At 53.9% G+C, this 57671-nt stretch carries 36 protein-coding genes, 2 tRNA genes and 4 pseudogenes (1 of these 42 cut by a window edge); 31 read left to right on the top strand and 11 right to left on the bottom strand.

The genetic code is table 11. From position 1 onward, the window contains the following. Nucleotides 1-193: 193 nt before the first annotated feature. From ACP3TE_RS18260 to ACP3TE_RS18245, 4 genes are all read right to left on the bottom strand, one after another. The gene (locus ACP3TE_RS18260; RefSeq protein WP_426734683.1) at nt 194-412 is read right to left on the bottom strand and encodes a hypothetical protein; all 219 of its coding nucleotides are present in this window, start codon (nt 410-412) and stop codon (nt 194-196) included. A 12-nt stretch (nt 413-424) separates the two neighbouring features. Beyond that, nucleotides 425-961: an ATP-binding protein gene (locus ACP3TE_RS18255; RefSeq protein WP_426734682.1), complete on the bottom strand. Its 537-nt coding sequence runs from the start codon at nt 959-961 to the stop codon at nt 425-427. Then, on the bottom strand, nt 961-2565 hold the full coding sequence (gene istA, locus ACP3TE_RS18250; protein ID WP_426734680.1) for an IS21 family transposase: 1605 nt from the start codon (nt 2563-2565) through the stop codon (nt 961-963). The genes ACP3TE_RS18255 and istA overlap by 1 nt, the downstream gene beginning before the upstream one ends. Before the next feature lie 283 nt (nt 2566-2848). Continuing rightward, the gene (locus tag ACP3TE_RS18245) at nt 2849-4294 is read right to left on the bottom strand and encodes an IS481 family transposase (protein ID WP_426734678.1); all 1446 of its coding nucleotides are present in this window, start codon (nt 4292-4294) and stop codon (nt 2849-2851) included. Between ACP3TE_RS18245 and ACP3TE_RS18240 the strand changes: the two are divergent. The 4 genes and pseudogenes from ACP3TE_RS18240 to ACP3TE_RS18225 all read left to right on the top strand — a co-directional run bounded on the left by ACP3TE_RS18240 (nt 4254) and on the right by ACP3TE_RS18225 (nt 10979). Further along, nucleotides 4254-4762: pseudogene (locus tag ACP3TE_RS18240) on the top strand (ATP-binding protein). The gene ACP3TE_RS18245 and the pseudogene ACP3TE_RS18240 overlap by 41 nt on opposite strands. Further along, entirely contained in the window at nt 4722-4898 is a 177-nt protein-coding gene (locus ACP3TE_RS18235; protein ID WP_426734676.1) for an ATP-binding protein, read from the top strand. Before ACP3TE_RS18240 ends, ACP3TE_RS18235 begins: the two are co-directional and overlap by 41 nt. Before the next feature lie 622 nt (nt 4899-5520). After that, on the top strand, nt 5521-7392 hold the full coding sequence (locus ACP3TE_RS18230) for an FAD-dependent oxidoreductase (RefSeq protein ID WP_426734674.1): 1872 nt from the start codon (nt 5521-5523) through the stop codon (nt 7390-7392). Between the two features lie 719 nt (nt 7393-8111). Continuing rightward, complete coding sequence (locus ACP3TE_RS18225) at nt 8112-10979, top strand: polysaccharide pyruvyl transferase family protein (RefSeq protein WP_426734672.1); 2868 nt, start codon at nt 8112-8114, stop codon at nt 10977-10979. Nucleotides 10980-11831: 852 nt separating this feature from the next. On the opposite strand, the pseudogene ACP3TE_RS18220 reads toward ACP3TE_RS18225, so the two are convergent. The 3 pseudogenes from ACP3TE_RS18220 to ACP3TE_RS18210 form a co-directional block, all read right to left on the bottom strand. Continuing rightward, nucleotides 11832-12815: pseudogene (locus tag ACP3TE_RS18220) on the bottom strand (integrase core domain-containing protein); the annotation flags it as partial. 510 nt (nt 12816-13325) lie between these two features. Then, nucleotides 13326-13801: pseudogene (locus tag ACP3TE_RS18215) on the bottom strand (IS481-like element ISAar27 family transposase); the annotation flags it as partial. A gap of 283 nt (nt 13802-14084) precedes the next feature. After that, a pseudogene (locus ACP3TE_RS18210) lies at nt 14085-15555 on the bottom strand (IS3 family transposase). A 389-nt stretch (nt 15556-15944) separates the two neighbouring features. Here ACP3TE_RS18210 and ACP3TE_RS18205 point away from each other — a divergent pair. The 8 genes from ACP3TE_RS18205 (at nt 15945) to metG (ending at nt 30699) form a co-directional block, all read left to right on the top strand. Continuing rightward, nucleotides 15945-20378, top strand: a complete 4434-nt coding sequence (locus ACP3TE_RS18205; RefSeq protein ID WP_426734670.1) for a glycosyltransferase — start codon at nt 15945-15947, stop codon at nt 20376-20378. A 109-nt stretch (nt 20379-20487) separates the two neighbouring features. Then, entirely contained in the window at nt 20488-22401 is a 1914-nt protein-coding gene (locus ACP3TE_RS18200; RefSeq protein WP_426734668.1) for a glycosyltransferase family protein, read from the top strand. 50 nt (nt 22402-22451) lie between these two features. Beyond that, nucleotides 22452-23627 carry a glycosyltransferase family 4 protein gene (locus ACP3TE_RS18195; protein ID WP_426736258.1) on the top strand — a complete coding sequence of 392 codons (1176 nt, stop codon included), beginning with the start codon at nt 22452-22454 and terminating at the stop codon, nt 23625-23627. Continuing rightward, on the top strand, nt 23551-25383 hold the full coding sequence (locus tag ACP3TE_RS18190) for a glycosyltransferase family 4 protein (protein WP_426734667.1): 1833 nt from the start codon (nt 23551-23553) through the stop codon (nt 25381-25383). Before ACP3TE_RS18195 ends, ACP3TE_RS18190 begins: the two co-directional genes overlap by 77 nt. A 132-nt stretch (nt 25384-25515) precedes the next feature. After that, complete coding sequence (gene wecC / locus ACP3TE_RS18185) at nt 25516-26748, top strand: UDP-N-acetyl-D-mannosamine dehydrogenase (RefSeq protein WP_426736256.1); 1233 nt, start codon at nt 25516-25518, stop codon at nt 26746-26748. Between the two features lie 28 nt (nt 26749-26776). Continuing rightward, the gene (wecB, locus tag ACP3TE_RS18180) at nt 26777-27961 is read left to right on the top strand and encodes a non-hydrolyzing UDP-N-acetylglucosamine 2-epimerase (protein ID WP_426734665.1); all 1185 of its coding nucleotides are present in this window, start codon (nt 26777-26779) and stop codon (nt 27959-27961) included. A 122-nt stretch (nt 27962-28083) separates the two neighbouring features. Beyond that, the gene (locus ACP3TE_RS18175) at nt 28084-29091 is read left to right on the top strand and encodes an NYN domain-containing protein (RefSeq protein ID WP_105659140.1); all 1008 of its coding nucleotides are present in this window, start codon (nt 28084-28086) and stop codon (nt 29089-29091) included. A gap of 57 nt (nt 29092-29148) precedes the next feature. Next, nucleotides 29149-30699 carry a methionine--tRNA ligase gene (metG, locus tag ACP3TE_RS18170; RefSeq protein ID WP_426734663.1) on the top strand — a complete coding sequence of 517 codons (1551 nt, stop codon included), beginning with the start codon at nt 29149-29151 and terminating at the stop codon, nt 30697-30699. Nucleotides 30700-30774: 75 nt separating this feature from the next. Here the strand turns inward: metG and ACP3TE_RS18165 are convergent, their stop codons facing one another. Both ACP3TE_RS18165 and ACP3TE_RS18160 read right to left on the bottom strand, forming a co-directional pair. Then, nucleotides 30775-31467, bottom strand: coding sequence for a response regulator (locus tag ACP3TE_RS18165; RefSeq protein WP_426734661.1), 693 nt, complete (start codon nt 31465-31467; stop codon nt 30775-30777). A gap of 7 nt (nt 31468-31474) precedes the next feature. Continuing rightward, a complete protein-coding gene (locus tag ACP3TE_RS18160) occupies nt 31475-32707 on the bottom strand; it encodes a sensor histidine kinase (protein ID WP_426734660.1) in 1233 nt (410 codons plus the stop codon). A gap of 183 nt (nt 32708-32890) precedes the next feature. Here ACP3TE_RS18160 and ACP3TE_RS18155 point away from each other — a divergent pair, with 183 nt between their 5' ends. The 10 genes from ACP3TE_RS18155 to thiL all read left to right on the top strand — a co-directional run bounded on the left by ACP3TE_RS18155 (nt 32891) and on the right by thiL (nt 45409). Then, nucleotides 32891-33949: a 3-isopropylmalate dehydrogenase gene (locus ACP3TE_RS18155; protein ID WP_426734658.1), complete on the top strand. Its 1059-nt coding sequence runs from the start codon at nt 32891-32893 to the stop codon at nt 33947-33949. A gap of 115 nt (nt 33950-34064) precedes the next feature. Further along, a complete protein-coding gene (locus ACP3TE_RS18150; protein WP_426734657.1) occupies nt 34065-35159 on the top strand; it encodes a branched-chain amino acid aminotransferase in 1095 nt (364 codons plus the stop codon). A 155-nt stretch (nt 35160-35314) separates the two neighbouring features. Continuing rightward, complete coding sequence (locus ACP3TE_RS18145; protein WP_426734655.1) at nt 35315-37486, top strand: hypothetical protein; 2172 nt, start codon at nt 35315-35317, stop codon at nt 37484-37486. A gap of 130 nt (nt 37487-37616) precedes the next feature. After that, a complete protein-coding gene (locus ACP3TE_RS18140) occupies nt 37617-38381 on the top strand; it encodes a fumarylacetoacetate hydrolase family protein (protein ID WP_105661153.1) in 765 nt (254 codons plus the stop codon). A 101-nt stretch (nt 38382-38482) separates the two neighbouring features. Beyond that, nucleotides 38483-39988, top strand: a complete 1506-nt coding sequence (gene gltX, locus ACP3TE_RS18135) for a glutamate--tRNA ligase (RefSeq protein WP_426734652.1) — start codon at nt 38483-38485, stop codon at nt 39986-39988. 693 nt (nt 39989-40681) lie between these two features. Then, nucleotides 40682-40753: transfer RNA gene (locus ACP3TE_RS18130), tRNA-Gln, on the top strand. Nucleotides 40754-40801: 48 nt separating this feature from the next. Continuing rightward, nucleotides 40802-40877: transfer RNA gene (locus tag ACP3TE_RS18125), tRNA-Glu, on the top strand. Between the two features lie 99 nt (nt 40878-40976). Beyond that, on the top strand, nt 40977-42743 hold the full coding sequence (locus ACP3TE_RS18120) for a dynamin family protein (protein WP_426734650.1): 1767 nt from the start codon (nt 40977-40979) through the stop codon (nt 42741-42743). Then, entirely contained in the window at nt 42743-44386 is a 1644-nt protein-coding gene (locus ACP3TE_RS18115) for a GTPase (RefSeq protein WP_426734648.1), read from the top strand. The genes ACP3TE_RS18120 and ACP3TE_RS18115 overlap by 1 nt, the downstream gene beginning before the upstream one ends. Before the next feature lie 6 nt (nt 44387-44392). Then, a complete protein-coding gene (gene thiL, locus ACP3TE_RS18110; protein WP_426734646.1) occupies nt 44393-45409 on the top strand; it encodes a thiamine-phosphate kinase in 1017 nt (338 codons plus the stop codon). A gap of 27 nt (nt 45410-45436) precedes the next feature. Here the strand turns inward: thiL and ACP3TE_RS18105 are convergent, their stop codons facing one another. After that, nucleotides 45437-46162, bottom strand: a complete 726-nt coding sequence (locus ACP3TE_RS18105) for an IclR family transcriptional regulator (protein ID WP_105659150.1) — start codon at nt 46160-46162, stop codon at nt 45437-45439. A gap of 122 nt (nt 46163-46284) precedes the next feature. On the opposite strand from ACP3TE_RS18105, the gene leuC reads away from it, so the two are divergent. The 6 genes from leuC to ACP3TE_RS18075 all read left to right on the top strand — a co-directional run bounded on the left by leuC (nt 46285) and on the right by ACP3TE_RS18075 (nt 52880). After that, on the top strand, nt 46285-47724 hold the full coding sequence (leuC, locus tag ACP3TE_RS18100) for a 3-isopropylmalate dehydratase large subunit (protein WP_426736255.1): 1440 nt from the start codon (nt 46285-46287) through the stop codon (nt 47722-47724). A 14-nt stretch (nt 47725-47738) separates the two neighbouring features. Then, entirely contained in the window at nt 47739-48344 is a 606-nt protein-coding gene (gene leuD / locus ACP3TE_RS18095) for a 3-isopropylmalate dehydratase small subunit (protein ID WP_426734644.1), read from the top strand. Nucleotides 48345-48601: 257 nt separating this feature from the next. Continuing rightward, nucleotides 48602-49921, top strand: a complete 1320-nt coding sequence (murA, locus tag ACP3TE_RS18090; RefSeq protein WP_332503888.1) for a UDP-N-acetylglucosamine 1-carboxyvinyltransferase — start codon at nt 48602-48604, stop codon at nt 49919-49921. 95 nt (nt 49922-50016) lie between these two features. Further along, nucleotides 50017-50700, top strand: coding sequence for a lysophospholipid acyltransferase family protein (locus ACP3TE_RS18085; protein ID WP_426736253.1), 684 nt, complete (start codon nt 50017-50019; stop codon nt 50698-50700). A 33-nt stretch (nt 50701-50733) separates the two neighbouring features. Beyond that, a complete protein-coding gene (locus tag ACP3TE_RS18080) occupies nt 50734-51768 on the top strand; it encodes an NAD(P)H-dependent glycerol-3-phosphate dehydrogenase (protein WP_426734642.1) in 1035 nt (344 codons plus the stop codon). Beyond that, a complete protein-coding gene (locus ACP3TE_RS18075; RefSeq protein WP_426734640.1) occupies nt 51768-52880 on the top strand; it encodes a D-alanine--D-alanine ligase family protein in 1113 nt (370 codons plus the stop codon). The genes ACP3TE_RS18080 and ACP3TE_RS18075 overlap by 1 nt, the downstream gene beginning before the upstream one ends. A gap of 77 nt (nt 52881-52957) precedes the next feature. Here ACP3TE_RS18075 and ACP3TE_RS18070 read toward each other — a convergent pair whose 3' ends face one another. Then, nucleotides 52958-53407: a DUF3515 domain-containing protein gene (locus ACP3TE_RS18070; protein WP_400289345.1), complete on the bottom strand. Its 450-nt coding sequence runs from the start codon at nt 53405-53407 to the stop codon at nt 52958-52960. A gap of 141 nt (nt 53408-53548) precedes the next feature. Between ACP3TE_RS18070 and ACP3TE_RS18065 the strand changes: the two genes are divergently transcribed. The 3 genes in view from ACP3TE_RS18065 to ACP3TE_RS18055 are tightly spaced (at most 23 nt apart) and all read left to right on the top strand, a layout consistent with a single transcriptional unit that may run on beyond the window. After that, entirely contained in the window at nt 53549-54595 is a 1047-nt protein-coding gene (locus ACP3TE_RS18065; protein WP_426734638.1) for an LCP family protein, read from the top strand. 23 nt (nt 54596-54618) lie between these two features. After that, nucleotides 54619-55587, top strand: coding sequence for a DAK2 domain-containing protein (locus ACP3TE_RS18060; protein WP_105659158.1), 969 nt, complete (start codon nt 54619-54621; stop codon nt 55585-55587). Next, nucleotides 55580-57671 carry the 5' portion of an ATP-dependent DNA helicase RecG gene (locus tag ACP3TE_RS18055; RefSeq protein WP_426734635.1) on the top strand. The gene runs 95 nt beyond the window's last position, so only the first 2092 of its 2187 coding nucleotides appear in the window; its start codon is at nt 55580-55582; its stop codon lies off the right edge, out of view. The genes ACP3TE_RS18060 and ACP3TE_RS18055 overlap by 8 nt, the downstream gene beginning before the upstream one ends.

Below are 57671 nucleotides of genomic sequence, written 5' to 3'. Positions count from 1 at the left end.
AATGGTACCTCTATTCCAGCGACTTGGTACCGATGTCTTCCGGCTACCAGGAACCACCATTCCAGCTTGTTGGTACCGCCTTCACGCATCGGCACCGTTCTGGGACCCCGTCACCGGAGTCCCAGAACGATATTATGAAGCCATCAGGCTCCGAAGATCTTCAAGGATCAAGGAATGCTCAGGCCTTCGAAACCTATTCCCAGAAGTCCTTGGATTTTCGGTCCTGATCTCCAAGCTGCTTACGTATGTCCAACGCACCAAGCGGCAACCACCTGGTATTGGTGGCCAACCGGTTCACGATGAAATCCCCGGCAATCTTGTCCGGAATCACCGTGACCCAATACTCCGGATCCGTCTGTGAAACGATAATCGTCGGCAGCGTGTATTCACGATCCGAAAGGACCGCGAACAACTCGCTGGCGCCTTACTGATCGATACCCACGGTAAGGAAGTCGTCAATGATCAACACATCGACGGTCCGCAGCTTGACCAGCAACCGCTGATAGTCCCGGGTATCGTCCCGAGCCAACCGGAAATCCCGGATCAGATCATCCATCCGACGATAGAACACCGTGTGCTCGGTATGGCACGCGGCCACTCCGATCGCGCACGCCAGGTATGTCTTGCCACCACCGGTGGGCGAAATGATCAGCAGGTTCTTCGGATCCGTACGCCATTCATGCGTCATGTATCGGTGCATCCGCATCTCATCAATTTTCCGACCGGGAAGATAATGGATCTGGGCAATCGACGCGCTCGGTAACGGAAACCCCGCTTGAGAAACCAATTTATCGATCCTCCGGCCCCGGCGGGTATCAACCGCATGGTCAACAGCCTGCATAAACACCTCTTCCGGCGTCAGCCGTTCATTGGCTTGCTCGCCGGTCAGCTCGAAGAATTTCTGCGCGAAGGCCGTCAACCGCAGGTCCTTGATCTTCTGCTGATCCGCGTCGCTGAGCATTACTGACCGCCTCCCATCGAGTAATGTCCTCGCGCTCGGACGAATCGCCCAGTCCGCTCCGACTGAGAGGACAAGTCCTTGACCGTTTCAGGAACCGGGACCGCAGGGCGATCTTGGTTCTTCTCCTCGTGAGCCATCACCGCGATGATCCGCTTCAACCCGCTGTATGAGGAATACCCTCCCCGCTCCAGCAAATACGTGCAGGCTGGCTCCAGCAAGCTGCGGTGCTTCGTCCCGAGCCCCTTGACGATGTTGCGGCATTCGACGAAAGCCTGCGCTTCAACGGCAGCCCGATCCAAGACCGCGGTGATCACTTCAACGGTGGCCGGGACGAAGGACTGGGCATGCGCGATGAACCAGTCCCGGCTCCAGAGCCCTGAAACATCTTTGTGCTGCGCAGGTATGTGGGCGTCCAACGTGGAATGCTGGCCGCGGCGCCCCACCAGCCGCGGATGCTCGGCCACGACTGTAGCCCCGTCGACCACCGTCACACTGGTTTGAGTCAACCGCGTGCTCAACGTGCGGCCGACGAGCTGATACGGAACCGAGTAATACTGGTAGTCGCAATTCACGTGATAGTTCGGGCCCACCTTCAGCTGCTTGTATTCCACCTGTTCGAACCGGTGGGACGGCAACGGCTTGAGCAGGCCCGCTTCGGAACTGGCGAACAACTCGGCCCGGCTGATCCCGTTGGTGCGGTGCACCTTGGAATTGACCTGCTCCAGCCTGTCGCTCACGGCCTCATTGAGCTGCTCAAAGCTTCCGAATTCCGTATCGGCCAAATACCCCAGGACCATCGTTTCGATGACCTGCACCATCCGCTCAACATGGGCCTTGTCGCGAAGCTTGCCCGGCCGCGCCGGCACGATCGCCGTCCCGTAGTGCTCCGCCAAGGCCGCATACGACTTCGTCACCACCACTTCCCGGGCCTCGCCCTTGGCGCCTTTGCGGCGGTTCTGCCGGTAGTGCGTCGCGGTCTTCGCATTATCCGGAACAATCATCTGCGGAGCCCCGCCGAAGAACTCCAGCGCTTCAACATGCGCCTGGTTCCACGCGTCCTGCCGCATGTTCGAATAGGCCCGGGTGAACACCATGGCCGAATACGGCAACGAGGCCACGAAGAAGTACGCTTTGAACTGCTCTCCGGTCACTGCATCCACCACGAACAACGTGGGGCCGGCCCAATCAACGAACATGGCTTTGCCCGGTTCGTGCTGCAGGGTGGCCACCAAATCATGCGTGCGCGCATACTGGTGGAACCGTGAGCAAAACTGCGAATAACCGTATTTCTTCAGCCCGTCACCGAGGTCCGTGTATTTCACCCAGGCCTGCTGCAGCGTGAAGAAGCGGTTGCGTTGCAGTTGCTCGGCAACAACGGCGAAGTCCGGCTCGGAATAATTGGAGCTGATGATTTTGCGCTTGTCCGGAAAGATCTCGGCCAACTTGGCCGCCGTGATGCTGCCGAGGTTCTGCGCGGTGATCTGGAGGGTGTCGATGGCCTTCTTGGCTGTTGAAATATCTCGTCGGGAACAGTTCATGGACGCGGTGATTTCCGCGTACGTGCGCCCGTCGAAAATCATCTGCATGATGCGCAGGTAATCCACTGTCAAGGATTCTCCTTGGGTCAGGGATACTCCCTGGAACCATGAACGGTTCTCGTGGGGGAATATCCATGACTAGGAAATCAGCGGCAGATGACCGGCAGTACCATGTTCGCGGAACAGCGGTACCCAGTTGCAAGATGTAATCGCTCGGTAGTTTGTTTACACACGAACTCACCACATCGCTTACAACCAAACTCAGGACATCGTTAACACACGGCATCAGCACATCGCTGACAACTAAACTCACAACATCGCTGACACCGTGCGCAACGAATCTCCTTAGCTAGGAAATGGCGTCGTCAGACGAATAGTAGATGTCCTCATACTCGATCCGCTTCTGAGTCCAGGCCGGCTTCGGATCCCGGATCCGGGCACCATACACCTGCCACAACGGCACCAAACGCGCACTGGAATACAGCCTGACAGGTAACGGAAATGACAGTGATTGCTCACTATCAACAGTGCTGTAAAGCGTATAAGCATCCTTGCTCAAGACCAGCTGATATTCACCAACCAGATAAGCTGACACCTTGAAAACACGGCCACGAAAATAGATCTGCGGATTCGTCCGTCGAATCTGGATCACATCATCGCGTTGATCCGTCAGTACGCTGGGGCTACCGGTGTAGTTTTCAACCTTCGTACGTCCCAACACCTGAAGCCCATCATCCACTACGCCCTCCGGAACCAAATCGGCTTTCACGGCCAGAGCCTTGTCCAAGTACGACTGGGCTTTGGCCTGTAGCCGGGCAATATCGATGGCCACGCCATCCGAACCACGATGATCACCGGCTTCCCACGCTCGAGCAGGCGTCAGATATGTGTGCCCCACTTTCAGCGCCTGATGCCGCCGACGATGGTTGTAGTGGTTTCGATACTGCTCCAATAGTTTGGCTAGGTCAGCTAGGTTCTGCGGTGCATGCGCATCGAGGAACCGGGTCAACGTATTGTGGCTGCGTTCGTTCTTGCCTTGCGTTTGCGTATGACTGAACCGGCCCGTGATCGCTTCACATCCCACACTGGCTAGGAATATTTCAGTCTGATTCACGGTGCCCTGCCGAGAAAGATTGAAAGCTCCTCCGTTGTCGCTGAGAAGTTGTTGCGGCACCCAGTATTCGGCGAACGCTACCTTAAGCGTGTCCATCGCATCTTGCGCGTTCTCCATTTGCCCAAAGCATCGCGTACCCACGTCGAATCGGGAGCCGTCATCAATGAGCTGATAGATCATCGCCTTGGTCGCGTCCTGGTCGAACAATCGATATTCCAGTCCGTCGATCTGCCACATTTCCATCGGGTGTGAACGAGCGAATCGCAGCCATGATTTACGTGGGCGTTTGCGCGGGTTTCGTTTGGTAGCTCCGGCCTCGGCTAGGATCCTGCCGATCGTGGCCACTGAAGGACGTTGCTCACCGAATTCCTCCGTATCAAGGCTTTCGAACCAGATAGATAAGGGGCCGTTAGCCCACCCATCCTTGGCTAGCCGTTTACGGACGCGCAGGACTGTTGCTTTGGTTTGGTCACCGTAGATGCGCCGATCTGTTTTCGGGGCTCTGGAGTGCGGGTTGAGTGCTTTGTTCCCTTCCGCGACGAATCGCTCTTTCACTTTGTAGTAGGAGGGTCTGCTGATTCCCAGTTCCTTGCAGAACTGCGAGATACTCAAGGAGTCTGGCAGGCCTGGATCGAACTCGATGATTTGGCGGCGTATCGATGCCGATACTGAATTTGACACGTTTAATTATCAAATTGATCGGTGGCCAGAACAGGCCTGCCAGTATCTCTTGCTACCTGTCAGCGATGTTGTGAGTCATGGTGTAAACGATGTTCTGAGAGAGGACATACCATTTCGGGCTATTCGCCACACGTTTATCCCGAAGGCAGAGAACATGATTCTGCTGGGTGCTCCTGGGGCGGGTAAAACCCAAGTAGGGATCGCTGTGGGCGTCAAGGCCTTTTCCAGCGAGGGTACCCGACGTTTTTTGATACCGCCGCAAGTTGGGGTGGGACCGCGCATCTAGTTGGGAAGTTGATTGATGCGTTGCGGCTCTCGAAGCGGTATGAGTTGTTGATCATTGACGAAGTGTGCTGGCTTCCGTTTGATGCGCAGACCGTTAGTTCTCTGTTTCAACTGATCGCGTATCGGTACGAGTTGGGATTCGGTGTTGGTGACGTCGATTATGCCGTCAGGTCGGTGGGGTGAGGTGTTCGGTGATGATGTTGTTGCTTGGGCGATGATTGATCGATTGGTTCACCATGTGGAGGTGTTGTCTCTGATGGGCGATTCAAACCGGGTGAAGAATCGTCAGGATCACCTGAGTAACGCTGAGCAGGAATAGGTTATCCGGATTGGAAGGGGCAATTTTCGATTGGCGGTAGGAGGTGAATTTTCAGTTAGCGTTGACCACTCACTAATTCAGAAACTGTGATTTCATCGACACTGCCAAGAAATCTTGGGTACGTTATTGAGTATAAATTTCATCAAACATCAACTGAGCATTTGACTTGCATCAACAATTCTTCATTTTCGCATTTAGATGCTGAATACCGTCGAAAAAACTATAATCTATGACGGACGACCGTTTTAACGCGCTGTCTTGTCCCTACTCAGTTAATATCTCGGGTACTAATGCGAATAGAATGGCACCAGTAAAAATATGGCCTGCCATAACGTGGATGTAAGATATCTATGTCGCAGGATGCTCGACCTTTACAAATTAATTTATGCCGTCTAGGTATAAATTGATACGACTGTTCAACTTGATTCGTGTGGAATTCCGTTACATTCTCGACACTGAATCTCGTGAATCCGTTATCAGTGGATACCAATACATCGTAAGTCCTGTTTCATCTGAACTTATATAGTTCGAGCAAACGGCTAGTGTTTACGAAAGTTATTTATTGACAGATTTGTAGCGAATCAATGACGCAATCTCAGCCCTGCTCGGCTACCATGATTCCATGGCCTTCAAAGTTGATGATGCAGAGTACACAATTCCAAGAATTTTACAGTTCGGCTTCGACGCAACAACAAACGCAACGAGCCCCCTAACTGATCAACAAAAGAAAAATTGGAAAGAAATCCCAGTACGTAAAGATCGACGAACAGATCTGTTGATTGCCGGCGCTGGGTTGTCCGGATGCGCGGCGGCGATTGCAGCGGCTAGAAGGGGAATAGCCGTTACAATTGTTGAATCAACGCATATGGTTGGTGGACAAGCGACAGCAGCTGGTGTGTCAGCATTTGATGTGACATTCTTTTACGACCGACTACTTCATAATTATGGTCTATGGGGTGAACTGGTTCGAAAGATACAGGATATCTACGATTACGAACTCATGCGTCCCATCAATGTTGGCCACTATAGAAATACGTCCATTATGCCGAATGTAGTCGTGGTTGAACGAGTCTTGTCTGAAATGCTTAAAGCAAGCGGTGTGACAGTTCTTCGCAATACCACGATACAAGGTGTGATAAGGGCAGGGAAACGAATCGTGGGCCTTCACACGCAGGCTGGAACGATTATGGCCAGTCAAACGATAGACGCTACAGAAGATGGCTCCCTGCTTGCACTTGGAGGAATACCGCACCGCATAAGTAATGGATATTCGGATGGAATAGAAGAAAAGAACATTACTTCTCCGAAACGTGCGATACAAGACATTACTTACACAGCAGTTATTCGTATGTATCCTGAGGGGGTCCCAGATGCATTGCGAGTTTCGGAAAAACCAGCGGGCTACGATAAATACGTACTTACTTTTCGGAAAGTATATCCAAAGGCAGGTGTGCTTGATAAGCACATGCAAAAAATAGGTCCCTTAGGATTTGCTGGATATCGAGCGGCGCCCGATATCGCTTCAAAAAATATGCAGACTGGTTCTCAATATCAACAAGTAACCCGAACCTGTTTGAATTATTACAATGATATGACAAGCAATGCATATTACCTTACGGATAGTGATTACCGAGAAAGGTTCGAAGCTAGTGCAAAGATGAAGACTATATCTATAATCTACTACCTTCAGAATGAACTTGGGGTTCCCTGGTCGGTAGCAACCGATGAGGGTTTTGCAGATGGCCCCGTACTCCCGCTAAACCCTCACCTTCCGGACTGCTACAAAAATATTGAGCAGCACATGCCGCTAATCCCATATATTCGCGAATCTAGGCGACTAATCGGCTTGTCAACTTTGACCGGCAAAACCATAAGTCGACCAAGAAAGCGATCAGAAGCCGCATGGGTGACGGATTCAGTTGCTGTCGGTACATACCATCCAGATCTACACGGTGGCCGCACTAATGCGCATCTAGAGTCAAGTCTTATGGAATCTGAAGCGGACAAACCAAAGGGCTGGGTCGAAGGTCCATTTCCGATACCAGTTGGCGCATTAATTCCTGCTCAAATAGATGGTTTTATTGCAGCTGAAAAAAACATATCGTGTTCGCGAATAGCAGCTGGAGCGATTCGACTGCATCCAACCGTCGTGGCCATTGGAGAGGCAGGCGGAGTACTTGCTTCCTTGGCGATTTGTAACAAAGTGGAACCGAGAGAAGTCCCAACTGCTGCTGTGCAGGCAGAGCTCGCACGTGGAGGCGCAATAGTCTCGCAATTGGAAGTCGAAGGAGCGACCAGGTCAAGCCCAAACTTTGCTGAGATAAACCTCGCAGTTGCTAGAAATCGCGTCGGCTGGTCAGTGTTCCGCCCTGAAAATTCTGAACCTGTAATTGAAACTGACCTAGATGTCGCGATGGAGCAAGGGAAGTGGACATACAACTATTGTCGGAAGTGGCTGGATGCCATCAAAGAAAAGTTAGAAGGCCGTGTATGAGCTATATGGGCACGAAAAGATGGTGATCTGTAGTTTTGAAGGTGGGGTAATGCTCCCGTTGGTAACGAAATATTAGAGGAAGACGATATGAATCAACGCGCGAGAAGCGACATACGAGACTCTCATGCAGGGACCACCACCGCCAGAACCGTAATATTCGGTTTCGTAAGAGATAAGCATCAAGTGTTTTGGCTCCCTTTGCGAATGTGGAGTGTCGCCTGACGCCCCTTGATCAGACACCTGAACGCGGAAGTGGTTCACTTTTTTCGTTTCACCGCGTCGTGGTGGCGTTATCATTGCTGCTGAGACGTGCTTGGCCCTTCACGACGCCTGAAGCTAGAATTAGTTGTACTGTAAATTTCTTAAGTGGTTGAGTCCGGAGAGTTAGATGACCCGTTGGGAGTAATGAAAGGTAGTGTTTTGTCAGCGCTGTCGTCGCTTAGCTGCATTTGAGTGTCGCATACTGAGTTCCCAGTTTGTAGCCTCTAGAATTGTAGGCTGAAGGATCACAGTCTTCTGCATTAGAGCAATTGACTTACTTGTAGTAGACCGACTTATGGTAGAGGCGAGATTGAATTTGGCAAGCATGAAACGTCGAATGATTGACCGACAATTATCCCAACACTCATCTAGGTCCAATAATGTCAATCCCAATTTAAATATCTTTATTGACTTTTGCATAGCGTAAATAAAGCAAACTCCTGATCATAAAGAAATGAATGGATAGCGGAAAAATGAATGAAATACAAAATCTTAAGCAGGGTCTAAAAAACAAGATATTTGACCAAGGGTTTCACTGGAAAATCCTGTTCATTGGAACTTCCGTAAACGGAACTACAGATATAGTTTCGTCATTGTCGCGATCGCTCCGTAATCTGGGTCATCATGTTTTGGATCTAGACACGTCCCGCCATCGCATTTTGAATAATCCGCTTCGCCGACAGGGTGGAATGGGGCCGATTTATGTTGACTATGAAAAGTTGTCCCCGACTGTTGAAGCTTTCGAGCCGCAGGTTATCATATGTTGTGCTGGCGGCCTTACATTTACTGAGTCCGATGCTCAGAAGTTGAAGGACAAGGGCATAGTGCTTGTCGGAATTACATTGAGTGATCCAGATGTGTTCCCGTCTATTAAAGAACATCAGCATGTTTTTGATTTACATACGACGAATGCTGAAATTTCGATGGCTATGTACAAGGAAGCCGGAGTTTATAACACCGTATACTTCCCGTTTGGTATCGACCGTGGATTCGTAACGCAGGATGTACCTGCGAGTAACGAGTACGATGCTGACGTCATTTGCTTGGGTCATGCTACGAATCGACCTGATCGAAATTCGATGATGACTTATCTGGACAAAAAGTTCGACGTGCGCACGTATGGACGAGGATGGGAAGTTCCTAACGCGATTACTGTTGCCGGACAGGAAATGGTCCAGGCCCTCCAGGGCGGCAAAATACACGTGAATTTCCCGCTTACTAGAGCTGGTTTCATTAACATTAAATGTGGTGTTTTCGAATCTGCAGGTCAAGGAAAAGTCGTTGCGACTGGAGTATTTGAAGAAATGTCTCATTTCTTCAAATACGATGAAGAGATTATTGGGTATAAAGACGAAGCCGACCTTGAAAAGAAAATCGCCCGGCTCCTCGATAACCCCGCCGAATATGAACGAATTGCAACGGCAGGTTTTAAACGTATCGTAAATGAGCACCTTTACGAGCATCGATGGATGGCGCTCTTTGACGAGTTACGATCAATTACTATTGATAATAATAGGTGGTTGGACCGAGACCGTGCTATCCAGATAGAACGCATCCTGTCGTCCAGCTACCCACGTGCCAAGAAGGTCATTATCTCCGGCTTCTACGGAGCGCGGAATCTCGGCGATGAGATGATCCTCAAATCCATTAGCAGTAGGATCCGACAAGCTGATCCTGCAGCTCAAGTGTATGTTGCGGCGGAAAGTCCAACGAATGTTGAGAGCCGTCATGGTTTGCAAGCGTTCGACAGGAAACTTCACGAGGTTAGCGCCTACCAGGTGAAGACAGCTGCTGCCGTAGTGCTTGGTGGAGGCGGTCTGTGGCATGATTACACGTTTGAACGTGGTGGTGGATTAGCAGCATTATTCAATGGCGGGAAGATTTCCATGGCAGGATTTGGCATATTGCCAATGATGGCGAAGGTTGTTGGTGCTGAGTTCCATGTCGTTGGTTTAGGCGTAGGGCCATTAACTGATAAATATGCAGTCGATACAGTCCGATTCCTGGCTAATCAAGCAAACAGCATTTATGTTCGGGATCCTGAATCTGAATCATTACTAACTGAGGTCGTTGGGCTCAATTCTGACCAGGTATTTTCAGCTCCGGATACAGTTTATGGAGTGGAAATACCTGCGCTTAAGTCGCACGATGAGAGACTAAAGCAGTTGCAACGGACAGGATACTCAGTACTTGGCTTAAATCTTCGCCCATGGGCTGCAGAAAACATGGTAGATATCGCAAGGACTGTAAGCCGAGCCATCATTTCTCTAGAAAAGAAACTACGCGCTGAAGGTAAGAAACTGGCAGTTGTTTCGCTTCCGATGCAGGCGGGAGTTCGCATGGATAGGGCGGCCGTAGGTGAGGTTTTCCGTCGACTACCAAAGTCTGTGGAAACAATTGAGCTTAGCGCTGACGGTGAAATTAGCTTGGAGCAGTATCTTTCCGCTCTTGAGAGTTGTGAAGCTATTTTGGCGATGCGTTTGCATGCATCGTTGATTGCACATCGAGTCGGGACGCCAGCCGTTGGCCTTTGTTACGATCCAAAGGTAAAACGTCATTTCGATGAAGTTGATCGTTCTGAATTCGGCCTTCCACTTTTAGCGAATTCTGAGCAAATCTTAAATGCGCTTTATACTTCGATGAACGACGGTATTTCTCAAAAGTCTAAGGAAACTATCAAGAGTCTGGAAGAGGCAGTCGGCGAAGCTTTAGATGTTTCGGTCAACGCTATCACGAGCATTGTTGATGAGCCTCGCGTGTACGTTGTACCAGCCGATAATGAAGTGACCCCCAAGCGTAGAGCGGTTGTCCCACCAGCGGTAAAAAAGGCGTCGTTCCAATCAATTGCTTCACAATCCGTGGGTATTCCAGGTGGTCTCAATGCCGTAAGGAACGACTTAAAATCTGGACTCGAGGTTCTGCAATTAGCTATGAATGTTGAACGTCCCGAGGCTGGTATGCGAGTTGCACACTCGGGAGTCTTGAAGTTTGAAGAAGCGAAGCCGACAGAACTGTCATTCAAACTGACTTCGTTATACAACAATGCGAAAGCCGCAGGAAAGTTGTTTGTCGAATTTGAATGTGGCGATCAAAAGTTCCGACAGGACCTCACTGAAACTACAATGCCTGTTGAAATTATGTTGACAGCATCGGGCAAGAATGAATTAAAGTTCAGCTTTAGCATTATTTGTGAACAGGATGCATTCAAAGCACGTTCTTGGGCTGATGCAACTAAGGTGCTCCTTGAACTTGTTTCTACTAAGCATGTAGCGCGAATCACTGAAACTGCTATGAAAGCTGGTGCGGGAACTGTGATCACCGTGTGACGCCGTTTGACGGGCGGGAATCAGGGCAGATTACTTTTACATCAACTTCGGAAGAGCAGAAACACGTTCCATAGTTGAATCTTCTAATCAGTATTGAATTAAGTAAGTGTATGACTTCGAAATCTTGTCGATGTCATACACTTACTTAATTTCCAAGTATCTCTCGATTTGTACATGTCGGCCTACTGAACCAGGAGCATGGAGTGCCATGGGCATTCTGAGATATTTGCCATCGCAGCACTGTACTCTCCGCTTATCCTTTGTCAGCTGCCAAGAGTCATAGAGTATCCCGTCCCGGATCATTGCGCATTACTCTGTGGTTCGCCCCCGGTCAAGTTACTGCATAGATCCTCCAGAGCGTCCATGTTGGCCCGAGTCACGGCAGTGTGCTTGAAGACTCGTAGGTTTGGGGACGATAAGTATTGCCTCTGGAGCCAGTGATTCCTCGAACGGGAACCACCGGCCCCCAACAGCATTCCTAGTTACGAAGCGCTCAACTGTTCACCCATGTTGTACGCCAGCGTTTCGAACCGCGGTCGATTGGGGAATGATTCTACCCATGATCGCGTCTGCATAAACGCCGGAACGCAGCCGCTGATGTTAATCCTCCTTCGGATACTGAGTGCATAATAGTGCTTGAAGGTGTTTGTGTTCTTGCAACCGGGTGTGGAATTTCGTGGACTTTGTGGACACTTGTTTAGCAGAGGTATTTGGTAGCACCTGTGTACCGAAACGGTGTGAAATCTCGGCACTTCGTAGACAGTGAATCTCACGGCTTCGTGGACAACCAATCTCAATACTTTGTACACAGCTACCGGCAAGTCCCATTCGAAAGCCGCCGGCAACAGCTACCTACCGATAATCACACACCTCGGGCATGTCTTCTTCCCGCGCTTCGTACTGGGCCTGGTATTCGGCGGCCTTCCGGCTCCACTGCTTTGTCGGGTTCGCCAAGTGAATTCCCCTGATCGAGTACGAGTACACAAACCGCCGATGGACACGCAATGCCACCATGGGCAACGGGAAACTCAACACCACTTCCGCGGTATCGGGATCCGACAAGATGAATTCGTTGTCGGTTATGGTCCTCAGGTATTGCCGCTCGGCATAGGTCTGCGGCAGTGAGATCTGCTTGCCCCGATAGTGGGCTTGGCAGTTGTCCTTATTGACCCGCACCAGTAGTTGATGGCTTTCGCGGTCCACGTCCGGCTCGTGCTGCTCCGTGAGCTTCTTCAGGATGTCGCCAGTTTTCGAAACGACAAGGTCGGCCCGATTCACCGCCGAGCTGCCGATTCGACGCTTCATCAGGTATTCAGCAGCCTTGGCTTCCAGCACCACCATCGGTATCGGCTCGGTGGCTGGCGTGTGCTCCAGCAGCTCCCAGTCCTTCTGCGGGGTTGCCTGGTTCAAGGACTGATGGGGTCGGCACTGGTTGTAGTGTTCACGGTAGCGTCGCAGCAGCTTCTGCACGTCCGCAAGATTCTGCGGCCTGTTGGCCTTGAGGAACTGCTGAAGGGTCTGGTGCGAACGCTCATTCTTACGTTGGGTCGTCGGCCTGCCCGGCAACCCCGTGATCGGCATGCTTCCCTGGGAAGCTAAATAGGCCTCCACGATGCCGATGGTTCCACCACGGAGCTGGTTGAACGCCTTGGAATTATCGCTGAGGACTTCCTTGGGCGGCCCGTAGTCATTGATGGCGTTTGCGAGCACCTGTTGCGCGTCGCCGCTGTTCTCATGCCGTGCGTACGCGCTGGAGCGCACATCAAATCGGGTCGCATCGTCGATGATCTGGTAGACGGTCACCACCTGATCGGAATGGGTTCGGAACTCGAATGAAGAATAATCCTTGAAGGTACTGCCATTCTTGCAACGTGAAACCACTGTTCTTCCAACCAGGTACTGTTCGCCACTGTCGCTGCTCCAAGGCGGATCGTCCAACCAACTATCGGCCTCAAATCTGTCAACGGGAACTTCACTTGGCTGAGGACGAAGAAGGGCTTGGCACACCCGGTTTATTTGCCAGCGTGGCAGCTCGTTGCCATTCCGAAAGCGCCGCGGAGATGCTACCCACGTTTCAATCGAGGGATGATCTGATGATTCCCTGGGTCCCAGATTGTGCGGACACGAGGATTCACCGTTCTTCAGCAGCGACGAAACTACCGTATTGCGTACGACGTCCGACTGCTAGTTGGCCACATGGTTGGGTTTGCCCAATGCGATCCTCATGGACTCCTAACGCACCAGAGTTCACATCATCAGCGGTACGTTCTAGCAGGTATTGAAATACCAGGTCGCAAGAATCGCTCGGTACCCGATCGCAGGAACTGAAGTACCGTTTCGGGCTATTCGGCACTCGAACGCGTCGAGTTGCCACAACTCCATGGCAGCAGGGTGTGCGAAGGGTACGTAGGAGGCTTTAGGGCGCTTGCGGACTGCGCTCAACATGCCCCACACTGGCCAGCAGCCTCGCAATGGTCGCCACGGACTGGATCTGGCCGCCAGGGAATTCTTCCAGGATGGTCGCTTCGTAATGGATGGTCTTCGGTCCTTAGTCCCAGCCATCGTTCTTGAGTTCCTTGCAGATCCTGACCAGTTCGTTGATCACTTCGGGACCGTAGCATCTGGAGGGTAGTTTCGGGGCTCTGGGGAGCGGGTGCAGCGCGCCGGCAGATTCTTGGGTGGCACGTTCACGGATGCGGTAGAAGATGCTTCGCTAGAATTTTTTGGGGCTTGCAGAATTCGCTGATGCTCAGGGTCTCGGGCTGTGTGGGATCGAAACTGATGATCATCGCGCGCAGGCGTGGAGACAGTACGTTAGGCATGCGATTGAGCGTGCCAGAAAATCAAGTCTCGAATGGCCACGAAGGTATGAGACATCGTGTCCACGATCTTATGAGATCGTGTTTCCACGAAGCCATGAGATCCACTGTCTACGAAGTGTCGAGATTTCACATCCGATGCGCGCACAGGTGCTACCAAATACGTCAGCTATACAGCACTGAAACTCATCACTTCGTGGACAGTGGATCTCAGTACTTTGTACACAGTTACCAAGTACCAACCGAGCTGAGCGGAAATTTTCAAGTCAAGTGAGACCAACGGGTGCTAAACAGCGATCATTTCTTCACGCTCCTCCAGCTTCATTGGCTCGTTGATCCACGCCGCTTCAGGCACCTGCAGTTTCTTCGGCAGACTACGCTGGCCGAACCGTTCAGGATGCGCGTCCCACGCAGCCTGCAGCGCGGCCCGCCGTTGGTCCTCAACATGCCCGGTCATCCCGAAATGCACGTCCGCCGGCGTATGGAAGTCGATCCCCGAATGCCGGTGATGCCGTTGTACGCCTGAACGAACCAGTCCATGGAGTCCCGGGCATCAGCCAGCGAACCGAACCGCTCCGGAAACACCGGAAGATACTTCAAGGTCTTGGACCAAGCTTCTGAATAGGGATTATCATTGCTGACCTTCGGCCGCGAATGCGACTTCAGCACATCCAAGTCCGCCAGCAATGCAGCGACCCGCTTCGAGGTCATCGAGGTCCCACGATCGGCATGAACTACCTTGGGGATCTGGTCGGTGGCGAACACCTGCGCCATGAACTCCCTAGCCAGCTCACCGGATTCACGGGCATGGACCTGGCAACCGACAATATAGCGCGAGTAAATATCGATCATCACGTAGGCATCAAAATAGGTGCCCTTGGCTGGGCCAGCCAATTTCGTGATGTCCCACGTGAACACCTCACCGGGCTGGTACGCGACCAGTTCCGGGACTTTCCGGGCTGGGTGGCGGGCCTGCTGGCGGCGTTCGGCCACTTGCTTCTCACGGCGCAACAGCCGATGCATGGTGGACACCGAGCACAAATGCGTGCCCTTAGACAAGAGGACCGCGTCGATCTGTCCGGGTGCCCGATCGATGAACCACTCGCTGTTCAAGGTGTCCAGGATCAGGGCTTCTTCGCTCGTGGTGAGCTTGTCCGCCGGCGTTGGACGCGGCGCTGCAGCAACCGGCTGTGGTGCTCTCGTAGCTTGCTGGTGGCGGTGCATCGTGGCCCGGCTGACCCCTGCCAGTGTGCTGGCCCACCGCGTGGGAACGCCGCTGTCGATCAACTGCTGGTAGGCATCAGCAAGGATGTCTTGTGCTGCTATTTGGAATCCGCGCTCTTTGAGATTTGTTCCAAGAGCGCGTGTGCTTTTCCCATGATGTCCAAGGCGGTCTGCGTGGTGGCGAGCTTCTGCTCGCTGGCCGCGAGCTGCTTTTTCAACCGGGCGATTTCGGCTTGTTCCTTGCTCAGCTTCCCGCCACTTTTGGTGCTGTTGGCGGGGTTGTTTCCGTCGAGGATTCCCGCATCGCGGAGCCTGCGCCACTCGACGATCTGCGAAGAATATAGTCCGTTGGCGCGCAGGTAGCCGCGGCTCTCGCCGCTTTGGATCGCGTGTTCGTAGCCTTGCAGGTGAGCGACTTTCTGGGCCGGGGTGATGCTACGGCGTTGTGGCTGGTCCGGGCGGGGCTGGGTGGAATCCATGGTCCCATTCTCCGGCATGGTGCTGGCCGGTGGGTGGATGGAGGCGATGCTCATGGTGGAGATTAGTCCTGTTCTCGCCCTGTCTGGGGAGAATAACTTGCTATGAATCGGTGGTCTCACTCAACCCTGACAGGCAGGGGGAGTAACGAGCTGTCAACAACATAACGGGCAAGGGAATGCCTACATTGTCAGAGACCGAAGAAGTCGTTACTGTGAGTGAGCATCATGAGAGCCTGTGAATCAGTTCCAGTGACGTTCCTCAACTGGACTTGCATCAAATGCAGGAAGCCGGAGACTTTGGACGTATATTTCACCGACAACCCAATGGGTCAGGAAGTGTTTCGCTGAATTGCTATCGCTAGGTTGTGTCAAACCTCGGCTCTTCCAATCGAACCGCTAGAATTACTTGCGGATAAGAATACAAAGTTGAGGGAGTTTCCTCGTTGAAACGATCGAATCGCAAGACCGCTCAAGCAATGAGTTCGCGTGCCGAACTTTTTAGCATTAAACAGGAATATCTGAATCTTGAAGGCGACTTTGAGACCAGAGTACTGGATGATTTGGCTAAGTACCGTGCGCAATCATCGAAATTATCGCGGGAAAACGAGTCTCTGCGATCGCGCAAGGTCAAGTCAGATGGCCTAATCACAAGGCTCGAACGAGAACTTGCTTCCACCCAGGAAGCGCGACAGAAATTCAGCCGTGAGGCATCGATTCTCAAGAAGCAACTCGCTAATGAGCATGAACGGGCCGAGAAATTCAAAACGGCGTATGAGAATCTAAAGAACCATCCGGTCGTTAGAGCCGCACGCGGTTTGAAGAGCCCCTTTGCGCGTAAGCCTGTTGCTCCTCGCCGGGTTCAAAAGAATGTTCCAGTCCTGGCGGCATCACCAAGCATTTCCAACTTCGACAATGTAAGTCGGCCAGACAGTCCTGCCGGAACCGGCATCGAAGAAAGCTTCATCGATGCTATTAAGCGTGAAGCGGATGCATATATAGCCCGTTACCGCGACCAGGGCGAGATTGTTGAACCTTCAGAAGGGTTAGTTGCTCTTGCTGCAAAGGAGGAGTCGCCTTCAAGCTTCGGAGCCTTGCACGATCAGATTCTGGGACAAGCCCGACTATTCGATTCCTTGCCGGTAGTTCCGCCGAAGACCTCTACGCCTGCTTATATGCCGCAGCCGGATAAAGTGATGTATTGCGCGCACAGCACTGGCGAATACAACAGCAACGGATATTCGACGCGTACGACTGGTCTCACCACTGCCGTCACCGAAGCCGGCATGGATCTCTTCATTGCAGCGCGACCTGGCTACCCTTGGGACTCCAAAGTCAACAAGAAGATGCCGAAAGAAAAGCGCCTGATTCGCAATTACCAGGGCGTCGATACGTACTTTAACCCAGGTGTATCGCTACGTAGCGATCCACTGGATAAGTTTGTGCAGATCGCGGCAGATATTTATGTTCGCGAAGCGATGATGAATCGACCTTCCGTGATCGTTTCTGCGTCCAACCACATTACGGCGTTGCCAGCATTGATCGCAGCTCGTCGTCTTGGAATCCCGTTCATCTACGAAGTACGTGGGCTTTGGGAAATCACCGCAGCGGCTGGTAACGAAACTTGGCATAAATCGGAACGATTCGAACTAGCACGCCGCATTGAGACTCTGGTAGCGAACGAAGCGGATCGTGCCTTCGCAATCACGGAGGAAGTCCGTGAGGAACTGGTGAAACGCGGCGCAGAAAGAGACAAGATTGAAATCTTGCCGAATGCTGCGAACATTTTCCAGTACGTCCCTCTCCCAGCTGAGCGATCGAAGGTCGTTGACAAGAAAAGGAAGGGTGAGTTCCTTCTTGGATATGCTGGCAGCCTTGTGGACTACGAGGGGCTGGATCTACTAATCAACGCGGTAGCCGAGCTACCAGAATCTCTGTCGCACGTTGGCGCACTAATCGTTGGCGACGGCTCGGTCTTACCCGCGCTCAAGCGGCAAGTGACCGAATTGGGCTTGGACGAGCGAATTCGTTTCACCGGGCGCGTACCGAATGAACAAATCAACGATTACCTGGCAATTTTTGATGCCGTGGTCTGCCCGCGAAAATCGAATATTGTTACAGAACTAGTTTCACCATTGAAGCCTATTGAAGCAATGGCTGCAGGCCGTCCGGTGATCGGTTCCAACGTTTCGCCAATTGCTACGTTGCTTGGTACCGATAGTGCTCGTGGCTTGCTCTTCGAAGCGGATCACGTGCAGTCCTTGGCTGAATCGATCGCCCTCCTGGCTAATGATCCGAGGACCGCACAGGACATGGGGCGCCGTGCCCGTAAGTGGACGGTAGAGAACCGTACATGGCCAATCGTGGCAAAAACTTTCGTTGCCCAAGCTGCCAGTGTCCAGGGCCGTAGGCCAACTGGCAAGAAGCTTAATGAGATTCGTATGGCTCTTATCGCTGACGAATTTACGACCTCAACCATCAGCCGCGAAGTTAATGTCGTGTCGCCAACTCCTGATAACTGGCGAGAGGCATTGACAACGAATCCGGTCGATGTGCTCTTCGTAGAATCGGCGTGGGCAGGCAATGATGGAACTTGGACCCGCAAGGTCGGTTACTACGACGATGAGCAATGCGCGGATCTAGTAGCACTAATTGGCTACTGCCGCAGCAAGAACATCCCAACAATCTTCTGGAACAAGGAAGACCCGGTTCACTTCAATCGATTCCGCCGTACCGCAAAGTACTTCGACGTTGTCTTGACTACTGACGCCAACTGCTTGCGGGACTACTGGGATCACCGTGGTGGAAACCTCAAGGCGTTGGGCAGCCTTTCCTTCTGGGCGCAAGCGGAAATCCACAATCCAATGGGATCTTCCCGCACCTACTCGCATACTGTGGCGTACGGTGGCTCCTATTATGGTGATCGTTATGCGGAGCGTTCGAAGGAATTGCGCGCAATCCTCGAAGGAGCACGTCCCCAGGGACTGACCATCTATGATCGCCAAGCCGATAATCCTGAATCGCCATACAAGTTCCCACCAGCATTGCAGGGCTATGTCCAGGGCGGTCTGACTTACGAAGAAATGGTAGAGGCTTACAAGTCTCATCCGGTGCACGTGAACGTGAACTCGGTGAATGCCTCGCCAACCATGTTCTCCCGTCGAGTTTTCGAGCTTGCAGCATGTGGTACTCCGGTAATTAGCGGCAAGAGCTTCGGCGTTACTTGGATGTTTGATGGGTCGGTTCCTGTGGTCGGTTCGCGCCGGGAATCGGAACTGATTTCAACACTGTGGATGAACTCCGAAGCTGATCGCGTGGCCGATGCTTGGGAGCCATTGCGTGTGACCTTCCGCAAGCATCTGGCGCACCATCGTTTGGCCATGGCGCTGCGCATGGCTGGTCTCGCAGTTGATATCCCGACTTTGCCATCACTTGGCATTGAACTGAAGACGTTGACCGAAGAAATTGCTTGGGATCTTGTAGCAGCTAGCGTGCGACCTATGCAGGTATACGTTGCCGGGTTCAGCGACGATGATACTGCAGTAAACATTCTGCGAACTGCAGGAATTGCAGTAATGAGCAATGACGCAGTTCGTGAAGCAGACGTGATTGCCTCCAACGCTGAAGAAATTCTCCAAGATCATCAGGTTCTTGAAGACATGCTAACTGCCATGTTCTATGGCCAAGCTGCAACGGTACAGGTCTCTGACAAGTACGTGGGTACGCAGGGCCTGCCGCTCTGGATGCGCGAGCATGTGGATGCGCAGTTGCCGACTTTGACGCGCAGTAGCAACATCGCAGATTCTGCCGTAGAGACCATATGCCTTCGACGCCCACTTGACGTCGAAGAAGCGGACGGCACGCTCATTGACAATCCTGCATCCAAGGACTCGCAGAACATCCTAGTCGCGGGACATGACCTTAAGTTTGCCGGGTCAATCATGGCCGGGATATTCGACCACGGGCACAACCTGAAGATCGATAAGTGGGACGGCCACGCTCAGCACAATGTTGAAGAGAGCCAGGATCTTCTAGAAGATGCTGACACGGTGTTCTGCGAATGGTCACTTGGCAATTTGGCGTGGTATTCAACGCATTTGAAGCCTGGGCAGAAACTGGTTACCAGATTCCACTCGCAGGAACTATTCACGGATTACCCTCGATCGGTGAACTTCAAGAAGGTTGACAAGGTGATCTTTGTCAGCGAGTTGATCCGAGGAATGGCGATTCAAAAGTTCGGAATACCTGAGGAAAAAACGATGGTCATTCCTAACTCTGTGGATACCAAGAAGCTGGATCTTCCCAAGTCCGACGATTCTCAATTTGTATTGGGCTTCGTCGGCATGGTTCCGCAGATGAAGCGATTCGACCTCGTGCTTGATCTACTGGAAAAGTTGCGTGCAATCGACAGCCGCTTTACGTTGCGCGTCAAGGGCAAACGACCGGAAGATTACCCCTGGATGGCTGCACGCGAGGAAGAAATGGCCTTCTACGAGCTGCAGTATGCTCGTATTGAAGAATCTGATCTACTCCGCGGTGCTGTGGTCTTCGATCCTCAAGGCGATAATATGGCCCAGTGGTACCAGGAAATCGGTGTTGCCGTATCCACCAGTGATTTCGAGTCATTCCACTTCACTCTTGCAGATGGAGCGGCATCTCGTGCGTTGCCGGTAGGCCTGGCCTGGCCGGGAGCGGAATGGCTGTACCCGAATGAGTGGTTGCATGCAGACACTGCGTCAGCAGCTCAATACGTGATCAGTCAGGTACAGGATCAAGCGAAACTGGCAGAGCAGGTTGAAGCTGCACGCGAGTTCACTGTGAAGAACTACGATTCCAACGATGTGCTTGCTCGAATCATGAATGAAATTGAAGCTAACTAGCGCTCTTTAGTGCTTTTCTCTAGTGAGGTGCGTTCAGTGGCAATCGCCACCGAATGCACCTCACTGTATTATTGATCTAGTCTGCATTGAAGATAAAGTGAGTTGAGAAGTGAAAATTGCATTAGGGGACTTCCGAAAAGCACTTTGGCATCTTCGCCAGGGTGGTCCGCAGCAATTGCAGGAGTGGTACCAGCGCCGCAACTATGATTTGCGCATCGGGGGACAGCAGCGCTACTTGCGAACAGATGTTGAGAAATTGCTTGGACTGCAATTCCCACCGGTAGAATTTGAACCTTCAGAGGACCACGATGGAAAGTTAAACGTTGCCGTCATTCTTGATGATTTCAGCGCGAAAGCTTGGGCGCCTGAATGGAACTGCACCTTTATCACCCCCAGCTCATGGCAGGATGAACTTGAAACACGAGAATTTGATCTTCTCTTCGCGGAGTCGGCCTGGGCTGGAAACAACAAGTCTTGGCAGTACCACCTAACCGGTCCGTCGGCACCTCGACCAGCGTTTGTCGAGATGGTGGAAGCGTTTAAAGAACGATCTGTTCCAGCAGTTTTCTGGAATAAAGAAGACCCACCGCACTTCGCCGACTTCCTCGATTCTGCAAGGCTGTTCGATGTCGTTTTCACATCAGATTCCCGCAAAATTCCGGAATACCATGAAGCACTGGGCCATGAACGGGTCGCAGCGTTGAGCTTTGCAGCTCAGCCGAAGTTCCATAATCCGGTACGGACACTTAGCCAAGAACGCCGAGATGTAGCTTTCGCCGGAATGTATTTTGCGGACAAGTACCCCGAACGACAAGAACAGATGGAGATCGTGCTTGGCGGAGCCATGGATATCTCGCCAAAGCTCACTAGCGGGCTAGACATTTTCTCCCGGCAGCACGGCGGAGACGCGAAGTACCAGTTCCCGGCACCGTATGACCAGAATGTTGTCGGCTCGCTCGGCTATGACAAGATGCTTTCTGCGTACAAGAACTACAACGTTTTTCTGAACGTCAACTCCGTGGTCGATTCGCCAAGCATGTGTGCCCGTCGAATATTCGAGATCACCGCCGCTGGCACTCCTGTGATTTCGGCTCCAAGCGCTGCGATAGAGAATTTCTTCACGCCTTCAGAGGTACTTCAGGTATCCACCAGGGAACAAGCATCTAACTCGATTCGCAGCTTGGTTCGGAGCCCAGAACTTCGCCAGCGAATGGTCCATATGGGTCAGCGCAGGATCTGGAAGAACCATACCTATGCGCATCGTGCTCAACAGGTTGAACAATTCGTTGGGCTCCGTTCTGCTCAGGGTCAGCCAATGTCCATGTCCTGTACTCCAAAGGTAAGTGCGATTGTTTCGACCATAAGGCCTCACCAGCTTCAGCATATATTCGAAACTGTAGGGAAACAGAAGGATGTTGAAGTTGAGCTCGTCCTCGTGGCTCACAAGTTCTCGGCCGCCACTGGACAACTGGCCGATATGGCATCAGCAGCTGGAGTAGCGAACTACCAACTGCTTGAGATGGGTGAAGAAAATACTTTGGGTGACTGCCTGAACGCCGCGGTGGCCATGGCCAACGGCGACTTCATCACCAAAATGGATGATGACGACCTATACGGGGAGTACTATCTCTTCGATCAAGTTTCAGCGCTTCGATACAGCGGCGCCTCGATAGTAGGCAAGCAGGCGCATTACATGTACCTCGCGGATTCAGATGCTACTTTGCTGAGATTTGCCGAACGTGAGCACCGCTTTACAAACCTCGTGATGGGTCCGACGATGCTTGGCCGCGCGCACGTTTTCCGCGAGACACCCTTTGATACACGTAACCGTGGCGAAGATACAAGATTCCTAAAAGACGTCATTGAACGTGGAGGAACCATTTATTCGAGTGACCGTTTCAACTTTACCCAGATGCGCGGGAATGATGGGCTAGCGCATACCTGGGATCTGAGTGATGCGGAGTTGACTGCAACTGGTAGTATTCAGTGGTTTGGACGCAATGATAAACATGTCTTTTTCTAGGAAAGTCTTATTGTGCAAATAGTACGAGGTAAATCAGGGGAGTGAAGAAGATGAAAGTTATGCTTCTGACTCACTCGTTCACGCCTGAGATCTCGCCACCTCAGCGACGCTGGTCAATTATTGCCGACGAACTGGGGCAATTGGGGCACGAAGTTACTGTAGTGACCCCGAAATCAAATCGGATTGCAACTAAACGGCAAAGTCGTCTTCTTGATAATCATTATTTGAAGCTGCAGCACTATCCATCAATGCGTCGTTCCAAAACGATGCTCGGAAAAGTATTGAAGCATGGCGTTGATGCAGTTCTGAGCGTCCCTGCTGCATTCCGAGGGCAAAAGCCTGACGTTATTATCGCAACTGTCCCAGCAATTCCAACGCTAATTGTTGGCTTCGTGGCCAGCCGTTTACGGGGTGTACCCTTAGTTGTCGACCTCCGGGATGCTTGGCCAGATTTGCTCAGTGAATCACAAGTTATCAAGTTCCGCTGGGTCGAGCCAGCTATTTCGAAGATCATCAGTTTCGTTGTGAATAAAAGCGATATGCTCGTCACGGTGACGTACGGCCTGGCGGGGAAGATGAAGCGAAATGGCGTGAAGAACGTCGCCACGATCACCAACGGCGTTGAAACCGAACGCGAAGATCTTACAGTTTCTCAACGCGAGATCGATGGCGAATTCCATATTCTCTATCTAGGGAACATTGGTCGGAGCCAGGGTCTGGAGACCGTTATCCGAGCGATGGAGTACGTACCAGAATCTGTACGTCTGCGCATTGTTGGCCAGGGCACTGAAAAGAGTAAATTGATGAGCCTAGCGATGGATCTTGGGCTTGATATTGACTTCCAAGACCCTGTCTACGGCCAGGAAGTACTGGAAAATTACTCGTGGGCGGATACATGCCTAGTTTCTCTGCGTCCTGACTGGCCGAGCTTTAACCACACAGTGCCTTCGAAAATCTATGAACTTCTTTACTTGAATCAGCACGTCAGCGGCTTAGTCAGAGGAGAAGCAGCGGAAATTATTCGTGATTCCGAAGCTGGGACTGTGATTGAACAAGACGTACCTTCCTTGGCCGCTTACATTAACAACTTGGTTGCGAACCCTGGAATTTTGCGGACCGATCGTCGCGGGACCGACTGGGTCAGGAAACATGGATCGCTACGTCAAGCCGGGCGGGAATATGCCGAACTACTGGGCGCAGTCGTCGATGCGTACTCCAAGAGATAGAGCAGAACTTTTGAATCTAAAAGTCATTCCGAATGCAATCAACACCGGTAATTTGGTACTTTCCAACATTGCTGATGATCCTACTTATTTTGCGCTCCAAGTTGCTCGCCGCTTCAAGTCCAACCCGGTTCTACGCTCGTTGATTATTACTCTTGGGAGTGATAAATCCAGCATTCCGCTACGCGCGCTCTCGGCCATGCTGAAGGATGACACTAGTGCCCTGCTCTCTGCCTGCAGAGAATGGTTAAGCTCCGACAGCAACCCAAGCCAATCAGTATTCTTGGCTAACCTTTGCATTGCTTCCAATGAGTGGGAACTTGCAGAAGAATTACTCAATAGGGGCAAACCTTCCATCGCCCACGTACGTGCCAAGGCCCGTCTATTGTGGTCATTGGGCTGGATGACAGATGCCATTGAGCTGTTGCAGCAGAATCGCAGCGGCCGTCAACTTCGTCACTATGAATCAGAATTGGCATCCTTCAAGGGGGCAGAGCCTTGTCTTTCTCCGCTGCGTACCGCCGGTATATCGACTAGCACGACTCGATCTGTTCTTTACGTTGCTACCAATTCGTTGCCACACACTGGTAGCGGTTACGCACAACGAACTCATTCAATTCTTGCGTCATTAAGGGATGCAGGATGGGGAGTCAAAGGACTTACCCGAGTGAATTATCCCTTGAATATCGGCAAACTATCCGTCTCAGAAGCTGACGTGGTTTCTGGTATCGAATACCAGCGCTGCCTGCCTTTTCCAGCGAAGCATGACTTCACCGGAAGAATCCAGCAACAAGCTGAAGACCTACTGAGCAGAGTCCTTCAAGAGGCGCCTTCTGTACTTCACACAACGACAGATTTTTCTAACGCTCTAGCGGTTAAGTCCGTTGCAAAAGCGACCGGTATACCGTGGGTTTACGAAGTTCGCGGACAGCTGGCAGACACGTGGCTTTCTACGCGTCCCGAGAGTTCGAAAGATTCAGAACGATACCGACTATTCGTGGAGCGCGAAGCGTTTGTAGCTCGGCATGCCGATCATGTCTTCACCTTGGGCGATGCCATGAAACGCAACCTGATCGACGCCGGCGTTGATGAGACAAAAATTTCAATATTGCCGAACGGGATAGGGGAAAAGTTCCTAGAGGAACCCGTGTCCAGGGTCCAAGCTCGTGCGCAGCTGGACCTTGATTCTGAAGCATTTTATGTGGGGACGGTTAGCAGCTTGGTCCCTTATGAGGGGCTTTCGACGGTTGTCCGTGCTGTTGCTGAACTTGCAAAGCAGCACAAGGAGTTACGTTTGTTGATCGTTGGCGATGGTACGGATCGTGAAAATCTGATCAGCCTAGCCAAAAGTCTGGGCATCACCACGCGTTGTGTGTTTCCTGGTCGCATTCCGCGGGAACAGTCGCACCTCTATCATGCTGCGTTGAACGCTTTCGTCGTGCCACGAATTGACTCTGCTGTTACTCGTTCGGTAACTCCGCTCAAACCAGTGGAAGCTATGGCGTCGAACGTACCTGTCTTGGCATCCGATCTCCCTGCCTTGCAGGAGCTGATCGCTGACGGTGAGAACGGTCACTTGATACCTGCGGGGGATGTGGCTGAGTGGGCCGAAAATATCGAAAAATTGATTTTAAACCCAGCGACAGCTGAGCGCATGGGCAAGTCAGGGCGGGAATTCGTGCTTGCCAATAGAACTTGGGAGCAAAACGCGCATAGCATTGTCCAAGTTTACGAGCGAGTAATAAGTAAAGCTCCGTGACAATGAGGCTGTCGCTGATGCCAGTGATGGGATATGGTTTATAGGGCTAATCTTGCAATTCTTGTGCTACAAGATCAGCTTGCAGGCCCTTTCGTAGGGAACATCGCTCGTACCAGAAGGAAAGTCACTTTAGTGAACAACATTAAAGAAGTCGCCGTAATCGGTTTGGGTTACATCGGATTGCCAACTGCTGCAATTCTTGCCTCGAAGGGCATCACCGTAAAAGGCGTCGATGTAACTCCTCGAACTGTAGAGGCAGTCAACAAGGGCGAGGTGCCGTTCGTAGAGCCGGCGTTGGGCGAATTCGTTTCCGCCGCGGTGGCAGCCGGTACCTTGTCTGCAAGCTTCGATACTCCAGAAGCTGAAGCGTACATTGTTGCTGTGCCGACTCCGTTCAACGATGATTACACCGCTGATCTTTCTTACATTGAGGCTGCAGCAGAGGGCATTGCTCCAAAGCTCAAGGGCGGCGAACTGGTCATTCTCGAGTCGACCTCGCCTCCAGGTGCAACCCAGCATCTCTTCGACTACCTGCTGAAGAAGCGTCCCGACCTGAACAAGGACAGCCTGCTTGTAGCACACTGCCCGGAGCGCGTACTTCCTGGTCACGTCATGGAAGAGTTGGTCACCAATGACCGTATCGTCGGCGGTATTACCCCAGAAGCTGCGGAAAAGGCCAAGGCTCTTTACGAGACCTTCTGCCAGGCAGCTATCCTAACCACCGATGCTAAGACTGCTGAAATGGCAAAGCTGGTCGAGAACTCGTACCGCGACGTGAACATCGCCTTCGCTAACGAACTGTCGGTGATCTCCGACAAGCTGGGCATTGACGTTTGGGAATTGATCTCACTGGCCAATCGCCACCCGCGAGTAAACATTCTTCAGCCCGGTCCAGGTGTTGGCGGTCACTGCATCGCAGTTGATCCATGGTTCATTGTCTCGGCTGCTCCTGAAGAATCAAAGTTGATCCGCATGGCTCGTAACACCAACGATGCGAAGCCGAACTGGGTTATCGACAAGGTTGTAGAAGCTACCAAACTCCCATCCTTCAACGGCAAGATAGCGGTCATGGGTTTGGCTTTCAAGGCGAACATTGACGACATGCGTGAATCGCCATCCATTGCGATCGCTCGCAAGTTGGCTGAAGCCAACCCAACCGTCGAATTCTTTGCAGTGGAGCCACACGTAGAGGAATTGCCTAAGAATCTTGCGGGCATCCCCAACCTGAATCTCGCTGCAACCGATGAAGCTCTAGAATCGGCAAGCGTAATTACTTTACTGGTCGACCACGACCAGTTCAAGTCCGTACCAGCAACCGCACTGGCCGGCAAAGAAGTTATCGACACTCGCGGTCTCTGGCGCTAGTTCTCCAATCTGACAAGGTTATATATCTATGAAGAAGATCATGCCGATCTATGGCACTCGTCCTGAAGCCATCAAAGTTGCGCCGATCGTCAAGGCTTTGAAAGAAGCTGACGAGTTTGAATGCGTTGTTGTCGTAACAGGACAGCACCGAGAAATGCTGGATCAGGTTAACGAGCTCTTTGGCATCACGCCGGACTATGACTTGGATGTCATTCAGCCGCGCCAGACCCTGAATGGTCTGCTTACTAAGACGATTGCTGGTCTTGACGAGATTTTCGAAAAGGAAAAGCCTGACGCTGTAGTGGTCCAGGGCGACACCACCACTTCGACGGCTGGTGCAATCGCGGCTTTCTACCGTGGTATCCCAGTGGTTCACGCTGAGGCTGGACTTCGAAGCTATGACATCTTCTCTCCATTCCCGGAGGAAGCCAACCGCAAGCTGACCAGCCAGATCGCCAGCCTGCATTTGGCTCCAACGTCGTTGAGCAAGCGTAACCTTGAGCGTGAAACGTTCAAGGGAAATGACATCGTTATCACCGGTAACTCTGTCATTGACGCACTGCTGACTGTTGTCGAAAAAAAGGTTCCTTTCTCGGATCCCAAGTTGGAAGAATTGGTTTCTTCTGACAAGCGCATCGTTCTGGTGACGACGCACCGTCGTGAGAACCAAGGCGAACCAATGCGCGGCATCGGCCGTGCATTGGCAAAGCTCTCCAAGGCGGAACCAGATGTTGAATTCATCTTGCCGTTGCATCGCAACCCTGCGGTTCGCGAAGCGTTGCTTCCGGAAATCGATGGACTGCCTAACGTGACTTTGACCGAGCCGCTGGCTTACGGCGAATTCACTCGCATCATTGATGCATCGACCGTCGTCTTGACCGATTCCGGTGGCGTCCAGGAAGAGGCTCCAAGCCTCGGCAAGCCTGTTCTGGTCATGCGCCTGAACACCGAGCGTCCTGAAGCTGTTACCGCGGGTACCGTACGCCTGATCGGCACCGATGAGAAGCGCATCTTCGAATCGGTCACTGAGCTGTTGCATGATGAAGCGGCTTACAACGAGATGGCTAACGCTGTAAACCCTTACGGTGATGGCAGGGCTTCCGTACGTACCGTCGCTGCAATTGCAGAATTGCTTGGCGTAGGTTCGCGTATCGAGGAATTCGATTCCAGTCTGTCAGATCCAGAAGACATGATGCGAGCAACCAGCATCTAGTTCAGTTCAAAAGACCAGTTCAACACCAGTTGAACTGGTCTTTTCTGGTTTACACCGGAAAGAGTCATGCGTTGCAGAACCTTTCAATATGGTTTGCATAGTTTTATCAGTACGATCGAATCATGATGAATCAAACTGCAATATTTATTGATGCCGGATTTCTGCTCTCACTAGGCGGTCATCGTGCCGCCGGAACAACCTTAAGATCAGCCTTCACAACACATTACGAGGCGCTGGTACGCGGGATCGTGCAAACCGTAAAGAAGAACACAGGTCTTAATAACCTCCGCGTTTATTGGTATGACGCCTCGAAAGACGGGCTATTTACTGAGCAGCATAAGCGGATTGGCTTGATACCCGGCGTTAAAGTGCGCTTAGGTCGTATCTCTTATAACGGCGAGCAAAAAGGTGTGGACCTGAGACTGGCGCTGGACCTTGTAGGGGTTGCCCGTAATGGCTCGGCATCAATTGCTTACTTGGTCTCCGGCGATGACGACCTCGCCGAGGCCGTCGAAGAAGCGCAAGACTTGGGCATGAAAGTAGTGTTACTAGGCGTAGCGAAATCCGATAGCCGTCTTGGAGTAGCCTCGGTGGCTGAACACCTGGCTTTGACCGCTGACTACATTGAAATCGTTCCGAATCAACTATTGGATAGCGCATTCACTAAGGTTCTTGAATGGGACAAGAATCATTCTGAAAAGACGTCTCTAATTGCTAGTGCGTCTTTGGAGACAGAAGCAAAGCCAGCAGCGAAGCCATCGGTTCCTACTCCTGCCGTCATGGCTCAGAAGCCAGTTATCAGGCCAGCCGTTGAACCGGAAGCCGAACCTGTGGTGATCTACTCCAGTGGTGGTGAAGCTTCTGGCTATCAGGGTTCCGCGGCTTATGAGCAACAAGAGTTGAAGGTTGCAGAAGAGATCGGCGCAAAGGTTGCTGAATCCTGGCTTGCCTTCACGACACAGTCTGACGTAGTAGAACTAATTGCTGACAAGCCGCAGCTGCCACCCGAAATTGACAGGACTTTGCTCAAGGATTGCGCTCAAGTGCTTGGGGAATGGAAAACTGATCAGCAGATCATCCGCCGCACACTTCGTGGCGCCTTCTGGGAGTATTTGGGCAAGATCATGTGACGAGTCAGTACAATCTGGAAATCCGCTTTCTGACGCTAGCTAAGGTAAATTTATATCGTGACTTCTCAGCAGAAACCTTTTTACATCACCACGGCTATTTCTTACCCGAACGGTACCCCGCACATTGGGCATGCCTACGAGGTAGTGGCTACCGACGTTATGGCTCGATTCAAGCGCCTGGATGGTTTTGACGTCTTCTTCCTGACCGGCACCGATGAGCATGGCCAGAAGATGATGCAGACCGCAGAGAATCATGGGGTCACGCCGGCTCAGCTGGCCCAGCGTAACTCGGATGCATTCCAGGCCATGAATGATGAGCTGGGTACAAGCTACGACCGCTTCATCCGTACCACTGATGCAGACCATCATGCGGCTGCGCAGGAACTCTGGCGCCGCATGGAAGCCAATGATGACATTTACTTGGATAAGTACGCAGGATGGTACTCGGTACGCGATGAGGCCTTCTACACCGAAGACCAGACGGAAGTGCGCGAGGACGGTATTCGTTATGCCGTTGAAACCGACACCGAAGTTACTTGGACTGAAGAAGAGTCCTACTTCTTCCGCTTATCCAAATACCAGGACAAGTTGCTGGAGTACTACCAGAACAACCCTGAATTCGGCGCGCCACGTTCCCGCTTCAATGAAGTAGTACGGTTTGTCGAAGGCGGTCTGATGGACCTTTCGATCTCTCGAACAACTTTTGACTGGGGTATCCCGGTACCGGGCAACGAGAAGCATGTCATGTACGTGTGGGTAGACGCGCTGACCAATTACCTGACGGGCGTTGGATTCCCGGACGTTGAGTCTGCTTCTTTCCAGAAATACTGGCCGGCAGATGTCCACGTGATCGGCAAAGACATCTCGCGATTCCACGCGATCTACTGGCCAGCATTCTTGATGTCTGCAAAACTGCCATTGCCTAAGCGCGTCATGATCCATGGATTCCTGCACAATAACGGTGTGAAGATGTCCAAATCCCTGGGCAACACTGTTTCCCCAGATGATTTTGTGAACCGTTATGGCCTGGACCAGGTGCGCTACTTCTTCCTGCGGGAAGTTCCGTTCGGTGCCGATGGCAGCTACAACCACGAGACCATCGTTGCCCGTATTAACGGTGACCTGGCCAATAACTTCGGCAACCTTGCACAGCGTTCACTTTCGATGGTCGCAAAGAACTGTGGGGGAGTAGTCCCGACCCCGGGCGAATTGCTGGAAGCTGATCAGCAGATTGTGGAAGCAGCCGGCAAGCTGCTGGAGATCAACCGCGATGCTTTCTCGCGTCAGGAATTTAGCAAGGCACTTGAATCCGTTTGGCACGTTCTGGGCGATACCAATGCCTACTTCGCTGAGCAGGAGCCATGGAAGCTGAAGAAGACCGATCCCGAGCGTATGGCTACTGTCTTGTACGTGACCATTGAGATTGTCCGCAAGGTGGCGTTGCTGCTTCAGCCAGTATTGCCGCAGGCCATGACTTCTATGCTCAATGCGTTGGCAGTTGGTGAAGGTTCGGCGCGAACCTTTGAGTCCTTTGATAGCGCTTTGGTCCCAGGCACTGAGCTCCCAGCTCCTTCTCCTGTGTTCCCACGCTACGAGGAAGAGAAGTAAAAATTTTCCTGAGAGGAAATTGAGGTGTTCTGCTTGATTCGGAATCAGAGCAGAACACCTCAATTTTTCATTCAGTCAGGGTGTGACTACTCCGGTCTGGTAGGCGATGACTACAGCCTGGACCCGGTCACGAGCTTCCAGTTTGGCCAGAATATGGCCCACATGGGTTTTGACTGTGGCTTCTGACAGGAATAGTTTTTCTGCGATTTCCGGGTTGGAAAAGCCTTCTGCAATCAAGCCAAACACTTCCCGCTCGCGAGGTGTCAGCGATTCAACAGCTGCAATTAGGTGATCCTTGTGCTGTGACGAGCTCTTCTTGAGCATTGGCGCCATGTGGTCCAGCAACCGTCGAGTGGTCGATGGCGCTATGACGGCATCTCCTCGATTGACGGTGCGTACTGACTCCAAGAGTTCTTCTGGGGGCGCATCCTTCAAAAGAAAGCCGCTTGCGCCGGCTTGAATGGCGCTTAGCGCATATTCGTCCATGTCGAAAGTCGTCAGCACGATGATCTTGGGACCATCCGCGGCCTTCTTATCTGGATCCAATAGGCGTTCGGTAGCTTCGATGCCGTCCATTTCCGGCATTCGCACGTCCATCAAGATGACATCCGCCTGAGCCATCAGTGGTGCAGCTAGTGCTTCACGGCCATTGCCAGCTTCAACAATGACTTCCATATCCTCTTGGGAATTAATGAGCATTCTGAAGCCACTGCGAACCAAGAGCTGATCATCGACCAGGCCGACCTTGATGGCATCTGTTTTAGGCATTTGAATATTAGTCCTCGGTGTAAGGGATGGAAACATTAACGGTGAAACCGCCACCGGTCCGGGGGAGTGCAGTGCAGGTACCTTCATATAAGGCTACGCGTTCTTTCATTCCCTGCAGACCTTGTCCTACGCCTTCGAGGACGATGGAACCGGCACCTCGCCCATCGTCGCTGACGCTCAAATTCAAGCCCCGGGAAGTCCACTCAATATGGACTTGGGTCTGTGTATCCGGACCAGCATGCTTAATGACATTCGTGAGTGATTCTTGAACGCATCGATAGATTGTGAGCTCCGCGCCTGCCGGTAGTTCTTTCCGCGGCGTTCCAGAAGTTTCGAGATGGACATTCAGTCCGGACACGGCAACGCTTTCCACGAGTTCAGGTACGTTTGCCAATGACGGAAGAGGGCGATTCTCCAATTCCTCGTCCTTGCGTAGAACTCCCAGAAGCCTGCGCATTTCTTTCAGCGATGCGCGGCCAGTGTCTGAAACTGTCTTCAGGGTCTCGATGGCAATCTCCGGGTCTTTCGCCGCCGCATATCGTGCCCCGTTGGCCTGGGTGATGATGACAGAGAGCGAATGGGCCACGATGTCATGCATCTCGCGGGCAATGTGGTTTCTCTCGTCGGAAGCTGCCAGGGCGCGCTCGGTGAGGCGTTCTTTCTCGAGGCGTTCGGCATGATCCTTCAGGGACTTCATGGCCAGGCGCCTCGTTCGCGCTAAGTCACCGAAGGTCCAGGAAAGGGTGACAACCAATGCAAGACCCACGAAAGAAATCATCATGTCGAAGGTGAAGACGGGGGATGGATCCGGTGAGTACCTTGAGGCGCCGAACATGCTGAACGTCGCCAACAACGCGCCAATCAGGCCCAGCCCCAGCGTGCTGAATGACTGCCAGCGTTTCCCGTAGACAGCCATGGTGTAAACCATGATCGGAACGGATACTTGCGAGAACATCATTAGCCCGTCAAAGCCCAGTTGCAATACATGCCCGGTGGCGACAACGAGGGTCGCTGCCCATGGGCAGCGACGCCGCACCATCAGCGGAGCTGACTGGAGAAGAGAAAGGCTCAGCACGGCGAGAACGGCGGCAACTGACATCGAAGAAGCGAGGCTGAGAGCGGCCGGTATGCAGAACAGCGTGTACAGCAGGCCGGTGATGAAATCTACCCGTCCGGGATTCTCGCGGATCCAACCGTCAATTCGACGGTGGGGATTGGCAAAGATCAAGAGTTCCTGCAATTCGACGTGTTAGTAGCTGTTGATCCGTATAGCGAAGCAAAGGATCTGTTTATCCAAGGTTATCGGCAATGAAGACGGCGATGCCTCATGCCCGGGGAGGAAATATGTCGGCGGAAACTCATCAGATCTCATTATTTGAGATGAACTCTCAAATGGCGGACGCTAGTCGATAGAATCTGTGCCATGGGAAATGTAATTGATATTGCGGTCATTCCGGGTGACGGTATTGGCCCAGAAGTTGTTGCCGAAGCGGTCAAGGTTCTGAAGTTCGTCACTAACGGCGGCAAGAACGAGATCAAGCTGACTGACTACAAGCTTGGTGCAGAACATTGGCTGGCGACTGGCGAAACACTTCCGGAAGCGACGCTGGAAGCTCTCAAGAAGCACGATGCGATTCTCTTCGGCGCGGTTGGCGCTGCCCCTGGAGATACGCGCATTCCGTCAGGAATTATCGAGCGCGAAATGCTTTTGAAGCTCCGCTTCTCGCTGGATCATTTCGTGAATCTGCGTCCGGCTAAGCTCTATCCTGGAATTGAGAGCCCCCTGGCTAACCCCGGTGAAATTGACTTCGTGGTGGTTCGCGAAGGTACCGAAGGCCCCTATGTAGGCAACGGCGGTTCGGTGCGCACGGGCACCGCGCATGAAATCGCTACCGAAGTATCGGTGAATACCGCCTACGGCGTGGAACGTGTTGTCCGCGACGCCTTCCGCCGCGCATCAGAGCGTGAACGCAAGCGTGTCACCCTGGTGCACAAGCACAACGTGCTGGTGCACGCGGGGCATTTGTGGAAGCGCACTGTCGAAATGGTGGCACAGGAATTCCCAGAGGTTACCCACGATTACCTGCACGTGGATGCGGCTACCATCTTCCTGACCACGGACCCATCGCGTTTCGATGTGATTGTCACTGACAACCTCTTTGGCGACATCCTCACTGACCAGGCCGGCGCCATTACCGGTGGTATTGGCTTGGCCGCCAGTGGCAACATCAATATGGACCGTACCTACCCATCGATGTTTGAGCCGGTTCATGGTTCGGCTCCTGATATTGCCGGCCAGCAGAAGGCAGACCCAACCGCGGCGATTCTGTCCGTGGCACTGATGCTTGATCACCTCGGGTTGGCTGAAGAAGCTCGCACAGTTGAGCAAGCTGTTGAAAAAGAGATCACTTCACGTCAAGAATTGACCGATAATCGCACCACAAGTGAAATTGGCGATGCAATTGTGGCGTTACTGGCATAAGCTGAAAGTGACGTTTCTGGTTAGCTAATAGCCAGTAGCAAATTCCACGAACGGATGTTCCGCTGAGGCGTGGAGCATCCGTTCTTTGTTTATTGAACTAGGAAGTCCAGGGTAGATGGAATTCACCGAAAATCTCTCAACGAATCGCAAGAGCGAACAGGACCGAGCCGGCGTCTTGGCTAATCCTGGGTTCGGAGACTTCTTCACTGACCACACCGCAGTCATCGACTGGTCAGCAGACGATAGCGGCCGTAACGGTGAATGGCATGATGCTCGAATTGAGCCATACGGCCCTATCGCCATGGACCCGGCCGCTTCGGTCCTGCATTATGGCCAGGAAATCTTCGAAGGCCTGAAGGCCTACCGCCATGCCGATGGTTCGGTATGGACTTTCCGCCCGCAGGCCAACGCTGCCCGCATGAATAAGTCGGCTCAGCGCCTAGCACTCCCGCAGCTGGATGAAGACGTTTTCGTCGACTCGCTGCGCAAGCTGGTAGCAACGGATATCGATTGGGTTCCTACCGGTGACGGTGAAGCCCTGTACCTGCGTCCATTCATGATTGCTACCGAAGCATTCCTTGGTGTGCGTGCAGCGCGTGAGGTTTCCTACCGCGTCATCGCTTCTCCAGCAGGTAATTACTTCGGTGGCGAACTCAAGCCAGTGGCTATTTGGGTATCGAAGAACTACGCACGAGCAGGCCGAGGCGGTACAGGTTCGGCTAAGTGCGGTGGCAACTACGCGGCCTCGCTCGTAGCCCAGCTGGAAGCTGAAGAAAACGGCTGCAAGCAGGTTCTGTTCCTTGACTCCTTCAATGACAATGCCGTTGAAGAGCTCGGGGGCATGAATGTCTTCTTCGTAACGAAGGACAACAAGCTGGTGACCCCAGCGTTGACCGGAACCATTCTTGAAGGCGTGACCCGTTCATCGGTCATCCAGCTCGCGAAGGATCGCGGCATGGAGGTGGAAGAACGCAAGATCACCCTGGATGAGTGGCGTGAAGGCATCGCCTCAGGCGACATTGCCGAGGTCTTTGCTTGCGGTACAGCGGCGGTGATCACCCCTATCGGCCTGCTGAAGAACGGCGAAGAGCTCATTGGTGATGAGAGTGCTGCAGCCGGTGAGGTGACCATGTCCATTCGCGAAGAACTGCTGGGAATTCAGCGGGGTACCGTGGAAGACCGTCACGGTTGGCTGGAGCCTTTGGCGTAAAGCTACCTCAAGGTTGCTGGTCTCGAGACTTATAGTCTCGGGACCAGTGGTTTTTAAACCGAATTGGTCATGTGCAAACGCAGTTGCTAGCGTCAGTATGTAGCAGACGCTGCTCCGCTGCAAGAAGTTCTGGGGCCGATCGAACGGAGTAATGTTTGTCTGGAGAAGAGCGCAGGGAAAATAGAAGCATTGCAAGACGAAGCTTGCTCGGTCTGGCTGTTGTTGGTGGAACCGCCGCAGGGCTTTCTTTCCTCTTCCCGGACCGTCGGGCCTCTGAGATTAGCGCTCCTTCAGTGACGCCGTCTCCGAGCCCCACGCCGAAACCGACTCCCGATATGCGGTATTTAGCGAATCTGAAGAGTGGGAAGGAAATTAGTGGCCATGAAAAGGTCTTCGGCAGAGCATATTCGACGCTGAAGATTCTTGAGGCGGTACCTCTAACCAACTATCGCAATTCTTCGAAGCTTCGGTTGGCGGTGTCTGTTGTCGGGCATATCAATGAACTGCAAATAGTCGATCCCTCCGTCGGCAACGCTATTCACACGTTGAATTTGCCCGATGACAGCGGGCACGGAATTGATTCGATGGTTTGGGATGAACCCCGGCAAAGACTATATGTCAGTGTGGACGGGAGTGTTCTCGCATGGAATCCAGCGATTCCTGAGCAGTTCAATACCCTGGTGGACGTTGAAGGCGCCTCGGTTGCATATGAGCTTCGGCTTGATTCGAGCGGCAATTTATGGGGAGGGACCTATCCACTCGGCGCAAGCTTCAACTACAACGTCGAAAGCAAGAAACTTCGAGTGTTTGATCGTGTAGCCGAAGACACCGACTATATCCGCCGGCTGGCATTGGATGGCCGGGGCAGGGTATGGATGGGAACGGGGTCTCGGAATCCTAGGTTATTCACCTTTGAGGCGGGGAAGCCGGATGCAGTACGTGAAATAAACCTTCCAGTGGATGTGGCCCATGGATTCATTGGGTCAATCGACCCTATCGGGCACTACCTCGCTGTTACCGTTAGCTCCGTTTCCGAACAACTCATACTCGATACCCGGACGATGAAATGGCACGAGCCAGTGACCCGGGTATGGGCATCGCGCGAGATTTCCAAGGCCAGTTCGGGGAGATTCTTCAGCATCACTGCCGGCCATCTGCATTCAACTGCATTCCAGGGAATGGACGACAAGCAGCTCGGAAAAGTCGAGGCGCGCGGCATCTTGTGCATCATTCCGCAGAATGGGCGCATCCTCATCATCAGTACGACAACCGATGGGATTCTCTGTGAAACATTCGATCTGGGTTTGAATCGCGTACGCGCTACCCGCGAAATCCGATTGACCCCGAGCGCCATCAAGATCCAATCGCTGCTCGGACACAGTGACGGAAACATCTATATCGGAGGATACAAGGCGAACGGTGTCGCCGCATTGAATCCGGAAACTGGCGTTCGTTGGAACTCCGGCGATGACGAGCAGGTGATCAACCAGATCGAAGGAATGGTCGAATACGACCAGAACAAGACCTATATCGGTTCCTACGGTAGCGCTGACCTGGTCCTCATGGAAACACCTCAAAACAATGCCGACAGAAAATACGACCGCATTGCACGTCTGCTCACCGAGTACTCGCAATCGAGGCCCTTCGGCTGGGCATCGAATTCATCCAGCGTGTTTTTCGGAACTGTTCCGGAATATGGAGTCTCAGGCGGTGTTCTGGGGAAGATTGATCCTGCTACTGATACGGTCTCTTGGGTTCTTGACGGGGATGGCAAAGGATTCGTTTCAGGCCATTCCATCATCGGGCTAGCCGCCGATGAATCGCATCTCTATGGCACCACTTCGGTGCGCAACGGATATGGCGTTGAAGATACGAAAAGTCCTGCCAAGGTCTTCAAGATGCACATAGCGTCCCGCAAGATCCTCTGGGAAACAAGTCCTGTGGAATCCGCGGGCGCGTTGTATTCACCTGCGATTACCGGCGGTTGGCTGGCCGTAGCCGATCTGCAAGGTGTGGCCTTGCTGGACTTGGACAGCGGACAGTTGAAGAAACGGCATATCGTCAACAACGTTAAAAACACTTCCTATCGTCCTGGATGGCTAGCTGCAGACGTAAGGGTAACGCCGGATGGGCAGAAGATGGTTCATGCTGCAGGGGGCGGAATAACAGTGTTGGATTATGTTGCAGGAACTACTCATTCCGTTGCGTCCACACGAAGCCATGACCGGCATGGCACCAGATTGACCGTTGGTGCCGACGGCCACGTGTACGGGATTCTAAATCAAACCACACTGGTGCAGCTTGCCCTGAAGCCGGAATTGCCCTAGCTAAGTTCGCGGCGACGAGCAGAGATGGATTGCCGTCCGAGGATTTTCTTTCCCTTCATTAGCCGTATTTCGCAGTCGCAGTTCCTGCAGTGAAAGAAAAGCCGAGACGTCATAGTTTAGGCTTGTATTCATGCGCATTGCACGATTTGTAGTAGATAGCGACCCGCTGTACGGCGTCGTCGACGGTAACGATATTCATGTTTTGGCTGGAGATCCATTTTTCCAGGGGATCAAGACCACTGGTGCTACGCACTCCTTGGATGATGTTCGGTTGGTAGCCCCGATCATCCCTCGCTCAAAGGTGGTGGGCTTTGGCCGCACGTACCGCGAGCACGCCAAGGAACTTGGAAATGAAGTTCCTGCTGAGCCGCTGATGTTCTTGAAGCCGAATACTTCCGTAGTCGGCCATGGAGACCCCGTCACCCTGCCGGCGTTTTCAAATGAAGTTTCCTTCGAAGGTGAACTTGCCGTGGTGATCGGCCGTATTTGCAAGGACGTTCCAGCCGACAAAGCGCAGGACGTGATCTTCGGCTACACGGTAGCAAACGATCTGACCGCCCGCGATGCTCAGCGCACCGATCCGCAATGGGCTCGTGCCAAGGGCTTTGATGGTTCTTGCCCGCTGGGCCCGTGGATTGAGACCGAGATTGCCGACCCGGATGATCTGGGAATTATCAGCCGCGTCAATGGAGAGGTTCGCCAAGATGGAACTACCAACGACATGATCTGGCCAGTCAACGAATTGGTTGCTCGTGCTTCCGAAGCTTTCACCTTGCTGCCAGGCGATGTCATCATGACCGGCACCCCGGCGGGCGTCGGCTTAGTAAATGCAGGCGACGTTGTAGAAGTGGAAGTCGAAGGTATCGGTTCATTGAGAACCGTCTTCCGTCGCTAGGAACCATCACTGATGTTGTGAGGCTTTCGATCGCTAATGTGATCGGGAGCCTCGCGCTTTAACTGCAAGTTTCTTTGCAGAAGGCATAGAATGAAAACATCATGACTGATCTTTCGTTGATTCCCGTTGTTACCGAAGATACCCCGGTACGCGTTCGTTTTTGCCCATCCCCAACTGGTACCCCTCACGTAGGTTTGATCCGTACTGCCCTTTTCAACTGGGCCTACGCGCGTCACACCGGCGGCAAGATGGTCTTCCGCATCGAAGACACCGATGCCAAGCGTGACTCCGAAGAAAGCTACAACCAGCTTTTGGATGCTCTGGCATGGTTGGGTATCGATTGGGACGAGGGCGTCAACGCGGGCGGTCCGCATGAGCCATACCGCCAGTCGCAGCGTGGTGACATCTACGAGGACGTCATTGCCAAGCTTCGTGCTGCAGGCCATCTTTACGAGTCCTACTCGACCCCAGAAGAAGTTGAAGCACGCCACAAGGCAGCCGGCCGTGATCCGAAGCTGGGCTACGACAACTTCGACCGCGAGCTGACCGACGAGCAGAAAGCTGCGTTCAAGGCCGAAGGCCGTGAACCGGTATTGCGTGTTCGCATGCCGGATCACGACATCACCTTCAACGACTTGGTACGTGGCGAGATCACCTTCAAGGCTGGATCCGTTCCCGACTACGTGGTGGTGCGCGCCAACGGCAAGCCGCTGTATACCTTGGTCAACCCAATCGATGATGCGCTGATGGGCATTACCCACGTACTTCGTGGCGAAGATCTGTTGTCCTCGACTCCACGCCAGGTCGTCTTGTATGCGTTGCTGCACGATATCGGCGTTGCCCAGTACATGCCGCGCTTTGGCCACCTGCCATACGTTATGGGACAGGGCAACAAGAAGCTATCCAAGCGTGATCCAGAATCCAGTGTATTCCTGCACCGCGACAATGGTTTCATCCCGGAAGGACTGCTGAACTATCTCGCGCTGCTTGGCTGGTCGCTGAGTGCTGATGAAGATATCTTCTCGCGTGAACAGCTGGTAGAAGCCTTTGATGTAACGGACGTACTGTCCAATCCTGCCCGCTTCGATGTGAAGAAGGCAGAAGCAATCAACGGAACCCACGTGCGCATGCTCGAAGCGCAGGATTTCCGTAATCGTTTGGTTCCTTACCTGAAGGCCGCTGGTCTGGTGGGCGAAGAGTTGACTGAACGTGAAAACGACATCTTGGACCAGGCTGCGCCACTGGTACAGGAACGTATTGCCCTGTTGGGTGAAGCGACTGACATGCTTGAATTCCTCTTCAAGTCTGATGACGAAATTGTCATCGACGAGAAAGCACTCAAGGGAATGCCGGCAAACCTGGTTGAAGTTGTCGATGCTACTGTCCAGGGCCTCGAAACTCTTACCGAATGGAATGCCGAAACCATCCAGGCAGCACTGCGCACGAAGCTTGTGGACGAACTGGAACTGAAGCCTCGTCAGGCATTCGGACCAGCCCGCGTTGCTATCTCCGGAAAGCGCGTATCTCCACCGCTCTTCGAGTCCATGGAAATTCTTGGACGCGAGTCGAGCCTCAAGCGTTTGCGCGCATTTGGTGAGTCCCGCTAGCTATTCGCAGAAAGCCCGCTGAAAAGCACTTTGAGCGCCTCGGATGGTTCCAGTCCTGTGACTGGTCCTGTCCGAGGCGTTCGCTTTGATTTTGATGACGCGCTCGTAGATTTGCAAACGTCCGAAATCCGCGGTTTCTCGTCCATGTCGGAGCCGGAATGGCGGCTGCTTTTGCGGTTGAGGGTGATTAAGCCCGGGAGAGGTGCATCGCAGGCAAGCTCACGTTTGTGGAAAAGCGAGCAGTGCGGTTGCTGCGTGCGTACAGTTTGGCAGGATTAACCGCGCCCAGCGGATAAGCTTATACGCCTTGGATCGCTGGTTACGATATCACCGGTGCTCCTAAACCCCATTTTTGCCCCGTTCCTTGGCCGGTACGCTGAATTAGAGGGTCTGCCGGCACAAGCGCTTTGCATAGGGGATGACCCTGTTGGTGGCTATCCAAGTGCCGTTGATGGGGGACTCCAGTTAGCTTTCCAGGACCGTGCTTCACTTCACAAGAATTTCCCTGGCTGGCTAGTGGAGGATTTGGGATGACTGGCAACTGTTCTTTGCTGATTTTCCGCGGATTCTGCGTGGGATACCGGTCGCGGGACTCGATTTGTGTACTGAACATTAGGCCGGTATAGTTTTATCTCGTGCTACGGCAGTGGCCGGAATGACGCTCAGCTGGATTCCGGAAAGGCCAAGTCACAGTGGGATATGGTGTAATTGGCAACACAACGGTTTCTGGTTCCGTCATTCTAGGTTCGAGTCCTGGTATCCCAGCGCTTCACCAAAGAGATTTGGTGAGCTGAAGATTTATCTTCAGCATACGGCCCCATCGTATAGCGGCCTAGTACTCCGCCCTCTCACGGCGGCAACACGGGTTCGAATCCCGTTGGGGTCACCACAGTAAAACCGCGGAGAATTCCGCGGTTTTTGCGTTTCCCGGACAAAATCTGCATCAGGCTCGCGGGTTTCCTTGTTGGCATGAGGCAAGATAGTTCTCATGGAGTCGAATTCAGATCTGGCTAAGAGCTCAGGGCAGGAAACTGCCTCGCAAACCGAAATTGGCAGTGATTCCGCCGCGCGTTTGAGTGAGCTCCAGGAGCTGCTCGAAGAGCTTTCCTTTGTAAATGGCCAGCCACGAGAAGCCTCTGCATTCGAAGAACTGCGCAACAAGGCATTGCATCAAATCTCGGACTACCTGATTCCACGAGTCTCGAATCTCGGCGCACCGCTGCTGGTGGTCGTCGGTGGCTCCACGGGCTCGGGCAAATCGACTCTAGTCAATTCCCTCCTGGGGGAACCCGTCAGTCTCTCCGGCGCTGTGCGTCCGACCACACGGACTCCGGTCTTGGCTTTCAACCCTGTTGACCAGTCCTTCTTTGAATCTGAACGGATTCTTCCCGAACTTAAACGCGTAGCCGGCCGTGGCTTCAATGCACATGCCGGAGCAGCCAGTAGCCATGCGCTGTTGATGACGCCTCGTGAGCAGGTTCCACGCGGATTGGCCATCCTCGATGCCCCGGATATCGACTCGGTTTCCGACGAGAACAGGGAATTGGCGGGCCAGCTTCTGAACGCAGCAGATCTGTGGATTTTTGTCACCACAGCCAATAGATACGCCGATGCTCTTCCTTGGGATATGCTCACCGAAGCCGGCGCACGGAAAATTACCGTCTGCGTCGTCTTGAACAGGGTGCCACCGGGAGCCGAAGGCGATATTGTTCCGGATTTGAAACGCCTGTTAAGCGAGAAGGACCTGGATCCGTCGTTGCTGCATGTCCTGAACGAGACGCAACTGGATGACCAGAAATTGATTCCAAGTGAGCACGTGGAACCCTTGCTTGCATGGCTGAACTCACTGGCAGCAGATTCCGCTAAACGGCAGCAGATTGCGGCCCAAACACTTGATGGCGCGTTGCGGCGCACCACCGCAGATGTCAGTGAGCTAATCGCTGAACTACAGGAGCAGGAAAAACAGCTCGGTGAATTGCGCGCCCTTACCAATGAGCGCTTTGAGCAATCATTGGCCAGAATTAACGATTCGCTCAATGACGGCTCATTGCTGCGTGGCGAAATCCTGGCCCGGTGGCAGGACTTCGTAGGTGCGGGCGAGCTGCTGCGCGGAATCGAAGGCGCCATTGGACGGATGAGGGATCGTGTTGGCGCATTCCTGACTGGAAAACCGCCAGCGACCCATCGTGTTGAACAAGCCATCGAATCAGGCTTGCACATGGTCTTCATTGCCGAGGCAACCAAGGCCTGCCACGACGTTGACAGGTCGTGGAAGAACACGCCATTTGGCCAAGCGCTACGCTCTAATCTGCAATCGCCGCGCCCGCCACAGGATCTCAATGAGCAAGCTTCGGAAAGTATCCGGCTTTGGCAAAAAGATGTCTTGGACATGATTCGCCAGGAGGGCGCCGGGAAGCGCAAGACCGCCCGCATGGCTGCATTTGGAGTCAATGGGGTGGCGGTCATCCTGATGGTCGTGGTCTTTGCGTCAACAGCGGGCCTCACCGGTCTGGAAATCGGTATTGCTGGCGGCTCCGCATTGGTAGGGCAGAAACTGCTGGAAGCAATTTTTGGCGAGGATGCGGTACGTCGCATGGCCACCAAAGCCCGCAAGATGCTTGACACTCGGGCACGGGATCTACTGGATATGACCTCGTCGATCTATCTGGACGAGCTAGCTGCAAAATCACAGCCGGAGCTTGCCGATCGATTGGGCAAGATTACCTCAGCCTTGAGCAGCAAAGGGGCTCATTAATGTCCGAACGCAAGATTCTCAGAGCAGTCAGCGGTCTCAACTCGCAAATCAACAGCATCGTGGAAGCGATGCAGCTTGCAGAACCATACTTGGAGCCAGAAACCATCGATCTAGCCGCGGACGTTATCACGCGTGCTGAATCTCGGCGCCAGCTTTCATCCGAACATGTGGTTGTAGGACTTTTCGGTGCCACCGGCAGCGGAAAATCAACAATGTTCAACGCTTTGGTAGGAGAGCAGCTGGCCGCCACGGGTGTCATCCGCCCGACTACTACTGATACTGTCGCTGCAATCTGGGAACCAGAAGGATCAAGCGAACTACTGGACTGGCTGGAAGTGACTACTCGTCACGTCATGGGCGGTCAGGACAGCCGGGCACAACCTGGAAAGAAAAGGAAGTTCGACTCCGGTCTCTTGCTGTTGGACCTACCCGACATGGATTCCACGGCAGTGGACCACCACAAGATTGCTGCTCGCTTGGTGGGCCAGGTGGATTATTTGGTATGGGTACTTGATCCGCAGAAATACGCCGATGCCTCAATTCACCATGGATATCTCAATTCCTTGCGCAGCCAGCAGGGGAACCTGCTGATCGTCCTGAACCAGATCGACAAGATTGCAGAACAAGAACGCAAGCAAGTCGTCGATTCCTTGCGCGGCATCTTGGCAACGTCCGGCTTGGAGAACCTTCCCATCGTTTGCGCTTCTGCTGCCACGGGTGAAGGCGTCGCAGATGTGCAGGCCAAGATTGCGGCCGCGGCGAAAAACAAGGCACTTTCCACACGTCGACTCCGCGCAGATGTTGATCAAGTCATCCACCGCCTCAGTGAGGAACTCCAGGTGGAGAAGGTGCGCCTGCCTAGCCAGCTGCACCAAGCGGAGCTGGAGCGTGTGATCGCAAAAGCGCACGGCGCCCAGTACATTGCTGACGCAGTGGAGACCTCCTACCTGCTTCGGGGTGCTTCGCGAACAGGATGGCCTTTGACCACGTGGCTGGTGAAGCTGCGCAACGATCCGCTGAAGCGGATGAATCTCGGGCGCCGGCATGAAGACCCGGAATTGTCATTGACTTCGCGTCCAGTGCTTTCTGTCGCGGAGGCTGCGGCTATCGAACATGGCATCGACCAGTATGTTTCCGAGGCTTCCAATGATCTTCCGGAAAGCTGGAAAGAGCCACTGCGTGAAAAGGTGCACGCGAATACGGAGGTACTAGATGACGGCATCGATGCGGCTATAGCAGGCACGCCGCTAGGTGTTGAACGGTCATCGTGGTGGTGGCCGGTAGTCAAAGTCATCCAATGGGTGGCACTTGTTGCGGCCCTGGGCGGAGCCTTGTGGCTCGCGGGCTATCCGGTGGCTGGATACTTCCAATTCGACCTGCCTCCGGCTCCCCGGGTCGAAGGAATCGCCTTCCCGACGCTGCTGGTTTTCATAGGAATACTGCTGGGTATTGTCCTTGGCCTGGCTTGCTCGTTTGTCAACCGAATAGTCGCTAAAGTTAAGCGTAGGAAAGCGTTGAAGAACATTGAGCGCTCGGTATCCCACTTGGTCAGGCAGGCCGTGATTGATCCTGTTGACCAGCATTTGGACACCTTCAATAGTTATTCAGCATTGATTACCTCAGCTGCCAAGAAAGCCGATTAGAACTCTGTGACTACAAACCAACCAAACGTTGATGCAACGGTAGGTGACCTTGGGGAACAAGGCATCCTGGACGCGATGTTGCCGCTGCTTGATTCTGAACAAGCAAGTCTCGGGCCCGGCGATGACGCAGGCGCGCTGCGCGTGCGCGGAACGGAAGTTCTCGTCTCCGTGGATACCCTGGTTGAGAATCAAGATTTTCGGTTGATCTGGCCCAGCGGGCTAGAGCACAGAGCCTATGACATCGGGTGGAAATCCATTGCACAAAATGTTTCGGACATTAATGCGATGGGCGGTCACGCAACTGGCGCCGTGATTTCTTTGTCCCTGCCGAAAGACACTTCCGTGGAATGGGTCAGGGACTTCAGCCGCGGCATAGCCGAGGCTATTCAGGGACTTGGCGCACAGGAACTAACTATTCTCGGGGGAGACCTCGGGAAGTCCCAAGAAATTTCCGTCACCACTACCGTTCTGGGCGAATGCGAGCATGGCAAGGTCCTGAGGAGCGGAGTCCAAGTTGGAGACCGCATTGCCGTGGCAGGACGTGTCGGTGCAGCTGGGGCAGGGCTTTCCGTCCTTGAGCATGATCGCAACGAACAAGGCTGGAGCCGGGCAGTGCGCCGGCTGGTCCAGGCGCAGTGCCGTCCCGTGCCACCGTTGGAATCCGGCCCGCGTGCCGCGGAAGCTGGTGCTACAGCCATGATGGACATATCAGATGGGCTGATCCGTGACGCTGGACGCTTGGCCAAAGCCAGCCATGTGAATCTAGAGTTAGAGTCTTCCGCATTGCAGGATTATGCTGTTCGCCTGGAAGCCGCCTCAGAACTGACCGGCACCGATCCAATCTCGTGGGTATTGTACGGCGGCGAAGATTTTGGACTCCTTGCTGCCTTCCCAGAGGGAATTGAAATCCCAGAGGAATTCACCGTAATTGGTTCTGCCAAGCCGGCTAATGGCCGCCGCGCAGTAGTGAAACTTGATGGCAAGGTAGCAAAGCCCGAGACAGGCTTTGACCACTTCGGCTAGCTGCTCCGAACGTGCTTCATGAGCTGGCTACGCGCGGTCATTCTGGATGCGCAGCAGTTCAGAAAGCTCGTGGGCGGCACTAGTCACGGCTTCGTGGTGAATCTTCCCTGGCTGGCGCGTGAGTCGTTCAATCGGGCCAGATAAGGACAGGGCCGCAATGACTCGTCCGGACTGCCCGCGAACTGGTGCTGATACGGAAGCAACACCTGGCTCGCGTTCTCCCAGCGACTGGGCCCAGCCACGCCGACGGACGCCAGCCAGAATTGTCGGCGTGAAGCGCGCGTGATGCAATCCATCGACCATGCGTTCATTGTCTTCCCAGGCGAGCAGAATCTGGGCTGCCGAGCCGGCTTTCATGGACAGCTGGGTTCCAACAGGGATGGTGTCACGCAGGCCGATTGGACGCTCAGCACTGGCGATGCACACACGATAATCGCCCTGCTTGCGGAAAATCTGCGTGCTTTCACCGGTGAGGTCGCGAAGCTTGATGAGCACGGGGCCCGCGGCGCTGACCAATCGGTCTTCGCCAGCGGCGCTGGCGAGTTCCACCAGACGGTTCCCCAACTCAAAGCGGCCGTGCATGTCGCGTCCCACCAATCCATGGTGAACCAGCGATTGGGCAATACGGTGCACCGTAGGACGCGAGATTTCGGTGAGTTCTACCAGCTGGGACAGTGAAGTGGGACCATTCTCCAATGCGTTGAGAATGGCTGCTGCCTTGTCCAGTACGCCTACGCCGCTGCCTGTTGTCATGGTTCCAGTATCACGTCTCAGTATTTGAGATTCAAGTCCGCATACTGGAAAAGTCGATCTATGAAGTGTCAAAGTTGGAGTATCAAATGTTCGTAGCTTGAGGAGTGTGTCGCATGTCCGCCATGCAGTCGCCCCAGACATTGGCAGAAAAAGTCTGGAATGCACATGTTGTGCGCCGAGGAGAAGGCGAAGGTGAAGCCCGCCAGCCGGATTTGATCTACATTGATCTCCACCTGCTGCACGAGGTGACCTCGCCGCAGGCCTTCGAGGGCCTGCGCCTGGCTGGCCGTCCGCTGCGTCGTCCGGACCTGACGATTGCGACCGAAGACCACAACACCCCAACGCTGGATATTGACAAGCCCATTGCCGACCTGACCAGCCGCACCCAGATCCACACCCTGCGGGATAACTGCAATGAATTCGGTGTTCGCCTGCACTCCTTGGGCGACAAGGAACAGGGCATCGTTCACGTGGTAGGTCCGCAGCTGGGTCTGACCCAGCCGGGCATGACTGTTGTCTGCGGTGATTCGCATACCTCGACCCATGGCGCCTTTGGCGCTCTGGCTTTGGGCATCGGCACCTCGGAAGTCGAGCATGTCATGGCCACCCAGTCGCTGAGCTTGAAGCCGTTCAAGACCATGGCGATTAACGTCGAAGGCACCTTGAAGCCAGGTGTTACCTCCAAGGACATCATCTTGGCGGTCATCGCCAAGATCGGTACCGGTGGCGGCCAGGGGTACGTGCTGGAGTACCGTGGTTCTGCGATTCGTTCGCTGTCCATGGATGCCCGCATGACCATCTGCAACATGTCCATCGAGGCTGGCGCCCGTGCCGGCATGATTGCCCCGGACGAGACCACCTTCGAATACGTCAAGGGGCGCCCGCACGCACCGGCAGGCGAAGACTGGGACACCGCCGTCGAGGACTGGAAGCAGCTGCACACCGATGAAGGCGCGCGCTTCGACGATGAAGTCTTCTTGAATGCAGATGAACTTGAACCATTTGTCACCTGGGGTACCAATCCCGGCCAGGGTGTCTCGCTGTCTGAGAATGTGCCTTCTCCGGAAGACTTCGAAGACGAGAATGATCGCAAGGCCTGCGAGCGTGCTTTGAACTACATGGGTCTGACCGGCGGCACTCCGCTGAAGAACATCCGCGTGGATACCGTCTTCCTGGGGTCATGCACCAACTCCCGCATGGAGGACCTGCGTGCAGCTGCCCAGGTCATCAAGGGCAAGGAAAAGGATCCTGATGTCCGCATGATCGTGGTACCCGGCTCGGCGCGTGTTCGGCTGGAAGCCGAAGCTGAAGGCCTGGATCAGATTTTCAAGGATTTCGGTGCCGAATGGCGTTTTGCAGGTTGCTCCATGTGCCTGGGCATGAACCCGGATCAGTTGGCCGAGGGGGAGCGCTGCGCGTCCACCTCCAACCGCAACTTCGAAGGACGCCAGGGCAAGGGCGGACGTACCCACCTGGTGTCGCCACTGGTGGCCGCGGCTACCGCAATCCGTGGAACCCTCTCGTCGCCTAGCGACCTCGTCAACGCACCGGCTTCGGTCTAGGAAGGATCACCGTCATGGAAAAGATTGTCAGCCACACCGGTATTGGTGTTCCACTGCGCCAGAGCAATGTGGACACGGACCAGATTATTCCTGCCGTTTACCTCAAGCGCATCACCCGCACCGGGTTCGAGGATGCGTTGTTCGCGGGTTGGCGACGGGATGAGAACTTCATCTTGAACCAGGAACCTTTCAATACCGGCTCCGTGCTGGTGGCAGGTCCCGACTTCGGCACCGGTTCTTCGCGCGAGCACGCTGTCTGGGCGTTGAAGGACTACGGATTCAAGGCTGTGATCTCCGCTCGTTTTGCCGATATTTTCCGTGGCAACTCGGGCAAACAGGGACTGGTTGCTGCTGAAGTGACCCAGAGCGACATCGAATTGATCTGGAAGGAACTGGAGAACAATCCAGGCACCACGGTCACCGTTGACCTGGAATCGCGTACGGTCCAGTGCGGTTCCATCTCGGCACCGTTCCAGATTGACGACTACACCCGCTGGCGCTTGATGGAAGGCCTGGACGATATCGGCCTGACCTTGCAGCATGAGGAAGATATCACCGCATACGAAGCCAAGCGTCCAGCGCATAAGCCGCAGACTTTGCCGGCACGAACCGCAGGCTAAGCAACGAGTTCAAAGTAATTGGAATGGTCCGCTCATCCCTGACGTTGTTAGGGGTGAGCGGATTATTGCATTCCTGATGGAATGAATTTCGGCAGAGCATAATAGGTCTGTCTGAAAGCATGCTCACAATGTGTGCGCCACGAGATGATCTGGGCATACTGGCAGGTACAGAGGCGGTATGCTTACTTAGTCCTGCCAGTTCGAAAGCCTAGAAGCTTCGGCGGGCGATAACGACTACGCGATGAGGTAATTCATACATGGGTAAGATCCTGACGATCCATGGTGGTGTCCCGCTCAAGGGCACCGTACGAGTCGGCGGAGCAAAGAACCTAGTGCCAAAAGCCATGGTCGCGGCCCTGCTTGGCGATACCCCTTCGGTATTGCGCAACGTACCGGAGATCAAAGATGTAGCTGTCGTGCGCAGCCTTCTTGAAATCCACGGTGTCAAGGTTGACCAGGACCCTGAAACCGGCGATCTCACCATGGACCCTACCCAGGTCAAGACCGCCTCGAACCAGGCGATCGATGCCCATGCCGGTGACTCGCGTATCCCTATTCTTTTCTGCGGACCATTGATCCACGCCCTGGGCGAAGCGTTCATCCCGGATCTGGGTGGCTGCCGCATCGGCGACCGTCCGATTGACTTCCATCTGGAAGTGCTGCGCGACTTTGGAGCGATCGTTGACAAGGCAGCCGATGGCATCCGCATCTCGGCCCCTAATGGGCTGACCGGCGCCAAGGTTGAACTGCAATACCCAAGTGTTGGCACCACCGAACAGGTCCTGCTGTCGGCCGTTCGAGCCAAGGGTGTCACCGAAGTCAGCAACGCGGCCATTGAGCCAGAAATCCTTGACCTGATCTCGCTGCTGCAGAAGATGGGCGCCATCATCTCCGTGCACCGCGACCGCGTGATCCGCATCCAGGGTGTCGAGAAGCTTACGGGCTTCGACCACTCTGCGTTGCCTGATCGCAACGAAGCTGCATCATGGGCCTCTGCCGCGCTGGTCACTAAGGGCGATATTTTCGTCCAGGACGCGACCCAGCGTGATTTGACCGCTTTCCTGCACGTCTACCGCCAAATCGGTGGTGAATTCGACGTCAAGTCCGACGGCATTCGTTTCTATCACCCAGGTGGAGACCTTAATCCACTGATCCTGGAAACCGACGTCCACCCGGGCTTCATGACTGACTGGCAACAGCCGCTGGTAGTGGCCCTGACCCAGGCCAAGGGCGTATCGGTCATTCACGAGACTGTGTATGAGAACCGCTTCGGATTCACCGATGCGCTGGTTCGCATGGGTTCCACCGTCCAGGTTCACACCGACTGCCTCGGGTCCACCCCTTGCCGCTTCGGACAGCGCAACTTCAAGCATTCTGCTGTTGTCGTAGGCCCAGCGAAGCTGACCGGTGCCGACATCGATGTTCCTGATCTTCGTGGCGGTTTCTCCCATTTGATCGCTGCTCTGGCTGCCGAAGGCACCAGCAAGGTCACCGGCATTGAGATCATCAACCGAGGCTACGAGCACTTCATGGAGAAGCTGCAGGCCCTGGGCGCAAATGTCGAGCTGAGCAACTAAAGGGGATCCGATTCGTGGTAAAGATTCTGGCCGCTGGCGAATCTGCTAAGACTAAACGGGTTTTCTCGCTATTGGCGGGCATTGTCCGTTCTGCCATGAACGGTTTGATGGGCAAAACGTGGAAGGGCTTCGAAACCCTCCCTCCGGGCGGGTACATCCTCTGCCCCAATCACCTGACCGAGATTGATCCGTTGGTTGTCGGCCATGCTATTTACAGCAATGGCCGGCTGCCACGCTGGCTGGCCAAGGAATCCTTGTTCAAGATCCCAGTGCTCGGATGGATGCTGCGCGAGACCGGACAGGTTCCTGTGTCACGCAGCGCATCCAATGCTGGCGAATCGCTGGCCGCGGCCCGAAAAGTCTTGGACGCCGGCGGGGTCATAGTCATTTACCCGGAAGGGACGCTGACCCGCGACCCTGCTCTGTGGCCAATGGTAGGACGAACCGGTGCCGCACGTTTGGCCCTGCAGACTGGCGCACCAGTGGTACCGATGGCTCACTGGGGCGACCAGGAACTGCTGCCGCGCTATTCCAAGAAAATGTATCCGTTCCCGCGAAAGCACGTCACGGTGTCAGTTGGCCAGCCAGTGGATCTTGATGACTTGCGTGGTGGCCCGCGGACTCGGGCAGTGCTGCAAGAAGCCACCGATCGCATCATGGACGCGATCACCGCACTGACCGCAGAACTGCGCCAAGAAGAAGCACCAGCTGCGCGTTGGGATCCCAGCAAGCATGGCCAGTCGAAGACTGGACGCAATTTCGATACCCCGGATAACTAATTACCTTGATCAACACCTTCCAGAGGACTGACATTGACTAAGCCGCTACCACGCAAAATCGCCGTCATGGGCGCTGGCAGCTGGGGGACAACCTTCGCCAAGGTGCTTGCTGATTCCGTTGCAGACAAGGGCATCGACGTTCAGATTTGGGCCCGTCGCGAAGACGCCGCCACTGAAATCAATGAACGCCACACCAATTCACGCTACCTGCGCGAAACCAAGCTTCCGGCCAACATCACGGCATCATCGGATCCGAAGACCGTTCTCAACGACGCTGACCTTGTCGTCTTGGCGATTCCAGCTCAGTCGTTGCGCGAGGAATTGGCGAAGTTCAAAGAATTCTTTGAACCCGGTGCGGTCTTGCTTTCACTGATGAAGGGTCTTGAACGCGGGACCGATCTGCGCATGAGCCAGGTCATCGCCGAAGTCACCGGGTTGCCTGCAGAGCAGATCGCTGTGCTGTCCGGACCAAACCTGGCAATGGAAATCGCACGCGAGCAGCCAACGGCTTCGGTCGTGGCCTGCACCGATTCTGATATTGCGCAGTGGATTGCTGAACTGTGCTCTGCTGCATACTTCCGTCCTTACACTAATGACGATGTCTTGGGTGTTGAGCTTGGCGGAATCGTCAAGAACATCATCGCCCTTGCCGTTGGCATGTGCGATGGCATGGGAATGGGCGATAATACCAAGTCCACTGTCATCACGCGCGGCTTGGCTGAAACCACTCGCTTGGTCCTCGCCCTGGGCGGCCGTTTGGATACCTTGGCAGGTCTTTCTGGCCTAGGCGACCTTGTGGCTACCTGTTCTTCCTCGCTCTCCCGCAACAACACTGCAGGACGCCTGCTTGGCCAGGGGCTCTTCTTGGAAGAGGTCAATGACCGCATGTCGCAGACTGCGGAAGGCATCAAATCAGCACGTGCCGTATTCGACCTGTCCCAGGCCCATCACGTGGAAATGCCAATCACCGAAGCGGTGGTCATGGTCCTGGAGGGAACCTTGAGCGTTGAAAATATGGCTGCACGCCTGTTGTCGCGTGAATTGAAATCTGAAGGAGAACGTCACTAATGACTGAACGCAAGCTCCGCGTCCTCTTGCTCTTCGGTGGCCGTTCCTCAGAGCACTCCGTTTCCTGCGTTACTGCGGCCGGCGTCATGCACGCCATCGACCGCGAGCGTTTCGAAATTGTTCCGGTGGGCATCACCCGCGACGGCGGTTGGACCTTGCTGGAAGAGGATCCAGAAGGCTGGGCACTGAATACTGGCAAGCTGCCAGAAATTTCCTCGGTTGATCATCCGGTGCATCTTTCCACCGACGCGCAGAAGACATCATTGCTGTCCTACTCGGACTCCACGGTGGCAGATCTGGGCGAGATCGACGTGGTCTTCCCGTTGCTTCACGGTCCGTTCGGCGAGGATGGATCAATCCAGGGCATGCTGGAAATGGCTGGCGTTTCCTACGTTGGCTCCGGTATCGCAGCCAGTGCGATGGGCATGGACAAGCATTTCATGAAGGTAGTCTTCGAAGGGGCAGGCTTCAAAGTAGGCCCGTACGAAGTCATCACCAACAAGCAGTGGCTGCGAAACAGCGAAGCTGCCATGAAGCGTTGCGAAGACCTGCAGTACCCGTTGTTCGTCAAGCCGGCACGTGCAGGATCCTCGGTAGGCATCACCAAGGTAGACGAGCCTTCGGGGCTTCGTGCCGCTATTGAGATTGCCCGTGTTGAAGATCCCAAGGTGATCATCGAGCAGGGGATTGTCGGCCGTGAAATCGAATGCGGTGTTCTTGAAGGCCGCGGCTGCGAACCTTCGCGTGCCTCATTGCCAGGCGAAATCGCGGTGGCAGATAATGAGCACACTTTCTATGATTTTGAAGCGAAATATGTTGATGGCGCCGCCGCCGAGCTCAGCTGCCCAGCAGATCTGAGCGAAGAAGCCACTCGCGAGATCCGCGAACTTGCAGTGAAGGCCTTCGACGCTATTGATGCAGAAGGCCTATCTCGAGTTGATTTCTTCTACACTCCCGAAGGGGAGTGGATCATCAATGAAATCAACACCATGCCCGGCTTCACGCCGTCAAGCATGTACCCGCAAATGTGGGCCAAAACGGGAATTGAGTACCGTGAACTTATTGATGAGCTGATTGGGCTGGCTACCGACCGGAACATCGGTTTGCGCTAATCCGGGAATAGCCGTTAAAGCCTGAGGGTGTGTTGAAGAATCAACACACCCTCACGCTTTGCTTGTAGGCGATCCGCTTACAAGTTCACTGACTTGTCAACGCTGACGCACTTTTTGGAAGCCGGGATCTTCTGGGCTGCATCCGACAGCGTGGCCAGTACGGTACTTGACGGGATGACGTTAGGATCCAAGACGACTTCGGTCGCCGGCGTCCGGCCGTAAGTAGTCAAGGTCCAGATACCTGATTCTTCATCCTCATTCGCTACCCAGTCGACGTCATTAACGGATACGCAAGGGTCAGTAGTGGGTCCTGGAACTTCGACACCGCAGCGCAAGACAACTTTTGAAGGGTCGCCCCAGGCCGAGGTTGCCTGCGAGGTCGTTGAACGGCGCTCGGCATCATCGATGGCTTCGGGCAGGACAACCATCATTTCCGCACAAAGCGGGTTAGCTGCGTCCGGGGCAGCGTCCACGGAAGCAACTGACGCGCAGCCTGCAAGTACTGGTAGTAATAAAGTACCGCTCATCACCAATGCCGAAGTTTGAGCAAGTTTTCGGTTAAGTTTTGGTGACAGTCGGGCTTTCAAGCTGATTTTAGACACGTTATAAGACTACATCGGCACTCTGAAAGATAGGATGTACAGAGTTGAAACTGTGAAAGGTAGCAAATGTCCTTTGAAGAGCACCCAGCGCGACCGCGCAAAAAGAAAAAGCGCACCGGGCGAGCCATCGTCTTAAGCGTGCTTGCCCTCGTCATGGTCGCGGCGCTTGTTGCCGCCGGTTACCTTTGGAACCTTGGCAGAACTTTCGACTCTGAAAGCCAGACCATTACGGATGCCTTCCCTGCCGAAGAAACTCGTCCTGAAGTCAATGACGAGTCCAAGGACGCCGTCAACATCCTGCTGCTCGGAAGCGATACTCGCGCAACTCGTGATGCGGATGAGGACAGCGAAGACTTTGGTACCCTGCCTAACGGTGGCCGCTCAGACACCATGATGCTGGTTCATATTCCTGCAGACCGCGAGAATGTGTTTGTCACCTCCGTCATGCGCGACACCTGGCTTGATATTCCGGGCGTAGGCACTGCCAAGATCAACCGCGCTTTTGCCAGCGGTGGAGTGCCCAAAGCAGTCGAAACCCTTGAGGGGCTCTTTGGCGTTCGCATTAACCACGTCGCGTCCGTCGATTTCGAAGGATTCAAGGGTCTAACCGATGCAGTAGGCGGAGTTACCGTCAACAACCCGCGCGGCTTCAAGCAGTCGATTGTTAATGGCATGTACTTCCCAGAGGGTGTTCAAACCCTGGACGGTGAACAGGCACTGGCATTTGTCCGTGAACGCAAGTCCTTCCCAGGCAGCGACTACGAGCGCGTCAAGAACCAGCAGCTTTTCGTCAAGGCTTTGCTTGGTCAGTTGATGTCCAAGGAAACCCTGACCAACCCGGGTAAGGTCTCTGAAGTTGTTTCTCAAATTGCACCGTTCATTGCAGTAGATGAAACTCTGGATTCTGGCAAGGTTGCCTCTTACGCTTCCTCCATGCTGAACCTGCGTTCGAACGATATGGAATTCTTCACCCTTCCTAACAAGGGCCCGGGACGTTCGGCCGACGGACAGTCAATTGTCATTCCGGATATGGAAGTGATTGAGAAGTTTGGCAAGGCACTGCAAGAAGACAAGATGGCAGAGTTCGTAGAAACTACTGACCTGTCACGATAACTCCACTGAAGGACCGACTTTCCATGACTCCCCAAAAACTCGATACCTCGGTGCGTGCCATCAGAGAATGGCTCGCACGGAGTGTCAAGAGTCTCGGGAACCATTCTGACCGGCTCAATGCCATCAACGTTTTCCCGGTAGCAGACGGAGATACGGGCAGTAACCTGTATCTGACTGCACGGGCAGGTCACGATGCAGTGAGTAAACTGGAAAGCGACGACATCGGTGGCTTCTTAGAAGTTGCCGCGCGCGCGTCAATGGAATCGGCGCGCGGCAACTCTGGAACCCTGTTGGCTGTATTCCTCAGCGGCCTGAGTGAACCGTGGGTCGGTTACGAGCGGCTTACCGCGCCGCTGCTAGCCCTTGGGCTTGAACGTGCCAAGGTGCGCTCCTGGTCAGCACTGAGTGAACCAGTTGAAGGCACCATGCTCTCCGTGATCAACGCCATCGCGTTGGCCGCAGGCTCAACCCTTGCTCACTTGAAGTGCGATTTAGAAAGCCGTGCAGCGTTGGACACGGTATTGACCCAGATGAGCCAAGCGGCTCGATTGGCAGTGAAGGGAACTGAAACAGAGCTCCCGTCCCTCGTTGAAGCCGGTGTAGTAGATGCGGGCGCGGTGGGCATGCTGATCATCATCGATGAACTTTGCGCTGCTATTCGAAGCGACGCCACTGATTTTGAGTCCTACGAGAAATTCCATGGCTATCAGGTCCAGGATCCGCATGTTCATCTGAACAATGACACTGAGACCGGCGTCGAAGTCATGTGCACTGTTTCTCTGGACGCATTAGGCGCTGCTACTCTGCGCGGTCAGCTAGATGCCATGGGCAATTCCGTGATCATGTCCCCGGTAAACCAGCTTGAAGAAGACACCTACCGTTGGCGCGTACATGTGCATGTTCCGGAGTCTGAAAAAGCCTTGGACCTGATCAAGAAATACGGTGACCCAGTGAATATCAGCGTCACCGACCTGTGCACCCACGATGGCTGAAACAACGCTGACCACGTTTGAGAATGCAGAACTCTCAACATTCCTCGGAAATAAGAACGCCACCGCGCTGGAAAAGGCATTCGGCTACAGCACAGTGGGGGAGTTCCTCTGGCATTTTCCGCGGCGCTATGTCGAAGTAGGCGAACTTACCCCAATTTCAGAGCTTCCCTTTGACGAGCACGTCACTGTTGTAGCCCAGGTGGTCAACGTTAGCCAGCGGCAGATGCACTCGCGTCGCGGTTTCATTTTTGAAGTGACCGTTAGTGATGAGCTCAGTGCAGGCGGCCAAGAGCTGAAGATGACCTTCTTCAATGGTTATCAAGCCCGAACCGACCTGGATATTGGAACTATTGCAATGTTCAGCGGCAAGGTTGGCTGGTACCAGGACCACCTGCAGCTGAGCCAGCCCGACTACGCGATCCTGGATGAGGCATCACAGGCGGATCCGCGCCCTATCCCGATCTATCCGGCTTCGGCGAAGATGCCGAATAAGCGCATCAGGGATTTGATGGCGTTGTTGATGGAAGAATTCACAGATCAGAATCTTCCTGAATTTCTTCCAGCAGACCTGCTACGCACCCATCATTACCCAGTACGCCATCAAGCGTTCTTGGATCGACATTTTCCCAAAGAAATCAAGCAGGCTTACGTGGCTCGACAGCGCTTTGCCTTTGAAGAAGCCTTCATGCTGCAGCTGGCATTAGGGGAACGCGGTCGCCAGCTGGGAGCGCAGAAAGCTATCGCGCGTCCACAGGTGACAGGACGACTGGCCGATAAATTTGATGCCATCCTGCCGTTTACCCTGACCGAAGACCAGCTCCTCGTCGGAGAACAAATCTCTGCCGATCTGGCACAGCCACATCCGATGCATCGATTGCTGCAGGGAGAGGTAGGCTCCGGCAAGACCATTGTCGCGCTACGCGCCATCTTGCAGGTGATCGATGCCGGAGGACAGGCGGCGCTCCTAGCGCCGACAGAAGTCCTGGCCGCCCAGCACTATGCGTCTATCAAGAAGATGCTTGGCAACCTCGCAGAACCCGGATTGTTCGGCCAAGGCGAAGGAACTGGAGTCGCGCTCCTGACAGGTTCGGCAAAAACTGCACAGCGTCGTGAAGCTCTATTAGGTATTGCCAGCGGTGAATCAGGACTGGTGATTGGGACGCATGCCCTGCTGGGCGATCAGGTGCAATTTGCTGAACTTGGCCTAGTCGTCGTGGATGAGCAACATCGTTTTGGCGTTGAACAGCGCGATGCCTTGCGGGCAAAGGCGGCCGGCTCAGTCCCGCATACCCTGGTCATGACCGCTACGCCGATCCCGAGAACCGTAGCTATGACCGTGTTCGGCGATTTGGACACGTCGACAATCAAGCGCCTGCCCGCTGGGCGCGCACCGATCCAAACGCATATTGTGCCCATGCAGCTGACCGGTTTCCGCGACAGGTTGTTCTCAAGGATCATTGAGGAAGTGGGGAAGGGCCACCAAGTCTATGTGGTGTGTCCAAGAATTTCGGACACGACAGCGGAACAAGGCGTTCTCCTAGCGACCTATGAAGATTCTGCCGGACAAACCATGAGCGTCGAAGCCATGCAGGAGTTGCTGGGTGGTATGCCTGAATTTGCTGGGATACGTACCGAAGCGTTGCACTCGCAACTGGATGCAGCAGACAAGCAGGAAACCATGGATTCCTTTGCACGTGGCGAAATTGACGTGCTGATTTCCACGACTGTCATTGAAGTCGGTGTTGACGTTCATAATGCGACGTTGATGGTGATCATGGATGCTGAGCGCTTTGGCATCTCGCAGCTCCACCAGCTGCGTGGCCGCGTAGGCCGTGGCGGATTTCCCGGGACGTGCCTCATGACCACATGGTTGGACGCGGACCATCCGTCGGTTGGACGTTTGAAGACGATCGAGTCAACAATCGATGGCTTTGAGCTAGCCGAAGCAGACTTGGCGGAACGCAAAGAAGGAAACATCCTCGGCGTTCAGCAATCGGGTAGCCGATCGTCGTTGCGGGAACTGAGCATCATCAAGGATCGCTCGCTTATTGAGCGGGCTAGAACCGACGCGGGTCTCCTCCTTG

This window comes from Glutamicibacter sp. 2E12 (assembly GCF_050030965.1).
Lineage (GTDB): Bacteria > Actinomycetota > Actinomycetes > Actinomycetales > Micrococcaceae > Glutamicibacter.
Note: the sequence above shows the minus strand (reverse complement) of the source record. Positions and strands in the feature narration are given on the sequence as shown.

What these genes read in the sequence shown, in the direction of transcription:
- ACP3TE_RS18230 (WP_426734674.1), top strand. Translation starts at nt 5,521, where the DNA reads ATGGCCTTCAAAGTTGATGATGCAGAGTACACAATTCCAAGAATTTTA.
- leuC (WP_426736255.1), top strand. Translation starts at nt 46,285, where the DNA reads ATGCAGTCGCCCCAGACATTGGCAGAAAAAGTCTGGAATGCACATGTT.
- ACP3TE_RS18255 (WP_426734682.1), bottom strand. Translation starts at nt 961, where the DNA reads ATGCTCAGCGACGCGGATCAGCAGAAGATCAAGGACCTGCGGTTGACG.
- ACP3TE_RS18065 (WP_426734638.1), top strand. Translation starts at nt 53,549, where the DNA reads ATGTCCTTTGAAGAGCACCCAGCGCGACCGCGCAAAAAGAAAAAGCGC.
- ACP3TE_RS18155 (WP_426734658.1), top strand. Translation starts at nt 32,891, where the DNA reads ATGGGAAATGTAATTGATATTGCGGTCATTCCGGGTGACGGTATTGGC.
- ACP3TE_RS18140 (WP_105661153.1), top strand. Translation starts at nt 37,617, where the DNA reads ATGCGCATTGCACGATTTGTAGTAGATAGCGACCCGCTGTACGGCGTC.
- ACP3TE_RS18085 (WP_426736253.1), top strand. Translation starts at nt 50,017, where the DNA reads ATGAACGGTTTGATGGGCAAAACGTGGAAGGGCTTCGAAACCCTCCCT.
- ACP3TE_RS18150 (WP_426734657.1), top strand. Translation starts at nt 34,065, where the DNA reads ATGGAATTCACCGAAAATCTCTCAACGAATCGCAAGAGCGAACAGGAC.
- ACP3TE_RS18190 (WP_426734667.1), top strand. Translation starts at nt 23,551, where the DNA reads ATGGATCGCTACGTCAAGCCGGGCGGGAATATGCCGAACTACTGGGCG.
- murA (WP_332503888.1), top strand. Translation starts at nt 48,602, where the DNA reads ATGGGTAAGATCCTGACGATCCATGGTGGTGTCCCGCTCAAGGGCACC.
- ACP3TE_RS18195 (WP_426736258.1), top strand. Translation starts at nt 22,452, where the DNA reads ATGAAAGTTATGCTTCTGACTCACTCGTTCACGCCTGAGATCTCGCCA.
- ACP3TE_RS18165 (WP_426734661.1), bottom strand. Translation starts at nt 31,467, where the DNA reads ATGCCTAAAACAGATGCCATCAAGGTCGGCCTGGTCGATGATCAGCTC.
- ACP3TE_RS18225 (WP_426734672.1), top strand. Translation starts at nt 8,112, where the DNA reads ATGGATAGCGGAAAAATGAATGAAATACAAAATCTTAAGCAGGGTCTA.
- ACP3TE_RS18075 (WP_426734640.1), top strand. Translation starts at nt 51,768, where the DNA reads ATGACTGAACGCAAGCTCCGCGTCCTCTTGCTCTTCGGTGGCCGTTCC.
- ACP3TE_RS18115 (WP_426734648.1), top strand. Translation starts at nt 42,743, where the DNA reads ATGTCCGAACGCAAGATTCTCAGAGCAGTCAGCGGTCTCAACTCGCAA.
- wecB (WP_426734665.1), top strand. Translation starts at nt 26,777, where the DNA reads ATGAAGAAGATCATGCCGATCTATGGCACTCGTCCTGAAGCCATCAAA.
- ACP3TE_RS18060 (WP_105659158.1), top strand. Translation starts at nt 54,619, where the DNA reads ATGACTCCCCAAAAACTCGATACCTCGGTGCGTGCCATCAGAGAATGG.
- ACP3TE_RS18105 (WP_105659150.1), bottom strand. Translation starts at nt 46,162, where the DNA reads ATGACAACAGGCAGCGGCGTAGGCGTACTGGACAAGGCAGCAGCCATT.
- ACP3TE_RS18120 (WP_426734650.1), top strand. Translation starts at nt 40,977, where the DNA reads ATGGAGTCGAATTCAGATCTGGCTAAGAGCTCAGGGCAGGAAACTGCC.
- ACP3TE_RS18175 (WP_105659140.1), top strand. Translation starts at nt 28,084, where the DNA reads ATGATGAATCAAACTGCAATATTTATTGATGCCGGATTTCTGCTCTCA.
- gltX (WP_426734652.1), top strand. Translation starts at nt 38,483, where the DNA reads ATGACTGATCTTTCGTTGATTCCCGTTGTTACCGAAGATACCCCGGTA.
- leuD (WP_426734644.1), top strand. Translation starts at nt 47,739, where the DNA reads ATGGAAAAGATTGTCAGCCACACCGGTATTGGTGTTCCACTGCGCCAG.
- ACP3TE_RS18070 (WP_400289345.1), bottom strand. Translation starts at nt 53,407, where the DNA reads ATGAGCGGTACTTTATTACTACCAGTACTTGCAGGCTGCGCGTCAGTT.